52 protein-coding genes and 1 tRNA gene (2 of these 53 running past the window's edge) are annotated in these 56,092 nt (G+C 65.8%); 37 read left to right on the top strand and 16 right to left on the bottom strand.

What is annotated here, in order from left to right; genetic code table 11:
* The 3 genes in view from ACYQ4T_RS20735 to ACYQ4T_RS20745 are tightly spaced (at most 22 nt apart) and all read left to right on the top strand, a layout consistent with a single transcriptional unit that may run on beyond the window.
* Positions 1–37: the end of a cysteine hydrolase family protein gene (locus tag ACYQ4T_RS20735; RefSeq protein ID WP_459858328.1), read on the top strand. Its footprint begins 548 nt before the window's first position; only the last 37 of its 585 coding nucleotides appear in the window; its start codon lies beyond the left edge, outside the window; it ends in the stop codon at positions 35–37.
* Between the two features lie 11 nt (positions 38–48).
* Complete coding sequence (locus ACYQ4T_RS20740; protein WP_459858330.1) at positions 49–2,241, top strand: MGH1-like glycoside hydrolase domain-containing protein; 2,193 nt, start codon at positions 49–51, stop codon at positions 2,239–2,241.
* A gap of 22 nt (positions 2,242–2,263) precedes the next feature.
* Positions 2,264–3,184: a ribokinase gene (locus ACYQ4T_RS20745; RefSeq protein ID WP_459858332.1), complete on the top strand. Its 921-nt coding sequence runs from the start codon at positions 2,264–2,266 to the stop codon at positions 3,182–3,184.
* 103 nt (positions 3,185–3,287) lie between these two features.
* Here the strand turns inward: ACYQ4T_RS20745 and ACYQ4T_RS20750 are convergent, their stop codons facing one another.
* Positions 3,288–6,410, bottom strand: coding sequence for an EAL domain-containing protein (locus tag ACYQ4T_RS20750; RefSeq protein ID WP_459858334.1), 3,123 nt, complete (start codon positions 6,408–6,410; stop codon positions 3,288–3,290).
* A 333-nt stretch (positions 6,411–6,743) separates the two neighbouring features.
* On the opposite strand from ACYQ4T_RS20750, the gene ACYQ4T_RS20755 reads away from it, so the two are divergent.
* Complete coding sequence (locus tag ACYQ4T_RS20755; RefSeq protein ID WP_459858336.1) at positions 6,744–7,073, top strand: hypothetical protein; 330 nt, start codon at positions 6,744–6,746, stop codon at positions 7,071–7,073.
* A 73-nt stretch (positions 7,074–7,146) separates the two neighbouring features.
* On the opposite strand, the gene ACYQ4T_RS20760 is transcribed toward ACYQ4T_RS20755, so the two are convergent.
* Positions 7,147–7,500: a hypothetical protein gene (locus ACYQ4T_RS20760; protein ID WP_459858338.1), complete on the bottom strand. Its 354-nt coding sequence runs from the start codon at positions 7,498–7,500 to the stop codon at positions 7,147–7,149.
* Positions 7,501–7,740: 240 nt separating this feature from the next.
* On the opposite strand from ACYQ4T_RS20760, the gene ACYQ4T_RS20765 reads away from it, so the two are divergent.
* Both ACYQ4T_RS20765 and ACYQ4T_RS20770 read left to right on the top strand, forming a co-directional pair.
* A complete protein-coding gene (locus ACYQ4T_RS20765) occupies positions 7,741–8,334 on the top strand; it encodes a ribbon-helix-helix domain-containing protein (RefSeq protein WP_459858340.1) in 594 nt (197 codons plus the stop codon).
* 92 nt (positions 8,335–8,426) lie between these two features.
* Positions 8,427–9,992 carry a methyltransferase regulatory domain-containing protein gene (locus ACYQ4T_RS20770; protein ID WP_459858342.1) on the top strand — a complete coding sequence of 522 codons (1,566 nt, stop codon included), beginning with the start codon at positions 8,427–8,429 and terminating at the stop codon, positions 9,990–9,992.
* 231 nt (positions 9,993–10,223) lie between these two features.
* Here ACYQ4T_RS20770 and ACYQ4T_RS20775 read toward each other — a convergent pair whose 3' ends face one another.
* Positions 10,224–10,817: a hypothetical protein gene (locus ACYQ4T_RS20775; RefSeq protein ID WP_459858344.1), complete on the bottom strand. Its 594-nt coding sequence runs from the start codon at positions 10,815–10,817 to the stop codon at positions 10,224–10,226.
* 352 nt (positions 10,818–11,169) lie between these two features.
* On the opposite strand from ACYQ4T_RS20775, the gene ACYQ4T_RS20780 reads away from it, so the two are divergent.
* From ACYQ4T_RS20780 to ACYQ4T_RS20790, 3 genes are all read left to right on the top strand, one after another.
* Positions 11,170–13,335 carry a type I secretion system permease/ATPase gene (locus ACYQ4T_RS20780; RefSeq protein WP_459858346.1) on the top strand — a complete coding sequence of 722 codons (2,166 nt, stop codon included), beginning with the start codon at positions 11,170–11,172 and terminating at the stop codon, positions 13,333–13,335.
* Between the two features lie 10 nt (positions 13,336–13,345).
* Positions 13,346–14,674 (top strand): HlyD family type I secretion periplasmic adaptor subunit, encoded by a 1,329-nt coding sequence (locus tag ACYQ4T_RS20785; protein ID WP_459858349.1) that lies wholly within the window; start codon positions 13,346–13,348, stop codon positions 14,672–14,674.
* A 182-nt stretch (positions 14,675–14,856) separates the two neighbouring features.
* Positions 14,857–16,254 carry a TolC family outer membrane protein gene (locus tag ACYQ4T_RS20790; protein WP_459858351.1) on the top strand — a complete coding sequence of 466 codons (1,398 nt, stop codon included), beginning with the start codon at positions 14,857–14,859 and terminating at the stop codon, positions 16,252–16,254.
* Between the two features lie 251 nt (positions 16,255–16,505).
* Here ACYQ4T_RS20790 and ACYQ4T_RS20795 read toward each other — a convergent pair.
* Positions 16,506–16,579 (bottom strand) — tRNA-Cys (locus ACYQ4T_RS20795).
* Positions 16,580–16,757: 178 nt separating this feature from the next.
* On the opposite strand from ACYQ4T_RS20795, the gene ACYQ4T_RS20800 reads away from it, so the two are divergent.
* From ACYQ4T_RS20800 to ACYQ4T_RS20815, 4 genes are all read left to right on the top strand, one after another.
* On the top strand, positions 16,758–17,411 hold the full coding sequence (locus ACYQ4T_RS20800) for a protein-L-isoaspartate O-methyltransferase family protein (protein WP_459858353.1): 654 nt from the start codon (positions 16,758–16,760) through the stop codon (positions 17,409–17,411).
* A 46-nt stretch (positions 17,412–17,457) separates the two neighbouring features.
* Positions 17,458–18,837, top strand: a complete 1,380-nt coding sequence (locus ACYQ4T_RS20805; protein WP_459858355.1) for a TolC family outer membrane protein — start codon at positions 17,458–17,460, stop codon at positions 18,835–18,837.
* 186 nt (positions 18,838–19,023) lie between these two features.
* Complete coding sequence (locus tag ACYQ4T_RS20810) at positions 19,024–19,725, top strand: DUF2497 domain-containing protein (protein ID WP_459858357.1); 702 nt, start codon at positions 19,024–19,026, stop codon at positions 19,723–19,725.
* Positions 19,726–19,831: 106 nt separating this feature from the next.
* The gene (locus tag ACYQ4T_RS20815) at positions 19,832–22,489 is read left to right on the top strand and encodes a valine--tRNA ligase (protein ID WP_459858359.1); all 2,658 of its coding nucleotides are present in this window, start codon (positions 19,832–19,834) and stop codon (positions 22,487–22,489) included.
* A 9-nt stretch (positions 22,490–22,498) separates the two neighbouring features.
* On the opposite strand, the gene ACYQ4T_RS20820 is transcribed toward ACYQ4T_RS20815, so the two are convergent.
* The 7 genes from ACYQ4T_RS20820 to ACYQ4T_RS20850 all read right to left on the bottom strand — a co-directional run bounded on the left by ACYQ4T_RS20820 (position 22,499) and on the right by ACYQ4T_RS20850 (position 26,759).
* Positions 22,499–22,747: an ArsR/SmtB family transcription factor gene (locus ACYQ4T_RS20820; RefSeq protein WP_459858362.1), complete on the bottom strand. Its 249-nt coding sequence runs from the start codon at positions 22,745–22,747 to the stop codon at positions 22,499–22,501.
* A 41-nt stretch (positions 22,748–22,788) separates the two neighbouring features.
* Positions 22,789–23,130: a hypothetical protein gene (locus tag ACYQ4T_RS20825; protein ID WP_459858364.1), complete on the bottom strand. Its 342-nt coding sequence runs from the start codon at positions 23,128–23,130 to the stop codon at positions 22,789–22,791.
* A 112-nt stretch (positions 23,131–23,242) separates the two neighbouring features.
* Positions 23,243–23,923 (bottom strand): hypothetical protein, encoded by a 681-nt coding sequence (locus ACYQ4T_RS20830; RefSeq protein ID WP_459858366.1) that lies wholly within the window; start codon positions 23,921–23,923, stop codon positions 23,243–23,245.
* 27 nt (positions 23,924–23,950) lie between these two features.
* A complete protein-coding gene (locus ACYQ4T_RS20835; RefSeq protein WP_459858369.1) occupies positions 23,951–25,225 on the bottom strand; it encodes an RNA polymerase sigma factor in 1,275 nt (424 codons plus the stop codon).
* Between the two features lie 184 nt (positions 25,226–25,409).
* A complete protein-coding gene (locus ACYQ4T_RS20840; protein WP_459858371.1) occupies positions 25,410–25,862 on the bottom strand; it encodes a YciI family protein in 453 nt (150 codons plus the stop codon).
* 15 nt (positions 25,863–25,877) lie between these two features.
* Positions 25,878–26,297 carry a VOC family protein gene (locus tag ACYQ4T_RS20845; RefSeq protein ID WP_459858374.1) on the bottom strand — a complete coding sequence of 140 codons (420 nt, stop codon included), beginning with the start codon at positions 26,295–26,297 and terminating at the stop codon, positions 25,878–25,880.
* Between the two features lie 27 nt (positions 26,298–26,324).
* Entirely contained in the window at positions 26,325–26,759 is a 435-nt protein-coding gene (locus tag ACYQ4T_RS20850; RefSeq protein ID WP_459858376.1) for a YciI family protein, read from the bottom strand.
* A gap of 199 nt (positions 26,760–26,958) precedes the next feature.
* On the opposite strand from ACYQ4T_RS20850, the gene ACYQ4T_RS20855 reads away from it, so the two are divergent.
* The 7 genes from ACYQ4T_RS20855 (at position 26,959) to ACYQ4T_RS20885 (ending at position 31,695) form a co-directional block, all read left to right on the top strand.
* Positions 26,959–27,540, top strand: coding sequence for a hypothetical protein (locus tag ACYQ4T_RS20855; RefSeq protein ID WP_459858378.1), 582 nt, complete (start codon positions 26,959–26,961; stop codon positions 27,538–27,540).
* 81 nt (positions 27,541–27,621) lie between these two features.
* A complete protein-coding gene (locus tag ACYQ4T_RS20860) occupies positions 27,622–28,227 on the top strand; it encodes a LemA family protein (protein WP_459858380.1) in 606 nt (201 codons plus the stop codon).
* A 15-nt stretch (positions 28,228–28,242) separates the two neighbouring features.
* Positions 28,243–28,476: a hypothetical protein gene (locus tag ACYQ4T_RS20865; RefSeq protein ID WP_459858382.1), complete on the top strand. Its 234-nt coding sequence runs from the start codon at positions 28,243–28,245 to the stop codon at positions 28,474–28,476.
* Positions 28,445–29,602, top strand: coding sequence for a TPM domain-containing protein (locus ACYQ4T_RS20870; protein WP_459858384.1), 1,158 nt, complete (start codon positions 28,445–28,447; stop codon positions 29,600–29,602). The genes ACYQ4T_RS20865 and ACYQ4T_RS20870 overlap by 32 nt, the downstream gene beginning before the upstream one ends.
* Positions 29,596–30,333 (top strand): TPM domain-containing protein, encoded by a 738-nt coding sequence (locus ACYQ4T_RS20875; RefSeq protein WP_459858386.1) that lies wholly within the window; start codon positions 29,596–29,598, stop codon positions 30,331–30,333. Before ACYQ4T_RS20870 ends, ACYQ4T_RS20875 begins: the two co-directional genes overlap by 7 nt.
* On the top strand, positions 30,327–31,073 hold the full coding sequence (locus ACYQ4T_RS20880; protein WP_459858388.1) for a TPM domain-containing protein: 747 nt from the start codon (positions 30,327–30,329) through the stop codon (positions 31,071–31,073). Before ACYQ4T_RS20875 ends, ACYQ4T_RS20880 begins: the two co-directional genes overlap by 7 nt.
* Before the next feature lie 10 nt (positions 31,074–31,083).
* On the top strand, positions 31,084–31,695 hold the full coding sequence (locus ACYQ4T_RS20885) for a TPM domain-containing protein (RefSeq protein WP_459858390.1): 612 nt from the start codon (positions 31,084–31,086) through the stop codon (positions 31,693–31,695).
* A 125-nt stretch (positions 31,696–31,820) separates the two neighbouring features.
* Here the strand turns inward: ACYQ4T_RS20885 and ACYQ4T_RS20890 are convergent, their stop codons facing one another.
* The gene (locus ACYQ4T_RS20890) at positions 31,821–32,867 is read right to left on the bottom strand and encodes a diguanylate cyclase (protein ID WP_459858393.1); all 1,047 of its coding nucleotides are present in this window, start codon (positions 32,865–32,867) and stop codon (positions 31,821–31,823) included.
* Between the two features lie 182 nt (positions 32,868–33,049).
* Between ACYQ4T_RS20890 and ACYQ4T_RS20895 the strand changes: the two genes are divergently transcribed.
* The 4 genes from ACYQ4T_RS20895 (at position 33,050) to fbaA (ending at position 39,392) form a co-directional block, all read left to right on the top strand.
* On the top strand, positions 33,050–34,534 hold the full coding sequence (locus ACYQ4T_RS20895; protein ID WP_459858395.1) for a M81 family metallopeptidase: 1,485 nt from the start codon (positions 33,050–33,052) through the stop codon (positions 34,532–34,534).
* Between the two features lie 124 nt (positions 34,535–34,658).
* Entirely contained in the window at positions 34,659–36,146 is a 1,488-nt protein-coding gene (locus ACYQ4T_RS20900; protein WP_459858397.1) for an ATPase domain-containing protein, read from the top strand.
* The gene (locus ACYQ4T_RS20905) at positions 36,143–38,206 is read left to right on the top strand and encodes an ATP-binding protein (RefSeq protein WP_459858400.1); all 2,064 of its coding nucleotides are present in this window, start codon (positions 36,143–36,145) and stop codon (positions 38,204–38,206) included. Before ACYQ4T_RS20900 ends, ACYQ4T_RS20905 begins: the two co-directional genes overlap by 4 nt.
* A 79-nt stretch (positions 38,207–38,285) precedes the next feature.
* A complete protein-coding gene (fbaA, locus tag ACYQ4T_RS20910; protein ID WP_459858403.1) occupies positions 38,286–39,392 on the top strand; it encodes a class II fructose-bisphosphate aldolase in 1,107 nt (368 codons plus the stop codon).
* A 109-nt stretch (positions 39,393–39,501) separates the two neighbouring features.
* On the opposite strand, the gene xth is transcribed toward fbaA, so the two are convergent.
* The 3 genes from xth to ACYQ4T_RS20925 form a co-directional block, all read right to left on the bottom strand.
* Positions 39,502–40,299, bottom strand: coding sequence for an exodeoxyribonuclease III (gene xth / locus ACYQ4T_RS20915; protein WP_459859196.1), 798 nt, complete (start codon positions 40,297–40,299; stop codon positions 39,502–39,504).
* A gap of 48 nt (positions 40,300–40,347) precedes the next feature.
* Positions 40,348–40,707, bottom strand: a complete 360-nt coding sequence (gene erpA, locus ACYQ4T_RS20920) for an iron-sulfur cluster insertion protein ErpA (protein ID WP_459859198.1) — start codon at positions 40,705–40,707, stop codon at positions 40,348–40,350.
* Positions 40,708–40,825: 118 nt separating this feature from the next.
* Positions 40,826–41,236 carry a GFA family protein gene (locus tag ACYQ4T_RS20925; RefSeq protein WP_459858405.1) on the bottom strand — a complete coding sequence of 137 codons (411 nt, stop codon included), beginning with the start codon at positions 41,234–41,236 and terminating at the stop codon, positions 40,826–40,828.
* A 149-nt stretch (positions 41,237–41,385) separates the two neighbouring features.
* On the opposite strand from ACYQ4T_RS20925, the gene ACYQ4T_RS20930 reads away from it, so the two are divergent.
* The 12 genes from ACYQ4T_RS20930 (at position 41,386) to tatC (ending at position 53,785) form a co-directional block, all read left to right on the top strand.
* A complete protein-coding gene (locus ACYQ4T_RS20930) occupies positions 41,386–42,588 on the top strand; it encodes a deoxyguanosinetriphosphate triphosphohydrolase (RefSeq protein WP_459858408.1) in 1,203 nt (400 codons plus the stop codon).
* A gap of 252 nt (positions 42,589–42,840) precedes the next feature.
* Positions 42,841–44,274, top strand: coding sequence for an SPOR domain-containing protein (locus ACYQ4T_RS20935; protein WP_459858411.1), 1,434 nt, complete (start codon positions 42,841–42,843; stop codon positions 44,272–44,274).
* Between the two features lie 231 nt (positions 44,275–44,505).
* Positions 44,506–45,510, top strand: a complete 1,005-nt coding sequence (gene nagZ / locus ACYQ4T_RS20940) for a beta-N-acetylhexosaminidase (RefSeq protein ID WP_459858413.1) — start codon at positions 44,506–44,508, stop codon at positions 45,508–45,510.
* Between the two features lie 8 nt (positions 45,511–45,518).
* Positions 45,519–46,223, top strand: coding sequence for a site-2 protease family protein (locus ACYQ4T_RS20945; RefSeq protein ID WP_459858416.1), 705 nt, complete (start codon positions 45,519–45,521; stop codon positions 46,221–46,223).
* 2 nt (positions 46,224–46,225) lie between these two features.
* Positions 46,226–47,140: a segregation and condensation protein A gene (locus tag ACYQ4T_RS20950; RefSeq protein ID WP_459858418.1), complete on the top strand. Its 915-nt coding sequence runs from the start codon at positions 46,226–46,228 to the stop codon at positions 47,138–47,140.
* A gap of 3 nt (positions 47,141–47,143) precedes the next feature.
* Positions 47,144–48,136, top strand: coding sequence for an SMC-Scp complex subunit ScpB (scpB, locus tag ACYQ4T_RS20955; RefSeq protein WP_459858420.1), 993 nt, complete (start codon positions 47,144–47,146; stop codon positions 48,134–48,136).
* A gap of 114 nt (positions 48,137–48,250) precedes the next feature.
* Complete coding sequence (locus ACYQ4T_RS20960) at positions 48,251–49,129, top strand: phytanoyl-CoA dioxygenase family protein (RefSeq protein WP_459858423.1); 879 nt, start codon at positions 48,251–48,253, stop codon at positions 49,127–49,129.
* Positions 49,130–49,253: 124 nt separating this feature from the next.
* Positions 49,254–50,963: an ABC transporter permease gene (locus tag ACYQ4T_RS20965; protein WP_459858425.1), complete on the top strand. Its 1,710-nt coding sequence runs from the start codon at positions 49,254–49,256 to the stop codon at positions 50,961–50,963.
* A complete protein-coding gene (locus ACYQ4T_RS20970; RefSeq protein WP_459858428.1) occupies positions 50,960–52,048 on the top strand; it encodes an ABC transporter ATP-binding protein in 1,089 nt (362 codons plus the stop codon). The genes ACYQ4T_RS20965 and ACYQ4T_RS20970 overlap by 4 nt, the downstream gene beginning before the upstream one ends.
* A 160-nt stretch (positions 52,049–52,208) precedes the next feature.
* Positions 52,209–52,415 (top strand): twin-arginine translocase TatA/TatE family subunit, encoded by a 207-nt coding sequence (locus ACYQ4T_RS20975; protein ID WP_459858430.1) that lies wholly within the window; start codon positions 52,209–52,211, stop codon positions 52,413–52,415.
* Between the two features lie 60 nt (positions 52,416–52,475).
* Positions 52,476–52,982, top strand: coding sequence for a Sec-independent protein translocase protein TatB (tatB, locus tag ACYQ4T_RS20980; protein ID WP_459858433.1), 507 nt, complete (start codon positions 52,476–52,478; stop codon positions 52,980–52,982).
* 2 nt (positions 52,983–52,984) lie between these two features.
* Positions 52,985–53,785 carry a twin-arginine translocase subunit TatC gene (gene tatC / locus ACYQ4T_RS20985; RefSeq protein ID WP_459858435.1) on the top strand — a complete coding sequence of 267 codons (801 nt, stop codon included), beginning with the start codon at positions 52,985–52,987 and terminating at the stop codon, positions 53,783–53,785.
* 1 nt (position 53,786) lies between these two features.
* Here tatC and ACYQ4T_RS20990 read toward each other — a convergent pair whose 3' ends face one another.
* Positions 53,787–55,310 (bottom strand): pyruvate kinase, encoded by a 1,524-nt coding sequence (locus ACYQ4T_RS20990; RefSeq protein WP_459858437.1) that lies wholly within the window; start codon positions 55,308–55,310, stop codon positions 53,787–53,789.
* A gap of 159 nt (positions 55,311–55,469) precedes the next feature.
* Between ACYQ4T_RS20990 and serS the strand changes: the two genes are divergently transcribed.
* Positions 55,470–56,092, top strand: partial view of a serine--tRNA ligase gene (gene serS / locus ACYQ4T_RS20995; RefSeq protein WP_459858439.1) — the 5' portion only. It continues 652 nt past the right edge of the window; the window shows 623 of its 1,275 coding nt (coding positions 1–623); it begins with the start codon at positions 55,470–55,472; its stop codon lies off the right edge, out of view.

Genomic DNA, 56,092 nt, shown 5'->3' on the forward strand with positions numbered 1-56,092 from the left:
CATGAATTATGCGGAGTTGGAAGCGGCGTGGAAATAGCACCGGCCCCCTTGAACAACGATTGGAACACCTGGGACAGCGTCTATCCGGCGCAGATGACCTATCTGCCGCTGGGCCTCACCGTGACGCCCTGCGCCTATGCGGCCAGCACCGGCACCTTCACCACTTTCCCAGCGACGGCGAAGGGCCTCTCCCTGGGTGAGCGCGAGATCGACGGGTCGTCGGTCGACCTGCACCTGGCGCTCTCCGGTACCGAGCTCGACTGGCATTATGAGAAGCCGAGCCCGACGCAATTGCGCGGGCGCTGGCAAGCCACCCGGTTCGGCGAATGGGGCCTGCGTTTCTGGGTGATGCTGGTGCTGCGGCTCGATCCCGGCCATGACGGCAATCTCGCCGGCTGGCGCTACGATCCACTGAGCGGCAGGCTCACCGCCCATTCTGGCGGCATCGACATCACGGTCGAAGGCGACGCCGCGCCGCTGATGGTCACGTTCCACGATTCCATTGCCGCGCTGGAGCAGGAGCTCAAAGCCCACGGCTACTTCTACCTGGCCTCGCGCGGGACCGAAGGCGAGGTCGCGGTGCTGCGCTACAATCTCGAGGAGATGCCGCGCTTCGGCTTCAAGGTCGATGTCGGGCATCCGGCCGGAGCGACGGCGTCGGCGTGCAAGCCGCGGCAATCCGGCTTCGACGCGGCGCCGCTCGACGCCTTGCGCGACCTGGTCGGCTGGAACACGGTGTTTGATGCGATCAACCGGCGGCGCTACATGTCGCTGAGCCGCAACTGGGTGGCGCAGAAATTCGGCGGCTTCGGGGTCTGGCTGGACGACCTCTTCTATCATGCGCTGATGAGCGCGTTGTTCGATCCGGCCTTGGCGCGCGATTGCATCCAGGCGGTGCTGGCGACCGAGACACCCGAGGGCAACTTCGCCTGTCTCATCACCGGCAACGACCGCTGGATCGACCGCTCGCAGCCGCCGATCTGCAGCTTCATCCTGTGGAAGATCTGGCGGCATACCGGCGATGACAGTCTGGTCGACCTCGCCTATGACCGGTTGCTGGTGAACCACGACTGGTGGTTCAGCCACCGTGACGGCAACCATGACGGATTGATGGCCTGGGGCACCTCGCCGGTCGGCGACGGGCTCTATATGAGGACCAAGCTCGGCGCCAAGAACGAGTCCAGCATGGACAACTCGCCGATCCATGACGAGGCGCAGTACGATCCCAAGAGCGGCTGCCTCGACCAGGCCGATGTCGGCTTGAACAGCCTGATCGCGCTTGACGGCGAGATCCTGGCATTGTTCGCCCGGCGGCGCGGCGACGACGCCACGGCGCGGCGTTTGGAATCACGCGCCGCAGCCCTGCGCAAGCGGATCGAGGACCGGCTCTGGGACCCGGCGCGCGGAACCTTCGCCAATCGGCGCTGGAACGGCAATTTCATCCGCAGCCTTGCGCCCACCAGCTTCTATCCGATGCTCGCCGGGGCGGCGACGGAAGCGCAGCAGGGGAGCTTGCTGAAATGGCTCGATGATCCGCGCGCCTTCGGCGGCGCACATCGCCTGCCTTCGGTGACGCGGGACGACCCGGCCTATCATGACAATGTCTACTGGCGCGGCCGCGTCTGGCCGCCGCTCAACTACCTGACCTATGGCGGGCTGAAGCGTTGCGGCCATATCGCGGCGGCGACGGCGCTGGCCGCGGACAGCGTGAAGCTGTTCGCCGCCGCCTGGGCCAAGCGGCAGGTGCCGGAAAATTTCAGCGCCGAGACCGGGCAGGCCGATGACCAGGTCGATACCGACCTCTTCTACGGCTGGGGTGGGCTGATGCCGCTGATCGGGGTCAATGAAATCATCGATGTGACACCCTGGGATGGCTGGGAGATCAACCCGCGGCCCCATGGCGTAACGGGTGCCGGCGCGAAAGGGGATTGGCGGCTGGGCCCGCTGCTCGCCTTCGGTCGCAGGACTGAACTGGTGTCGCAGGGCGGCTGGCTGACGCTGATCCTGGATGCCCAACCGGTGCTGCGAACGGATATTGAGACCCGGCTGACTCAGATCGAGATCAGGCCGGATGGGATTGACCTCGACACACGGGGCGGTGGCACAATGGTGCCTTCGGCCAAGGCGACAGGCGAGCTCCGGTCGGCTAAGTTCGACGGGCGCGAGGTCGCCGTGGCCCAGGGTGCCGTCACCCTGCCGGCGACGGACCAGGCGCGGCGGCTGGAGCTGCGCTGGAAATAGAAGAAGACCCGGGGAGGGGATCATGATCGTCGTGTTCGGCTCGTTGAATGTGGATCTCTTGATCCCGGTCGACCGCCTGCCGAACCACGGCGAGACGGTGATCGGCCCCGGCTACAGCTTTGCGGCCGGCGGCAAGGGCGCCAACCAGGCGCTGGCGGCGGCCCGTGCCGGCGCCCAGGTGCGGATGGTCGGCCGCGTGGGCACCGACGATCTTTCGGCGATCGCGCTCAACGACCTCAATCTGCAGGATGTCGATCTCTCGCTGGTCGCCAAGGACGAGAAGCCAACCGGGCTGGCGGCGATCTGCGTCGAAAAGGGGGGCGAGAACATCATCGTGGTCGCTGCCGGCGCCAACAGCAATGCGCGCGCCGACCAGGTCCCGGACCACTTGCTGACGCCGGAGACGATGGTGCTCCTGCAGATGGAGGTGCCGCTCGAGGAGAATTGGACGCTGGTGCGCCGCGCCAAGGCCCGCGGCTCCCGCGTGATGCTGAACGTCGCCCCGGCCGCGCCGGTACCGACCGACATCGTGCGCATGCTGGATTGGCTGATCGTCAACGAGACCGAGGCGATGCTCGTTGCGGATTCGCTCGGCCGGCATCGCGACAATCCCCGCGCCGCCGCGGCGGCCGTTGCGGAAGCCGCGCAGACCACGGTGATCGTCACCCTGGGCGGCGAGGGTGCCAGCGGCTTCTCGGGCCATCAGATCTACGACGTGGCGGCGCTGCTGATCACGCCGGTCGATACGGTGGGCGCCGGCGATGCTTTTGTCGGCGCCTTCGCGGCGGCGATAGACAGCGGCGGCGATCTCGCGCGCGGCCTCGCTTATGGCTCGGTCGCCGGCGCGCTCGCCTGCCTGATCCCCGGCGCGCAGCCCAGCCTGCCGATGAAGGCCGCGATCGACAAGCGGCTGAAGGACCTGCCGCCGATCAAGGTGCATTGAGCGCGGGGCAGCGGGCCGAGATCGCCGGGTCAAGCCCGGCGATGACGTGCTGAAGATTTTCGTCTTGCGCGGACTTGATCCGCGCACCGGGTGCCGGTGAATCTCAGCTCGCCGCCTTGGATGTCCCCCGCGCGCGTTCTTTCTCGCGCCATTTCTCGAGGAACGCCGTCGCCTCCGCTGCCGGCAGCGGCTTGCTGTAGACATAGCCCTGCACGAACTCGACGCCCATCTCGCGCAAGGTCTCGACCGAGGCTTGGTCTTCGACGCCTTCGGCGACGACGTCGCGTTCCAGCACCTTCGCCATGCTGGCGATGACGCGGACGATCTCGTAGCCCTCGCGGCTGTCGGCCATACGCACGATGAAGGAGCGGTCGATCTTCAACGTGTTGAACGGGAAGCGGTGCAGGTGCGAGAGCGATGAATAGCCGGTGCCGAAATCGTCGATCGAGACCTTGCAGCCGATCGCCATGATCCGCTTCAGGAGTTCCACTGTGCGCTCGGGGTTGTCCATGACCAGGCTCTCGGTCACCTCGACCTTGAGGCTGCCGGGTGGGATTTCGGTGATACGGAGCGCGTTCTCGATGTCGTCGAGCAGGCCCTCGGCGGCGAACTGCCGGCCGGAGACGTTGACCGCGACCTGGGGCGGCTTGCCGCCGCCGGGCGGGGTCCAGGCCTGGATCTGGCGCGCCGCTTCCAGGATGCAGCGCCGGCCGATCTCGACGATGAGGCCGGTATCCTCGGCCAAGGGAATGAAATCGATCGGCGAGACCAGGCCGCGGGTCGGGTGGCGCCAGCGCAGCAGCGCCTCGTAGCCGTGCATGCGGTCGTTCTGGATGTCGATGATCGGCTGGTAGAACAGCTCGAGCTCGCCACCCTTGGCGATCGCGCGGCGCAGATCGGCTTCGAGATCGAAGCGCTTGACCGCGGTCGCGTGCATCGCCGCCTCGAACGGCTCGGCCTTGTTGCGCCCGGTGGTCTTGGCCTTGTAGAGCGCGAGGTTGGCGTCGCGCAGCAATTCGTCGCCGCTCTCGCCGGCGGATTGCGAGGCGAATACATAGCCGATGCTGGCGGTCATCTCGAAATCGCGGCCGTCGATCGAGATCGGCACGGCCATGACCTTATAGAGCGCCTCCAGGAGCTGCTCCAACTGTCCGCGGACATCGCCCGCCGAGAAGCGCAGGATCGCGAACTCGTCTTCGCCGAGATGCGCCAGGGTGTCGTCGGGGCGCAAGGCCGGCTCGAGGTTGCGGGCCAGCGAGATCAGCACCTGGTCGCCGATCGCCTGGCCCAGGGTCTCGTTGATGTGCCGGAAATGATCGAGATCGAGGATCAGCACGATCACGTCGCTCTCGCCGCCGGGATGCCAGAGCTGGGTCGCCTGGTTGATGCGGTCGATCAGCAGCGCGCGGTTGGGCAGGCCGGTCAGGCGACTGTGGAAGGCGTCGAACAGCAGCTGCCGTTCGGCGAGCTTGCGGTCGGTGATGTCGGTCATCGAGCCGGCGAAGCGATAGGGCTTGCCGACCTTGTCGACCACCGCGAGGCCGCGCGCATGCATCCAGCGGTCGCTCTGGTCGGCATGGCGCATGCGGAATTCCTGCTCGAAATGCGCCGACTGGCCGGCGAGATGCGCCTCGATCGCGGCCCGCAAGGTCGTCACGTCCTCGGTGTTGGTGCGGGAGAACCAGTCGTCCGGCGTGCCGCGGGCTTCCTCGGCGGCGATGCCCAGCATCTGGTGCCAGCGCGGCGACGAGTAGAAGCGGCTGGTGACCAGGTCCCAGTCCCAGAGCCCGTCGTTGGCGCCGCGTGCGGCCAGCGCGTAGCGCTCCTCGCTGATGCGCAAGTTGCGTTCGGCGGCCCGGCGCTGCTGCTCCTCGCGCACCACCCTGAGCACGGTCATCGCGATGAAATTCGCCAGGACCGCCAGCGCGGGGTAGACGAAGTTCAGCCGCACCCCGCCGGGGAACAGCGCCAACTGGCCGATGCCCCACCAGACGACGACCAGGATGACGGTGCCGGTAATTCCGCCGCTGGCGGGCATGCGGGCGGTGAATACCGCCGTCAGCAATCCGAGCGCGACGAGCGCGCTGAGATTGACCAGCACCATGTAATCCGGCTCCACCAGCACCGGTCCTTCGAGGATGCGCTGGGTGATCGTGGCGTGCCGCTCGACGCCCGGGAAATTGAGACTGAAGGCCGATTTGAAAAGATCCTGCACCGCGGTCAGCGTCACGCCGACGAAGACCACCTTGCCGGAGAAGGTGCCGGGCGCGAACTTGCCCTCGACCACATCAAGCAGCGAGTAGGTGGGAATGGTCTGGTTCGGGCCGTAGTAATTGACCAGCATCTTGGCGGCGCTGTTGATCGGCAGCCGCCGGTCGCCGACCGCAACATTGCCGAGTTCCATCGGCGAGCCCAGCGTGATCTGAAGATCCAGCGGCGATACGCCGAGATAGGCCGCGGCGGCCGCCAGCGACAGCGGCGGGTAGGTCTCGCCGTCGAACTGCCAGGCGAAATTCTCCGAGCGCGGCGCGCTGTCGCGATCCTTGTCGACGTTGACGAAGCCGCCGGCGACGGCGGACTCGCCCAGCTGCTGCACCGGCGGCAGCACCCCGATCGCCTGCTTGCCGACGTCGTTGCTGCCGTCGGGTCGCGCATCGAGCTTGCCGTAGGCCCAGTCCTCGACGAAGGGCGGCGCTTCGACCCCGCGAATCTCGGCGTCGCCCATGTCCAGCGTGAAGGGCAGCACCACGTTGCCGGCGGACCGCATCGCTTGCGCCATGGCGTCGTCCGGGCTCGGCGTATCGAGAACGGCTTGCAGCCCCTTGGCTTCGGCGGAGTCCGGCGGCATCGCCGCGGCCAGCGCCGAGAGCTTCGCCCGGACGTCGTCCGGAAAGGACAATTCCGGGTCGGGGAAGATGATGTCGAAGGCGATGACCTTGGCGCCGTCCGCCTTCAGGCGGTCGATGGCGAGAGCGAAGTAGCGATGCGAGAACGGCCAGCGCCCAAAGACGGCGGCGGTCTTCTCGTCGGCGGCGACCACGACGGTCTCCGGGCCCGGCTTCTCGACCCCGCGGATCCGGAAGCGCAGGTCGTAATTCTCCGCCTCCACGCGGTCGAGCAGGGCCGGGTCGAGCCGGGCCATCGTGAAGGCGACCAGCAGCGTGACCGCAATGGCGATGGCGACCGTCGCCGAGCGTTTCCCGATTGCACCGCCGATGCTCGCCATTCCCGCCCGGGTCCCCGGAATCTTCCCAGGAATCGCCCCGCCGATTCCCCATCTTCCCAGGAACTATAGTCGGTTAACGGCCGTTTGTCGTCCGACGGCGCGGGGTTGCAGCGGCCTTGTGCGAGTCCGACGTCTTGCGTTCGATCCCGTCCGAGGATTCGGAGCTAACGCATTGAAATTGTAAGTTCTCTGGCGAGAAATTTTCCGCAGGCCAACCGCCCGGTGCGATCTTTGGCGGAGACCCGAGCTTTCGCTTAACATTTAATTAGAGTTCTGCGGGCATTTTATGTACATGTTACATATCAAGTTGGGTGCCAAGTGAGGGATGGGTTGATGGACGGGAAACACGAGGTCCCGGCCTTGACCGGGGACACGGATCTGGAGTTCGACCATCAGGACCAGGAGTTGGACCTGACCGTCAGACTCGCGCTCTCCGATCTTCTGCCGGACGCAAACGGCGAGATTGTCGTCATGAACGAGGGCGACGACCCGCAGGTGAACATCGAGACCGACCTGAAAGTCCTGGATTCCGGTGTCTCTCCGGCGCATACGACCGCCGGTGGCATCGATGTCGGTGGCATGCAGTTCTGGGTCTTCGAGGACGGCACCCGGCTCTACTACTCGCCGGGCCTCTCGATCTCGGTGAGCCAGGACGCGGTCTAACCGTACACAACTTTCTTCTGCCCGAAGGCTTTGACCCGCGCGAGCGGTGGCCGGCGGCTGCGCCCCGACGGGTTCAGGGCAGCAGGCCGTCGTCGTCCGTGGGCACGCCCAAGGCTTCTGTGATCGGGCTCAAGGACGAACGCAAGCGCCTGCGGCGCATGAGTTTTTCCTGGGCTGCCTGGGGGAAGTCGGTGAGCGCGACGATCCGCTTGCCGATCAGGATGTCGGTCAGATCCTCATAGACTCGGATCATCTCCAGATCGGATTGCAGCAGCGCCCCGCGCCCCTGATTGCGCCGTTCCCCGATCGGCTCCAGGAACCCAACGACATCCGGATGATCCAGGGGAAGATATTGAAGATCCTGGGTTTCTTGTTCCCGGTGCAGGGAAGTGACCCGGCCTGCGGCGTCCCGTCTCACGAATGGCATTGTGTTCCCCCGGCCGCTCCAAGCGGCAAAAGTTGTGTGAGTCTGCTGGAGGGTATATTAACCACTTCCACATTGTGCTAAACAGCGTTTTCGCACACGCTTGTGCGCTGGCCGCCAGAGACGATCGGAGAGGCTGATCGGGATGCGGCCGGAATTCAAGATGGGAGCTGCTCGGCCTTGTCGGACGCGACCGCCCAACGCACGTCTTCGATAAAGCTCGCTTCGATCCCGGACCCGCGATTGATCCATCGCGTCGTCCAGTTCAAGGGGCGTCGCTATTCCCTGAAGCTCGACTACAGCTCTTGGAACGCTCTAGAGCAGGCGGCGGCGCGGCGCAACATGCGCTTGAACCAGCTGGTCGATGAGCTGGCGGTCGCCACCAACCATGAGGGCAACTTCTCGGCGACCGTGCGCGCGCAGTGCCTTGCCGAGCTGAAGACCCAGATCGAGGAGCTGGAATCCAAGGTCCGGCTGACGCAGATGTCGGGTGAGGGCATCTCGGCGGCACTGATCGCCGACGCCTCGCCGGCGCCCTGCTTCGTGGTCGATGGCCGCAACGCCGTGCAGAAGGCCAACGGGCCAGCGCAAAAGTGGCTCGGCCTCGCGGAATCCGCCCTGGTCGGCCGGCCGGTCGACCAGTATTTTCAGGTTAAGTCGACCCTGACCTTGGGCCAGATCGTCGAGCAGTTCGGGCAGGGCAAGTACCAGGTCTTTCCGGCGCGCATCGTCTGTCTTCGTCCGGGGCGGCTGATCATGGCCAAGGCGACGATTTGCCCGGTCCTGCGTCGCTCGGACACGGATCTCATTTACATCATCATGATTGACGTCGGCTGAGCAGGCTGGGCGAGCGCACAGAACCGCGACGCCCATGCCGCCGGCGAAGCTTGGCATGAACGCCGGTTAAAGGCGAAGGGGAGGGGAAGCGCATGAGCTCCGGAGCCGGCTGGTCGCAGGGCTATGTTACCGACGTCAGCTACACCAGCAGCTTCTTTCGCGAGCTGTCGCCGGCCTGGCTCAATCATGTCGCCATGGCCAACGGCGCGCATCCGCGCCTGCTCGACGAAGGCTTCAACCACATCGACCTTGGCTGCGGTCTCGGCCAGTCGGTGAACGTGCTCGCGGCCTGCTTCCCGCGCGGCAACTTCTACGGCGTCGATTTCAATCCCGCGCATATCGACACCGCGCAGCACCTCGCCAAGCAGCTCGGCATCGACAACGCCCATTTCATCGAGCGGGCCTTCGAGGAACTGCTCGAAGTCGATCTGCCGGAGTTCGATTTCGTCACCCTGCATGGGATATATTCCTGGATCGGCGACGCGACGCGGGCCGCGGTGCAGCGCTTCATCTACAAGAAGCTGAAGCCCGGCGGCATCGTCTACAACAGCTACAACTGCCTGCCCGGATGGACTAACGAAGCGCCGATCCGCCGCCTGCTGCTGGAATTCGGCCAGACCCATCACGGCGACAGCGCGGCGCGGGTCGAGAAGGCCGCCAAGGATGCCGAGGAAATGGCGGCGCTGAAGCTCGGCTATTTCCGCGCCAACCCGACAGCCGCCGACCAGGTGGGGAAGCTGACCAAGCGCGCCACCAATTACCTCGCGCACGAATATCTCAACGCCAGCTGGACCACCTTCTATTCGGCTGACGTGGCGGACGAGATGGCCGCGGCCAAGCTGACCTATCTCGGCTCGGCGACGCTGATGGAGAACCACCTCGAGCTGATGATGCCGGACCCGGCGGTGGCCTATTGCAAGAAGCAGCCGACCGACCGGCTGCGTCAGCTGGCGCAGGACTTCCTGGTGGGACAGCGGTTCCGCCGCGACGTCTATGTGCGCGGCCATCCACGCCTGCAGCGCAACGAGATGTCGCGCCATCTGCGCAATGCCTGCTTCGCCTTGCCGGGACCGGTCGAGGACTTCACCGACAAGACCAAGGTGCCGCGCGGCGAGATCAGCTTCGACCAGAAGTCGGCGCAGCTCATCCGCGAGGCGCTGGCGAAGGGGTCGCTGTCGCTGGAGCAGATCATCGAGACCACCGGCGCCAAGAAGAATATCCAGGAGCTGGAGCGAACCGTGTTGCTGATGTCAGCCGTCGGCAAGCTTATTCCCGTGGGATCGGCGTTCCAGCCGAGCGATTTGCCGGCGAAACCGGAGCGGGTCCGCATCGTGGACAACATCAACCGTCGACTGATCGAACTGGGACGGCAGTCGATCAGCCGCCAGTATCTGATCGCGCCGCAGGCCGGCAGCGGTCTCGCAATCGATTCACTCGATGCCGTCGCGCTCGCCTTGCTGGAGGAGGGCGTTCCGACGGCGAAGCTCGCCGCCGCGGTCGGCGAAGAGCTGAAGAGCCGCGGCGTCCGGGTCAACAAGGACGGCGCGCCGATTACCGATGAGAAGGAAGCGGCGGCCAAGACCGGGGAGATCGTCGGTCGCTTCCTCAGTCGCGCCGTTCCCACCTTGATGCGCTACGGCGTGGTGGAGGCGGCTTAGTCTGAATCTCATGGTCGGAATCGCCCGTTCCGCTGCCATCGCTTCGGCGCGCGTTCTGTCACGCCGGATAAACGATCCCTGGAGCAGAATGCAGTCGTCTTGATGTGCTGCCGGTCACCAACCGGCTCACATGGATGTGCGACCAACTGACGATCCTAAGGCAAATGCAGCGGTGCCACACCGAAGTGTGTCGGATGTCATTTGTTAATCATTTGCCAAGGGTTTATATGATTAATGCTTTATCCTGCTGCTAGGGATAGGCCGATCGGTTGGGTTTCGCCGGTCCGTGGGAAAAGAGACGGGGATTATGGGATTCAAATTCGGCAGCCGCCTCGATCCGAAGGCGGCTTCGGCGAAGGGATCGGGCGATCCGGTTGCGGTGGAAGACACGCCGTTGAGCCGGCTGCGTGCAGGATTGGGCTTGCAGCCGTCGGCGCCGGCGCTCTCGGCTTCGGCCGCGGTCGAGGCGAAGCGGGTTGAACCGAAGATCTCTCCTCCGAGCCAGGCGCCTGCCGCGGAGATCCAGCCGCGCAGCAGTGTTTCGAACGCGGCAAAGCCGGTCGAAGCACGGGCGCCTGAAATGAAAGCTCCCGAGCCGAAGCCCGCACCGGCTGAGGCGAAGCCGGTTGCCGCTGAAGCAACGCCGATGGCCGCCGAAGCGAAACCCGTCGCGGTGAAGCCGGCAGAGACGAACGCGCCGGAACCCACACCGGTGGCGCCGAAAGCCGCGGAGCCCAAGGTGGCGCCGAGCATCTCGACACCGCCACGCCAGCCCGCGCCGCAGCCGCCGCGTCCGGCCGCCGCCGCACCGGTCTCGAATTCCACCTATCCACCCGCCGCAGAAAAGACTATGGATGCGCCGCGCCAGATGAGCACCAACGCACCTTCGTCGGAAGCGGCCGCCTCCGGTTCGAGCCCTCGCGGCACCGGCGAAAGTGTTGCGCCCGTTTCGACCGCGGCAGCACCGCGCCCGGCTGCGACCGCATCTGCTTCCGCTCCCTCGACCTCGCCCGCCGGCGCGGCTCGGCCCACTTCCGCACCGCAAGCGGGCGTCGCGCCGCAAGCGGCTCCTGCACAGCAGGGTACAACGCCGCCGGCCGGTGTCCCGCCGCGGGCGCCCGCCGCCGCGACGCCGCCACTGCACGCGGCCGAACTGGTGCGCAGTGATGCGCCGCAGGTGCCGATCGAATATTCGGGCCCGACCACCCGCGACGATCAGTTGCTCTCCTGCCTCGTCATCATGACGCGCATTTTCGGCTCGCCGAAGTCGCCTGCCGCTCTGGCCAGCGGCCTGCCGGTCGGCGACGACGGCCTCACTCCCGATCTCTTCCTGCGCGCCGCCGATCGTTCGGGCCTTTCCGCCTCGCAGATCCGTCGCAAGCTCGACCAGGTCGACAAGATGAGCCTGCCGGCGGTTCTGCTGCTGAAGAACCGCAAGGCCTGCGTTCTGCTCTCGCCGCCGCGCGCCGGCATGGCGGAGGTCGCGACGCCGGACAATCTCGACGGCAGCCATTCGTATCCACTGGCCGAGCTGGAAGCGGTCTATACCGGCGTCCAGATCGTGGTGCGGCCGAAGATCCGGCTCGATACCCGGTCGGCCGATCTCACCGAGGCGAGGCCGCGCAACTGGTTCTGGACCAACGTCGCGAAGTTCACCCCGGTCTACGGCGAGGTGGTCGTCGCCGCGCTCCTGATCAACATCTTCACCATCGCCACCTCGATCTTCTCGATGCAGGTCTATGACCGCGTCGTGCCGAACAAGGCGGAAGGGACGATGTGGGTGCTGGCGCTGGGCGCCATCACGATCTTCGTCTTCGACTTCCTGCTTCGCACCTTGCGCGCCTACTTCCTCGACAAGGCCGGCAAGTCGCTCGACAGGAAAGTGTCCTCCTCGCTGTTCGAGCATGTCCTGTCGATCCGCATGGCCGCCGGGCCGCAATCGGCCGGCGCCTTCGCCTCCAACATCCAGTCTTACGAAACGCTGCGCGACTTCTTCACCTCGGCCACGCTCTCCGCGGTCATCGATCTGCCCTTCGTGCTGGTCTTCCTGGTGATCATCTTCATCATCGCCGGCCCGGTCGCGCTGGTTCCGGCCATCCTCGTTCCGGCGGTGATCCTGGTCAGCATCGCGGTCCAGGCGCCGATGCAGAAGGCGGTCGAGCGCTCCTACCGCGAGATGGCGCAGAAGCATGCCATGCTGGTCGAGACCATCAACGGCCTCGACACGATCAAGACCGCCTCCGCCGAAGGCCAGATGCAGCGCGACTGGGACGGCTATGTCGCCGCCTCGTCGTCCTCGGCGATGGAATCGCGCTTCTGGTCGACGATCGCCATCAACTTCGTGGTGATGAGCTCGAACCTCGCCTTCGTCGGCGTGCTGATGGTGGGCTGCTACGAGATCTTCACCCATGACCCGACCAGCCCCTATCCGGCGCTGACGACCGGCGCCATGGTGGCGGCTTCGATGCTGACCAGCCGCGCGATGGCGCCCTTGGGCCAGATCGCCGGCCTGATCGTGCGCTTCCACCAGTCCTGGACCAGCCTGAAGGGCCTCAACCGCCTGATGGATCTGCCGGTCGAGCGGCCGCAGGGCAAGGTCTTCCTGCGCCGTCCGCGCATCGACGGCGGCATCGAGTTCCGCAACGTCGTCTTCAAGTATCCCAACGCGCAGACCCCGGCCTTGGACGGCGTCTCGTTCCGCATCCAGCCTGGCGAACGGGTCGGCATCGTCGGCCGCATCGGTTCCGGCAAAACCACGATCGAGCGCCTGGTCATGGGCCTGTTTGAGCCCTCGGAAGGCGCGGTGCTGGTGGACGGCACCGACATCCGCCAGCTCGACCCGACCGATCTCCGGCAGTCGATCGGCTGCGTGCTGCAGGATCCGCATCTCTTCTTCGGTTCGGTGAAGGACAACATCACCTTGGGCGCGCCCTACGTGGACGAGGATTCCTTCCTCCGCGCGGCGACGCTCGCCGGCGTCGATCAGTTCGTGCGCCAGCACCCGCTGGGCTATGACATGCCGACCGGCGAGAACGGCCGCTATCTCTCGGGCGGCCAGCGCCAGTCGGTCGCCGTCGCGCGCGCGCTGCTCTTGAACCCGCCGATCCTGGTGCTCGACGAGCCCACCAGCTCGATGGACAACTCGACCGAGAACACTTTCAAGACCCGCCTCGGCGAGATCGTGACCGGCAAGACCTTGCTCCTGGTCACCCATCGCAACTCGATGCTCTCGCTGGTCGACCGGCTGATCGTGCTCGACCGCGGCAAGGTCGTGGCCGACGGACCGAAGGCCGGTGTGCTCGACGCGCTGATGAAGGGCCGTATCCGGGCCAACGAGGGTTAAGGACCCACTCATGTCGCTGACCAACCGTGATCTCTGGATCGATCCCGCTGAAACTGAGCGCGAAAGCATTCAGCGCTTCGGGCATATTCTGCTCGGCGCGATCCTGTTCGTCGTCTTCAGCTTCCTGGTCTGGTCCTATTTTGCCAGCCTCGACCAGATCACGCGCGGCGAGGGGAAGGTCATTCCCTCCAGCCAGACCCAGGTGATCCAGAGCTTGGACGGCGGCCAGCTGGCCGAGATGCGGGTGCGCGAAGGCGATGTCGTGGAGAAGGACCAGGTCCTGCTGGTCATCGACAACACGACCGCGACGTTCAGCCTCTCCGAGTTGAAGCAGCGCTATTACATCGCCTCGGCGGCGATCGCCCGGCTCAACGCCGAGATCGCCGGCAAGTCCGATCCCGAAGAGATCGCCTTTCCGGAAGACGTGGTGAGGGATGCGCCCGACAAGGTTGCGCAGGAGAAGAGCCAGTTCGTCATCCGGCAGGCCCAGCTCTCGGCGCAGCTGGCGACGCTGCGCGACCAGATCGAGCAGCGCAAGCAGGACATCAACGCCATCAGCACCAAGATATCCTCAGCGGGAGCCGGTCTCGACGTGGCGCAGCAGCAGCTCGATATTCTGGGGCCGGCGGTTCGCGCGGGCGCGGCCTCCAAGGTCGATCTGCTGAAGGCACAGCAGGAAGCGCAGAACTATCGCTCTGAGATGGCGAATGCGCGGGCCTCGCTGCCGGGCGCCAAGTCGGCGCTGCAGGAAGCGCAGAGCAAGCTCAGCGAGGCGGTCGCCACCTTCAAGGCGGAATCCGCCGGCGAGATCGCCAAACAGCAAAGCGACCTCGCGTCCGTCAACGAATCCATGAAGGAGGCGAGCGCCAAGGTTGGCCGGACCGAGCTGCGCTCCCCGGTCAAGGGCACGGTCAAGGAGATCAAGACCCGAACCCTCGGTGGCGTCATTCAGCCGGCCCAGGACATTATGGAAATTGTTCCTATCGAAGATTCGCTGCTGATCGAGGCGCAAATCCGGCCGCAGGACCGCGGCTTCATTGCCCCCAATCAGAAGGCGAAGGTTAAGATCACCGCCTATGACTACAGCATTTATGGCGGGCTCGATGCCACGCTGGAGCAGATCAGCGCGGACGCGATCGAAAACGAGAAGAAGGAGCTGTTCTTCCGGGTACGTCTCCGGACGGATAAGAACTTTCTGGTCGGCAAGCAGGGTGAGCAGCTGCCCATCATCCCGGGCATGACCGCCACTGTGGATATCCTGACAGGAAACAAGACCGTTCTCGAATACCTCCTGAAGCCGATCCTGAAGGCGAGGGAGACCGCGCTCACCGAACGCTAGCAACTTCTTAATAAGTGTGCGGAAGGGTTGGAAAAAGGTGGTGCGTGTCTTTTCGGAAACTGGTAAAAAGCTGTCGGGTGGAATCGATAGTCTGTTCGGTTAACCGGTTGATTTCCTAGGATTAGCGAGAGCGTTTGGATGGATGCTCGCGCTGATCTAGTCAGGTGTGGGGAGTTTTTTAGATGAAGACTGTGGTCTTGAAGCAACACTCGCGGAGTGCGTTGTTGCTTGGTGCGGCGCTCGGATTGGTTTTGAGCGCCAGCAGCGGTGCGCAAGCGATGTCGTTGAAGGACGCCATTCAGCTGGTGCTCACCACCAACCCGGAAGTGGGCGTGGTCGCCAAGGATCGGCGCGCGGTCGATCAGGAGCTGCGGCAGGCCTGGGGACTCTACTATCCGCAGATCGATGTTAAGATCGACGGCGGTCCGGAATTCACCGAGAGCGGCAGCGTGGATACCCCGCCGGCCGAACTCAACCAGGGCCCGCATGACAACGGCCGCTGGCTGGTGCGCACGGATGCGCAGATCACCCTGCAGCAGCGCTTGTTCGACGGTTTTGAAGCCGCGAGCGAAGTGCAGCGCCAGAAGGCCCGGGTCAATTCCGCAGCCGAACGCGTGCAGGATCAGTCGGAAGTCTCGGCGCTCGACGCCACCGAGCAGTACCTGAACGTGCTGCGCGACCAGATGCGCTTGAAGAACGCCGAAGAGAATATCAAGAAGCACGAAGAGACCCTCGGTCTCGTACAGAAGCGCGCCGATCTCGGCGGCGGCAACGTCGCCGATGTCAGCCAGGCCGAAGCCCGCCTGCAGACCGCGCGTTCGACCTACACCGACATCCAAGGCCAGCTGCGCGAGACCCAGACCCTTTTCCTGCAGGTCGTCGGCGTTCCGGCGACCGACCTCCAGGACATCACGGATGCCGACTGGTCCCGCCTCGCCGAGAATGTCGACCTCTCGGTGCAAAAGGGCCTGGAGAACAACCCGAAGGTCCGTCTCGCCAAGCATGACGTGGAGCGCGCGGAAGCTGAAGTTCGCCAGCAGAACTCGGCGCTCTATCCGAAGCTGAACTTCGAGGCCGTGGGCTCGGTCAACCGCTACAACAGCGGTCTCGAGGAGAAGGACCATAACGCGCAGTTCCTGCTCGTTCTGCGCTACAACATCTATCGCGGCGGCGCCGACATCGCCCGCATCAAGGAATTCAAGGAGCGCCGCTCCGAGAGCCTTGAGCAGCTCCGTGTCCGCGAGCGTGAGGTCGAGCAGGACGTCCGCAGCTCCTGGGCTGCCCGCCAGACCCAGCAGGATCGCATCGCGCTCCTGGAGAAGCAGGTTGCGGCCAACCAGCAGACCTACGACGGCTACGTGCAGCAGTTCGATATCGGCCAGCGCGGCCTGCTCGACGTGCTCGACGCCGCCAACGAGCTGTTCATCTCGAACGATCAGCTGATTTCGGCGCAGACCGAGGAGAATTTCGCGAACTACCGCATCCTCGCCTCGCAGGGCCAGCTGGTCGAATCCGTGGCGCTCACCTACCCGGTGGAAGGCACCGTCGGCGAGATCGACGACGCCAAGAAGAATCCCTGATCTCTCGGGATCGGGTTCGAGCCAAGGCCGTCGCCCGCAAGGGCGGCGGCCTTTCGTTTTTGGACCTTGCCTCCAGGCGTCGTCCCTGCGGGCCGCCCAACCCTCCCCCTAAAGGAGAGACGGCTCTTGAGCGAGCAACTGGACGACCGAACTCCTTCCCCTTCAGGGGGAAGGCAGGGATGGGGGCATGCAGCCTGAGCGCTCAAGATCCAGCGCTCGGCTTCACGTCACGGATTGTCGGAGAGAGGGTTTGGAGGCCCGGGCCGGAATCGAACCGACATCAAAGGATTTGCAGTCCTCTGCATAACCACTCTGCCACCGGGCCGGTGGGAGCGGCACCTATAAGGCCCCGAACCGCCGGAATCAAGCCAAGTTGCAGGGCGTGGCGGATCGGGCCGGGGGCCGTTGCCTGCGTGTTGTCTGGCGTCGGGGCAGCGACTATAAACACTTGAATCGACTTGGCGTCCTCGCCCTGCCGGGGACATCTACCCTGAGGATCTTCCATGGATTACGCCGCCGCCCGGCAGCACATGATCGACAGCCAGATCAAGACCAACAAGGTCACCGACCCCAGCGTGATCGAGGCCCTGGCGGCCGTGCCGCGCGAGGCCTTCGTCGCTGACGCGCAGAAGAAGCTCGCCTACATCGACCGCCCGGTCGCGATCGGCGCGGGCCGCCGCATGACCGAGCCGATGGTGCTGGCGCGCCTGCTGCAGGTGGCGCAGCTGAAGCCCAGCGACACCGCGCTGGTGGTGGGGGCGGGGTCCGGCTACAGCGCCGCCATCCTCGCACGCCTGGTGAAAAAGGTGGTGGCGCTGGAATCGGCGCCCGAACTCGCCGAACGTGCCAAGTCGATCCTCGGTGCCTTCGGCATCGGCAATTGCAGCGTCGTCACCGGCGATTTTGCCGCAGGGCGGGCGGGGGACGGTCCGTATGACTTCATCCTGGTGGATGGGGCGGCGGAAATCGTTCCGGAAGCGCTGACGGCCCAGCTCGCGGATCGCGGGCGGCTCGCGGTGGTGATCAAGGATCAAGGCGTCGTCGGGCGCGGCACGCTCTTCACCCGGGCCGATGGCGTGGTCTCGCAGCGCGCGATCTTCGATGCCGATGCCGAAGTCCTGCCCGGCTTCACGCGGCCGCAACGCTTCGTGTTCTAGCCTGCAACTGCATGACGAACGCCGTGGTCCCCGGAGGGAAGAATCGATGAGACGCGTTGCGCAACTGGCGGCGGTTTCGCTCTTCGCACTTCTCGCCGCCGGCGTTGCCGCCGAGGCCGAGGATCTGAATGGCGCCTTGGGCCAGGCCTATCTGGGCAATCCCACGCTCGACGCCGCCCGTGCCCAGCTCCGCTCCACCGATGAAGGCGTGCCGCAGGCGTTGAGCGGTTGGCGTCCGACCGTCACCGGCCAGGTGAACGCCGGCGTGGAATGGAGCCATGACGGCACCAAGCCGGGACCGAACAATCTCATCGTCGACCGCAACCGGCAATTCTATCCGCACACCTACAGCCTCACCTTGACCCAGCCGATCTTCAACGGCTTCGGCACCGTCGCCGGCACCAAGGCGGCGGAGAACCGGGTGAAGGCCGGACGCGCCCAGCTGCTCGACACCGAGCAGCAGGTGCTGTTCGCAGCGGTGCAGGCCTATATGTCGGTGGTGAGCAACCAGTCGATCCTGGAGCTCAACCAGAACAACGTGAAGGTGCTGCAGCAGCAGCTGCAGGCGACGCAGGATCGCTTCCAGGCCGGCGAGGTCACCAAGACCGACGTCAGCCAGGCGCAGGCCTCGCTGCAGGGCGCGGTCGCCGCCGCGATCGCGGCCGAAGGCGACCTCACCGCCTCGATGGCGGTCTATCGCCAGATCGTCGGCCAGGAGCCGGTGCAGCTGTCGATGCCGAATGTCCCGCCGAACCTGCCGCTGAAGCAGGATGACGTCGTCGCCATGTCGCAACAGGCGCCGATCGTCATCTCCGCGCAATTCGTCGAGGCGGCGACCAAGGACGACATCGACACCCAGTTCTCCGAGCTGCTGCCCTCGGTCAGCCTGCAAGGCTCGGTTTCGCGCGCCGACGAGCAGGCGAGTGATCGCGATTCGACCACCGAAGGCACCATCCTCGGCGTGCTGACGGTGCCGCTCTATCAGGCGGGTGCGCCGGATTCCCGCGTGCGTCAGGCCAAGCAGCTCTACCAGCAGGCGCGCCGCCAGCTCGACGAAGCGCGCCGCTCGGCCGCACAGCAGGCGGTCGCCGCCTGGCAGGCGCTCGAAACCGCGCAGGCGCAGATCACCTCTTTCGAGGAGCAGGTGCGCGCCAACACGGTGGCGCTCGAGGGTGTGCGGCAGGAGCAGACCGTCGGCGCGCGCACCGTGCTCGACGTGCTCGATGCCGAGCAGGCACTGCTGAACTCTAAGGTGAACCTGGTCACCGCGCAGACCAATCTCGTCATCGCGCGCTATCAGGTGCTGCAGGCGGTCGGCCAGCTGAACGCGAAGGCGCTGGCGCTCAACGTGCCGCTCTATGATCCCGCGCAGCACTACAACAACGTGCGCAACAAGTGGTGGGGCACCGGACCCGCGGTGCAGTAACGCCGAAACCGCGAGTCGCGCGCCGCGCGACTCGGAGTCACGACGCGCAAGATGTTGTGGAATCGCGGGTTTCGCTTCCCATTCCTTGAGTAAATTTCGAAGACTCATTAATATGACACCGCTGGAGCAATGGCTTTTGGCGCAGTGATTCCGCGCCGGTGCTATGCGACTCGGCGGGGATCCGGAATGACCGAAGGCAAGACCACACAAGAACCGACCATGGAGGAGATCCTCGCCTCCATCCGACGGATCATTTCCGAAGACGACAAAGAAGCCGCGCCGCCGCCCACCAACGGCAAGGCGAACGGCAACGGCAAGCACGTCGCGCCACCGCCCGCCGAGGAAGAAGACGAAGAGGATCTCGTCCTCACCGAGATGGTGGTCGGCGACGGCAACGTCGTCGCGCTCGACGAGGAAGCCCCGGGCGACGAACCGGAAGAGATCGTGCCCGAGCCGGAGCCCGAAGCAGAGCCGATGCCGATCGCGGAGCCGGAGCCGATCGTCGAACCGGTGCGTGCGGCACCGCCGCCACCGCCACCGCCACCGCCACCGCCACCGCCACCGCCACCGCCACCGCCGCCGCCGCCGCCACCGCCACCACCACCGGAGCCGCCGCGGAGTGAACCGGAGCCTGAGCCGATGGAAACCGAATTGGTCTCGCCCTCCGTGGCGGAAGCCGCTGCCGCCACCATGGCGCAGCTTGCCGCGCGCAAGGCCTCGCATGCCGTCGAGCAGAATGGCGGTGACGGCCTGCTGGTCGAGACCCTGGTGCGCCAGGCGGTCGAGCCGATGCTGCGCGACTGGCTGGATATCCATCTCCAGGGCATCGTCGAGCGCCTGGTCCGCCGCGAGGTCGAACGCATCGCGCGCCGGGCTGAGCTGGGGTAAACCGGCGCTCTTGCCAGCCTCTATTCAGCCGCTATAACCATCGGCAGCGCGTTTCCGGCTGGATTCGGATTCCGGCCATAATCCTCTATTTTCCGGTGGTTAGCGGATGACGTTGGAGAAGACTTTCCGGCCCGACGCGGTCGAGAAGCGGCAATACGAAGCCTGGGAGAAGTCGGGGGCCTTTGCCGGCCAGACCACCTCCAACAAGGTGCCCTACACGGTCATGATGCCGCCGCCGAACGTCACCGGCAGCCTGCATATGGGCCATGCCCTCAACATGACCCTGCAGGATGTGCTGATCCGGCACGAGCGGATGAAGGGCCGCGACGCGCTCTGGCAGCCCGGCACCGACCATGCCGGCATCGCCACCCAGATGGTGGTGGAGCGCCAGCTCGGCCAGCAGGGCATCAAGCGCACCGACCTGGGGCGCGAGAAGTTCATCGAGAAGGTCTGGGAGTGGAAGGCGGAATCCGGCGGGATGATCACCAGCCAGCTTCGCCGGCTCGGCGCCTCGCCCGACTGGGCGAAGGAACGCTTCACCATGGACGAGGGCCTGAACAAGGCCGTCCGCAAGGCTTTCGTCGATCTCTACCGCCAGGGCTTGATCTACCGCGACAAGCGCTTGGTGAACTGGGACCCGAAGCTGCACACCGCGATCTCCGACCTCGAGGTCGTGCAGAAGCAGGAGAAGGGCAAGCTCTGGCACCTCAAGTATCCGGTCGAAGGCCAGCCCGATCGCTTCCTCATCGTCGCGACCACGCGTCCCGAGACCATGCTCGGCGATACCGGCGTCGCCGTGCATCCCGATGACGAGCGCTACAAGGACCTGGTCGGCAAGAACGTGGTGCTGCCGCTGGTCGGCCGCCATATCCCGGTGGTCGCCGACGAATACGCCGATCCGGAGACCGGCTCGGGTGCGGTGAAGATGACGCCGGCCCATGACTTCAATGATTTCGAGGTCGGCAAGCGCCACGGGCTGGAGATGATCAACATCTTCGACCGCGATGCGAAGCTCAACGACAACGTGCCGGCGAAATACCGGGGCTTGAGCCGCGAGGCTTGCCGCAAGGCGGTGCTCGAGGATCTCGAAGCGCAAAACCTGATCGAGCGCATCGACGACCATCCGATGACCCGGCCCTATGGCGACCGTTCCGACGTGGTGATCGAGCCCTGGCTGACCGACCAGTGGTATTGCGACGCCGCGACCCTGGCCAAGCCCGCGATCAAGGCGGTGGAGGAGGGGCGCACCGTCTTCGTGCCGCGGAACTGGGAAAACACCTATTTCGAATGGATGCGCAACATCCAGCCCTGGTGCATCTCGCGCCAGCTCTGGTGGGGCCATCAGATTCCCGCCTGGTATGCCGAGGACGGCAAGGTCTTCGTCGCCTATACCGAGGAAGAAGCGCAGGCCGAAGCCGACAAGCATTACGGCAAGCCGACCAAGCTGGAGCGCGATCCCGACGTGCTCGACACTTGGTTCTCGTCCGGCCAGTGGCCCTATTCGACCTTGGGCTGGCCGGACAAGACGCCGGAGCTGCAGCGCTATTACCCGGGCGACGTGCTGGTCACCGGCTTCGACATCATCTTCTTCTGGGTCGCCCGCATGATGATGATGGGCCTCCATTTCATGGGCGATGTGCCGTTCAAGACGGTCTACATCCACGCCCTGGTCCGCGACGAGCACGGCCAGAAGATGTCGAAGTCCAAGGGCAACGTGATCGATCCCCTGGACCTCATCGACAAATACGGCGCCGATGCCTTGCGCTTCACCCTGGTCGCGCAGGCGGGGCAGGGCCGCGACATCAAGATGTCGGAGAACCGGGTCGAGGGCTATCGCAACTTCGCGACCAAGCTCTGGAACGCGGCGCGCTTCTGCGAGATGAACGAGTGCATCGCGGACAAGAACTTCGACCCGAAGCGGGTCGCGCAGAACCTCAACCGCTGGATCATCGGCCGCCTGGTGAAGGCGCGGCAAGCTGTCGATCTCGCGCTGGAGGGCTATCGCTTCGACACTGCTGCGGCGGCACTCTACCAGTTCGCCTGGGGCGAATTCTGCGACTGGCATCTCGAGTTCGCCAAGCCCGTGTTCATGGGCGAGGATGCGGCGGCCAAGGCCGAGACCCGCGCCGTGACCGCCTGGGTGCTGGGCCAGCTCTTGCATCTCATGCACCCGCTGATGCCCTTCATCACCGAGGAGCTCTGGGAGCAGGTGCGGCCGAAGGGTTCGTCCAGCGCCTTGATGACCGCGCATTGGCCCGACCTCGCGCCGGAGCTGATCGACGCCAAGGCCGACGCCGATCTCGACTGGGTGATCCGCCTGATCGGCGAGGTCCGCGCGCTCCGCACCGAGATGAACGTGGCGCCCGGCGCCCAGGTGAACCTGGTGATCAAGGATGCCGGCGCCGAGACCCAGGACCGCGTCGCGCAATACGGCGACCTGATCAAGCGCCTCGCCCGCGCCGAGCAGATCGACATCGTGAGCGGCGAGCCGCCCAAGGGCGCCGCGCAAATCGTCATGGACGAGGCGACGGTGTTCCTGCCGCTGGCCGGGATCATCGACATCACCAAGGAACGCGCACGCCTCACCAAGGAGCTCGACAAGGCGAAGAGCGAAGCCGAGCGGATCGAAAAGAAGCTCGCCAACCCGCAATTCGTCTCGCGTGCCGACCCGGCGGTGATCGAGGAGCAGCGCGCCAAGCTGGCCGAGTTCGACCAGGCCAAGGCGAAGTTCACCCAGGCGCTGGAGCGGCTGGCGGGGGTTTAGCGGCGGCGCCTATCGCCGATCGAACCAGCCCAGCCACTCGCTGACCAGCGCGAGCCGGGTCTTGTCGACGGTGTAGACCCGCATCCGCCCGCGGCGCTCGGTTTTCAACAGTCCGGCGTGTTCCAGGACGCGGAGGTGGCGGGTGGTGGTCGGCCAGGCATGTGCGAATCGGCCGGCGATCTCACCGGCCGTGGCCTCGCCGCGGAAGTGAATCGTCATCAGGATCTGACGCCGCGCCGGATGCGCCAGCGCGGTCACCACGGCGTCGAGTGCCGCGAGCTTCTCGGCGGAACTCTTGGTCAGACCTGTTCCACTTCGCAGATGGTCAACTCTTCCAGGACCGGTCCCATCGGCTCCCAGACCGCCATCACTTCCGGCGTCTGGTGGGCCACATCGCTGGCATTGCCATCCTTCCAGACGAAATACTCGATGAAGGATTGGCGCTTCTTGCGGATGTCATAGGCCTTCCAGACCCGGAAGGGTTCGCTGGTGACCAGGCCGACCTTTCGCAGGGCGGGCTCGTGCTTCTTCACCAAGGCCAGCAGTTCGGCCTCTTTTCCCTTCTTCGGAACGTAGGTCACGATGTTCGTCACCGGCGCCGCGGGATTGGCGCGCTTTTGATGCTGATGATCTTCGCTCATGGGCGCTCTCCTCATCGGCAAGGGGCAGGATCCATATTTAGCGAATATGCTAAATAAGAGTCCAGCGAAATTTGCTCGGTACTTGGAGAGTAACTTCGGCGATTGACCGCAACTACTTGGTAGGCTCGAGTTTAAGCTTACCGGCTTGATACTGTTCAAAGATCCAGTCGCGCAAACTGAGCGCCTGCTTCAGTCCGTAGGTCGTGTGTTTGAGGTCGAAAACAGGTGCGGAGCCCGCGAAGTAGCCTTTCATCTCGACTGATCGCCCGGCCAGTAAGGTCTTCTCCAATGCCGCGGATGCCGGTTCGTCCAGGCAGAAATTCGGATCGACCAGTCGGATGGGTTCGCCCTCATCCACGCGGATTTCCACAGAACGGATCTGGACGGCGCTGCTGACGCAAATCCTTCGATCGTGGATCTCGAAGCCGACAAAGGTCGGAGCAACAGGGGAAATGACTGCCACCCGCAGGACCAAGCAGCGACGCTTGCCGCTTGGCTGGTCGGCGTGGCAGCGCACCTGCCAGCTGCTGCTGAGGTTGAGGGCACGCCAACCGAGGTTCTTCTGGTTCGAAACGCGCAAAAACGCGCTGTCGTAACCATAACGATAGATGACACCGTCGAACGCGCCATGGACGGTCCAGCCGAAGCTGTCATGCTCCTTGATTCCACCATCGGGCACGACGTCCGCATTCAAGGCAATCGGGCGAGTGTCCGTGTCCTGTGCGATCGCAGGCATGGAACAGAGGATTGCAACGACGGCAATTTCAATCAGGCACGACAGTCTGATGATCATGTACCACTATGCTCCGTCGTCTGCAGTTCAGCACTCCGCCGCGCGCTTCAGCAGCAACGCCCGCTCGCGCTCGTTGCGCGTCAACGCTGCCGCGCGTTCGAACTCCGCCTTCGCTTCCGCCTTACGATCGAGCTTGAACAGAAGGTCGCCGCGCACACCCGGCAGCAGGTGATAGTTCTTCAAGGCCGGCTCTGCCAGCAAGGCATCGACCAGCGCCAAGCCCGCCGCCGGCCCATCGGCCATCGAGACCGCCACCGCGCGGTTCAATTCCACGACCGGTGATGGCGCCACGCGGCCGAGCGCGTCGTAGATCACCGCGATCCGCGCCCAGTCGGTCTCCGCTGCAACATGCGCGCGCGCATGGCAGGCCGCGATCTCGGCCTGCAATGCATATGGCCCGAGACCGATGCCCTGCGCCGCCGCCTCGCGCTCGGCGCGCTCCAGGGCGGCGAGGCCGCGGCGGATCAGCATATGGTCCCAGCGCGCGCGGTCCTGCTCCAGGAGCAGGATCGGGTCGCCGTTCGGCGCCACCCGCGCATGCAGCCGCGAGGCCTGGATCTCCATCAGCGCCACGAGGCCATGCACCTCCGGCTCATGCACCGCCAGCTCGGCCAGGATCCGGCCGAGCCGCAGGGCTTCGTCGCACAGACCCGGCCGCACCCAATCCTCGCCGGAGGTCGCGGTATAGCCTTCGTTGAAGATGAGATAGATGACCTCCAGTACCGAGCCCAGCCGCGCTTCCAGCTCCGGCCCGCGGGGGACCTCGAACGGCACTTTGGCCTCGGCGAGCGTGCGCTTGGCGCGGACGATGCGCTGCGCCATGGTCGGCTCCGCGACCAAGAAGGCGCGGGCGATCTCGTCGGTCTGGAGGCCACCCACCATGCGCAGGGTGAGGGCGGCGCGCGCCTCGGTCGAGAGCACGGGGTGGCAGGCGGTGAAGATCAGCCGCAGGACGTCGTCGCCGACCGGGTCGTCAAGTGCGGCGTCCCAGTCGGGCATTTCCTGCTCCTGGGATTCCAACTCGCGGCCGATCTCGATGTGCTTCTTCGCCTGCATGACGCGGCGGCGGATGCCATCGATGGCGCGGTTCTTGGCGCTTTGCATCAGCCAGGCGCCGGGCTTGTCGGGGATGCCGGATTCCGGCCATTGCCGCAGCGCCGCCTCGAGCGCGTCCTGCGCCAGTTCCTCGGCCTGGCCGACGTCGCGGGTGATGCGGGTCAGCCCGGCGATCAGCTTCGCCGCCTCGATCCGCCAAACCGCATCGATCGTGCGGTGGATGTCGGGTGTCTCGGTCGCCACCATGGCGACCGGATAGCACGGCGAGGCAGGAGAGGCGAGATGTCTCTATACTCTCCGTCGTCTTGCCCGGGCTTGGCCCGGGCACCCCTGAGTTTGATGCAATCGAGGGGAAATTCAGGGATCCCCGGGTCAAGCCCGGGGATGACGATGGAGATTTCGATGAGCGAGTTGCCCGCACGGCAGAAGCTCACTTCTTCTTCGTCTTCTTCGCCACCTTCCTGCGCCTCTTCCCCAGCGCCTTGCGGATCTTCGGTTCGTGCTTGGCCGCCTTCTGGACTTCGGGCGTGAAATCCTCCCATTCCTGGACCTGGCGGATCTCGATCGTCATGTCGTCGCCGCCGGGGCATCTCTTCGCCCATTTGATCGCCTCGGCCTTGGACTTCACGTCGATCATCCAAAAGCCGCCGACCACTTCCTTCGCCTCGGGAAACGGCCCGTCCTTCACTTGAGGCTTGCCGCCGGGGAAGGTGACGCGGACGCCGGTCGCGGGCGGGTGCAATCCCTCCATCGCCAGGACCACGCCGGCCTTCAGCAGCGCGTTGTTGTACTTGTCCATGGCACCGACGGTTTCCGCGTCGGGCATCGCGTCGGCCGGGGCGGTGTCGTATCCCTTGGGGATCACGATCATCATGAAACGCATGATTGCTCTCCGCGCCTACATCGCCTGCGGGACGATGATCATCCAGCCGAGGCCGAACTTGTCGGCCAGCATGCCGAAGGCCGGCGAGAAGAAGGTCTTGCCGAGCGGCATGCGGACCTGGCCGCCGTCGCTCAGCGCGTTGAAGACCTTCTGCGCCTCGGCCTCGTCCTTGCAGTTGTAGGTCAGCGAGAAGCCTTCGAACTTCGTCGTGCCGCCGCAGAAGCCGTCGGAGCCCATGATCGTCGAGCCGCCGACCTCGAAGTTCATATGCATGACCTTGTTCTCGCCGCCGGGCGGAATGCTGCCGGGCTGCGGGTCGGGCATGTCCTTGTACTTCATCACCAACTCGTTCTTGGCGCCGAGTGTCTTCTTGTAGAAAGCCAGGGCTTCCTCGGCGCGGCCTTCGAAGAACAGATAGGGTTGGATCGTCATCATTCTCTCCTGTCTTTCCGGTATTGGGGGTTAGTTGGTCGGCCCGTGCTTTTCCATCGTGCGAAACTTGTCGATCGAATCCTTGGCTGCTTCGAGCGTGGCAAAATCGTCGAGCTCATAGAGTTGGCGCACCTCGATCTCGCATTCATGATCGAAATGCGGCTTCGGGAAGCGGCGGGTCCATTCCAGCGCCTCCTCGCGGGTCTTGGTCTGGATCAGCGTGTAGCCGGCGATCATCTCCTTCGCCTCGGTGAAGGGACCGTCCACCACGCTCCGCTTGTCGCCGCGGTATTTGATCTTCCAGCCGGCCGACGAGGGCTGCAGGCCGGCGGCGTCGAGCAGCACGCCCGCCTTCACCAGTTCGTCGTGATAGGCGGCCATCGCCTCGAACAGCTTCTCGGCATTGTCCGGAAACTTGCCGGCTTCTGTGTCCTTGGTGGCCTTCACCATGATCATGAAACGCATCTCACTCTCCCTTTCGCGGTTCCCTTCTGGGTTCCTGTAGAGACGTCGAAGCAACGGACCTGCAATCGACAGGATCGACTGGAAATCGACGATTTTTTTGCCGACACCACCCTGTCATTTTCGGCTATTCCCTAAGTCGTTGAAAATATTGCATGGTATGGGGAAGCCGTGCGCGGACGCGGCAATTCAGGGGGCGTTCATGACGGTTCTGCGTCTCTTCCTGGGGGTGTTGCTGCTGCGGGCCGCGATCGGCGCCGCGCTTGCCGACCCGGTGACGGTCGAAGGCATCACTTTCTCCGACGAGCTGGGGAATTTCAAACTGGTCTCGGTGACCGGCACGGGCAGCATCGAGGATCCCTTCGTGGTGAAGGAGGAAGTCACCGGCCCCAGCGATCCGGTCCTGGTGATCAAGGGCTTCAGCCGCGACTTCGGCAACCGCGTCGCGACCCAGCATACGGCGGCCTTCGCCATGGTGAAGATCGTCGTCAACAAGACCGGCCGTGCCTGGCAGGGCTATCAGGTCGAGCTGCGCGAGATCGAGAACCGGCCGAGCACCTATGAGGACGGCTTGAGCTTCGGCCAGGCCTCGACCGTCGCCGATCAATACGTCAACAGCAGCCTGCCGCATTCCCAGCGCCTGGACGAGCCGGAGGACTCGCTCGGCTTCGGCGGCGACTCCATCCTGCCCGGCGCCGAGTTGACGATGCGATTCATCATCTCCGACATGTCACCGCTCTACCGCTTCTACCTGGTGCAGCGGCCCCAACAGCCGCTATCGTGAAACGGGTCTCGCGCTCGCGCGCGCTCACCTGTATGTTGAGCCTCTAGGTTTTACCCACAGATTCTTGGGAGTCTTGCGGCAATGCGCTATGTCGGTTTCGGTGTGCTGGCCCTGATCGCGCTCGTCGTGGTCTGGGCCTTGACCAGCGTGAATGCGATCCCGAAGCACGAAGAGAGTGCCCATGCCGCCTGGGCGCAGGTGCTGAACCAGTATCAGCGCCGCGCGGACCTCGTTCCGAACCTGGTCGAGACGGTGAAGGGCGCCGCCAAGTTCGAGCAGGACACGCTGACAGCGGTCACCGAGGCGCGAGCGAAGGTCGGCACGGTGCAGCTTTCGCCGGCCGATCTCAGCAATCCTGAGAAGATGAGCGAGTTCGAGTCGAGCCAGGGTGCGCTCACTTCAGCCTTGTCGCGGCTGATGGTGGTGGTCGAGAAGTATCCAGAGCTGAAGGCGACGGAGAACTTCGCCAATCTCCAGGCCCAGCTCGAGGGCACGGAGAACCGCATCGCCGTCGCGCGCATGGATTTCATCAACGCAGTCCGGGTCTACAACACCGAATTGAAGACCTTCCCGGGCGTGATCTGGCATTCGATCCTCTACGCCGACCGCGAACCGATGCAGCAGCTCCAGGTCGAGCCCGCCAAGCTTGATGTGCCGAAGGTCGATTTCGGCACCAGCGGCAACTGACCTGCGGCCATCCGCATGGCTTGGCAGCAGATCGCCGGCCTGGTCCTGCTGACGCTGATCGTGCTGGTCTGCCTCTGGCCGCGCGGGCGCCGCAGCGGGGACAATGAATCGCAAGAGCGTGACGGCCAAAGCGGCGGCGGTCCAGGCCGCGGCGGATTCCACGGCGGCGGCGGCATTGTCGGTGGCGCCGGCGTCAGCGCGCATTGGAGCGATTCGCATGGCGGCGCGGATGGGGGCGGACATGATTGAGATGCCCGCAGCGCTGCGCGCTCTGCGACAGGGGATTCTGGCCGGCCTGCTGCTCGCGGTGGCGCTCATCGGCACGGCGCAGGCGCTGTCGACTCCCGAGCGCAGCGGCTGGGTGACTGACGAGGCCGGCATCCTCGATCCGCAGCTGGAGAGTGATTTGGCGCGACGCCTGATGGAGCTGCAGCGGCGGACCGGCGTCGAGGTCATCGTGGTCACCTTGCAGAGCCTGCATGGGGCTTCGATCGAAACCTGGGGCGATATGCTCGGCGAGAGCTGGAATGTCGGCCGTGCCGAGGGCAAGGATAGCGGCGCGCTGCTGATCGTGGCGCCCAACGACCGGAAGGTGCGGATCGCCGTCGGCTACGGCCTCGGTTATCGCTTGTCGGATTCCGACGCGGTATCGATCATTCAGGATCGCATCCTGCCTTACTTCCGGCGCGGGGATTTTGCCGGCGGCGTGGACGACGGCGTGACCGCGATCTTCGAGCGGGTCGACCGCCGGGCCGCGATCGAGCCACCGGCTCTTGATAACCCGGCGGTCGAGCGCAGCACGGCGGCCGATATGCCGGCGATCGAGCGCAGCAGCGGATCGAGCGCGCCGGCCGCGCCGCCCAGCAGCCATCGCCGGAACTCGGACACGACCGTGGCGACGATCACCACGATAGCGGTCGTGGCTCTGATCGGCTGCGTCGTCATCCTGCTGATTCTCCACGGCATGAGCCACATCAACGTCGCCATCAGTTCTCCGCCACGCCAAAAGGACGAGGCCGGAAGCGCCGCCGCGCCAGACAGCGCTGTCGACAAATCGGTGGCTGCGACGCCGGTGGCGACGCCCGCAAGAGACAACGACGACGAAACCCTCGGCGACATCATCTTTCGGATTCTGACCTCGAACGCCGTGAGTAGCTCCAGTTGGGGCAACCGGAGTGGCTGGGAACCGACCAGCTGGACTTCGAGCTCGTCCTCCGGCAGCAGCGGGTCCCGTCCTTCCTCGAGCTCTTCCTCGTTCGGAGGTTTCTCGTCCTCGAGCCATTCCTCATCGAGCTCATCCAGCCGCTCTTTTGGCGGTTCCTCCTCGGGCGGCGCGCGTCGCTCCTTCGGCGGCGGGGCGAGCGGGTCATGGTGAGAATTCTCCGTTGCCTGATCCTGCTGGTCGGGTTTGTCGCGCCGGCGCTCGCCGGGCCGCCGATCCCGACCCTGACCGGCCGTGTCATGGACCTTGCGGGCATCCTCGATCGCGCCACCATCGATGCCATCACCCTGCAGAGTGCGGATTACGAGGCATCGACCGGACGCCAGCTCGTGGTGGTGACGCTGCCGAGCCTGCAAGGCTATCCGATCGAGGATTGGGGCCTGGCGCTCGGCCGCGGCTGGGGCATCGGCCAGAAGGGCAGGAATGACGGCGTGCTGCTGATCGTGGCGCCCAGGGATCATGCGCTTCGCATCGAGGTTGGCTACGGCCTGGAAGGCGACTTGCCCGATGCCACCGCCAACACCATCATCCAGTCGGAGATCATCCCGCATTTCAAACGCGACGACCTGCAGGGCGGTGTTCGCGCCGGCGTCACCGCGATCCTTCGCGCGCTGGGCGGCAGCTATCGGCCGACCCAGCTCGTCGCATCCGGCCCGTCCAGCAATTTCCTCGGCATTGCCGCGGCCGTATTCGCGCTCGTCGCCTTCGCCTTCATCGTGATCATCAGGATTTGGAACCCGCAGCCCGTCCCCTATCGCCGGCAGCGCAACGACGATGGATCCGATTGGAGTTCCTCCAGCAGTTGGTCGAGCGGCAGTTCCAGTGGTGGCTTTTCCGGCGGCGGCGGATCATTTGGCGGCGGCGGGGCGAGCGGGCGATGGTGAGACTTCTCGGCGTCCTGATCTTGCTGATCGGCTTCGTTTCGCCGGCCTTGGCCGAGCCGCCGATCCCGGCTTTGACCGGTCGCGTGGTGGATGAGGCCGGCATCCTCGATGCCTCGACCGTCGCAACCATCACCGATCGGCTCGCGGGTCTGGAATCCTCGACCGGCATCCAACTGGTCGTGGTGACGTTGCCGGATCTCAAGGGCTATGTGATCGAGGATTGGGGCCTGGCGCTGGGGCGCGGCTGGGGCATCGGCCAGGCCGGCAAGAACAACGGTGTGCTGCTGATCGTGGCGCCGAACGACCGCGAGCTCAGGATCGAGGTCGGCTACGGCCTCGAAGGCGAGATCCCCGACGCCACCGCCAACAGCATCATCCAGCGCGAGATCATTCCCTATTTCAAGCAGGGCGACATGAACGGCGGCGTGCGCGCCGGCGTGGAAGCGATCCTGGCGGCTCTGGGCGGCGGCTATGTGCCGACGCAGCCGCTGACCGCACAGGGTTCCGGGGAGTCGTCGTCATTCGAAGAAGTGCTGGAGCCGCTCGGGATCTTTGCATTCGCCTTCCTGGCGACGGTGGTGATGAGCCTGCGCCGCCGCTATGACCCGAAACGGCGCCGCAATGTCTGGTATCTGGCCCGTTCGAGCAGCGGTGGCTCTTCCGGCAGCCGGTCTTCCAGCAGCAGTTTCCGAGGCGGCGGCGGATCATTCGGCGGCGGCGGGGCGAGCGGGCGATGGTGAGGGGAAAGCCATGATCGATGACGGAATGCGGGATCGGATCGCCGCGGCGATCCAGCGCGCGGAGCAGGGGACGCGGGCGGAATTGGTGGCGGCGATCGCCCGGCGTGCCGACGGCTATCGCAGCAACGCGCTCGCGGCCGCTTTGGCCGCGGCCTTGATTGCCGGGCTTGCGATCTGGGCTTTGCTGCCCTGGCCGGGTCCGATTGAGATGCTCGCGGCCGAGCTTGCCGCTTTCCTCCTCGTCTATGTGCTGGTCGCCTTCACGCCGTTCGGGGTCCGGCTCGTTCCCGCCGCGCGCAAGCGGCGCATGGCCTCGCGGCTGGCCAGATTGGTATTCCTGGAACGCGGCCTCGCCTCGACCGAGGAGCATTGCGGCGTGCTGTTCTTCGTCTCGGCGGCCGAGCACTACGTCGAGATCATCGCCGATCGCGGCATCGACCGCGCGGTCGAGCCCGGCACCTGGGAGAAGATCGTCGCGGCTTTCACCGCATCGGTCCGGAAAGGCGATGTGGAGCAGGGCTTCATCGGCGCGATCGAAACTTTGGGCGCGTTGCTGGCCAAGCACTATCCGGCGGACGGCGCCAATCCCAACCGCATCCCCGACCGCCTGGTCGAGCTTTAAGAGCACAGACCGTCATTGCCGTCCCCGGACTTGATCCGGGGATTGACCCGGCAATCTTGCGCAGCGAGGAACCAGAAGCCTGGGGCAGGCCCGGGCATGACGGTGAAAGAGGTCCCGCTGATCGTCTAAGCCGCTTCCGCGATCACGCGGTTGCGGCCGGCGCCCTTGGCTTCGTAGAGCGCGGCATCGGCGCGGCCGACGAAGGTCTCGACATTGTCGGTCATGCGGTATTTGGCGACGCCGATCGAGACGGTGACCTGGCCGTAGAGATCGCCGGTCGCCTTGTTGCGCAGATAGTTGTTGGCCAGCGCCTCGCGCAACTGGTCGGCGCGGCGCATGGCGATGTCCATGGGTGCGCCCACCAGCAGCAGCGCAAACTCCTCGCCGCCGTAGCGCGCGGCGATGTCGGTGCCGCGCGACATCAACTTCATCTGGCCGCCGACCACTTTCAGCACCTGGTCGCCGATGCGATGGCCGTAGTTGTCGTTGAACTTCTTGAAATGGTCGATATCGATCAGCAGCAGGCAGAGTTCGAGTTCGCCGGCGGCCGCGCGCTCGCTGTGCTCGATCAACGCCAGGTCGAAGCAGCGCCGGTTGCCGATCCCCGTCAGCGCGTCGGTGAAGGCCTCGCGCCGCGCCTGCTCCAGCCGATCCTGCAGCGAGTTGATCTCGCTGGTCGATTTGCGGAGCTCGGTCTCCAGGTCGCGGTTGCGCTTGACCATGTCGTTGGTGGCGCCGGACAGGCGATGCACCACCGCCTGGACCCGCGAGCCCTCGACCACCGGCACGGCTTTCAGCGAGCCATGCACCTGGACCAGGGTCTCGCCGAAGGCGGCGGCATCCTGGCCGGCGGCGTCGAGCCGCAGCAGCACCTTGCCCACGGTCTGATTGAGCTCGCTGCCGGTCTTGCGGATCGCGGCGGTCTCGACGTCGGTGCCGAAATAGCGCTCGAACAGCTCCTGGTTCGCCTGCCAGCCGAAACCCTTCTGCAGCGCGATCCGTTCGTCGATATCGCGGGTCAGGCCGGCGATCGCCTTGGCGACGTAATTGTACCAGACGCAGTAATTCGGCGGCGTCGGCGGGACACCGTATTTGACCATCTCGGCCAGAGCCGCATCCGCCAGCGACTTGGCGGATTGCAGATCCACATTGAATGTCGACTGCGTCCCCACGCATCATCCTCAGAGAAGGCCATCCCCATGACCGGGACCGCTTATACAGGAGTCGACGATTCTCGCCTAGGTGGTTGTCGCAAATCCTTACTTAATTGTGGTTGTGTCCTCGGCTTCTTGCCCCTTTTGTTTCATCCTGCGAAATTCGCCGGCAGTTTGAATCGACCGTTCAGGAGTGAATCGTGGCGCGCATTGCAATCGGCGGCTTCCAGCACGAGACCAACACCTTCGCGCCGCTGAAGGCGACCTATCGCGACTTCGAGCAGGCCGACGGCTGGCCCGGGCTCACCGAGGGTGCTGCGATCCGCGACACTTTCGAAGGCATCAACCTGCCGATCGCGGGTTTCCTCGAAAGCACGCGGTCGAAGCATGACATCGTGCCGCTGCTCTGGTGCTCGGCATCGCCCTCGGCCCATGTCGAGCGCGAGGCCTATGAGCGGATTGCGGGCCGGCTCTTGAGCTTGATCAAGGGTGCGGGCTCTATCGATGGGATCTATCTCGATCTTCACGGCGCGATGGTGACCGAGCATCTGGAAGACGGCGAGGGCGAGCTGCTGGAGCGAATCCGCGCGGTCACCGGCCCGGATCTGCCGATCGTGGTCAGCCTCGACCTCCACGCCAATGTCACCGAGCGGATGCTGCGGCATGCCTCGGCGCTGGTGGTCTGCCGGACCTATCCGCATGTCGATCTCGCGGAATCCGGCCAGTGGTCGGCGGACGTGCTGGAGCGCCTGATCAAGCACGGTCCCTTGAAGAAGGCGATGCGCCGCGCCGAATTCCTGGTGCCCTTGACCTGGCAATGCACCCTGATCGAGCCGGCACAGGGGATCTATCGCGCGGTCGCCCAGATTCAATCGTTAGGCAGCAACACCGCCAGCGCCTCCTTTGCGTTTGGTTTCCCGCCGGCGGACATCGCCGAATGCGGACCGGTCGCGCTTGCCTATGCCGAAACCCAGGACGCCGCCGATGCCGCCGCCGACCGGTTGATCGGCATGGTCACCGATGCCGAGCGCGATTTCGCCGGCAAGGTCTGGAATCCGGACGAGGCGGTCGTCCATGCCAAACAGCGCGCGCTGGAACTCCGGCGCCCGATCATCCTCGCCGATACCCAGGATAATCCCGGCGCCGGCGGCAACTCGGATTCCGTCGGCTTGCTGGAAGCCCTGGTGCGCAACCGGGCCGAGGATGCGGTCTTCGCCAATCTCTTCGACCCGAAGACCGCGGAGATCGCGCACCGGGCCGGCCTTGGCGCCGAGATCAGCCTCGGCATCGGCGCCTGGAGCGGCATCCCCGGCCATGTTCCCTTCAAGGCGACCTTCGCCGTCGAGCGTCTCGGCGACGGCAGCTTCGAAGCCACCGGTCCCTTCTATCGCGGCAATAAGATGCAGCTGGGGCCGATGGCTTTGCTCCGGATCGGCGGCACCCGCATCGTCGTCGCCAGCCGCAAGCAGCAGGCGGCCGACCAGGCGATGCTGCGGCATCTCGGCGTCGAGCCCGCGGCGCAGAAGATTTTGGCGCTCAAGAGCTCGGTGCATTTCCGCGCCGACTTCCAGCCGATCGCCGGCGAGATCCTGATCGTGGCGGCCCCGGGCGCCAACCCGGTCGATCACCGCGCGCTGAACTACCAGCGCCTGCGTGCGGGCGTCCGGCTGATGCCGCAGGGCTGAATCGGGGCACCTGTTAAGCCGTTGTTTTCACGTGGCCATAACGAGAAAATCGGACATCTAATGGAACGCTTCGCTGTGTGAATCCTTAACCAACCGTTGAACCTCTTCGGGGGAGTGTGACGCTGTGGTTGGCGCGAAGCAGAAAGCGGGAACGGGGATCGAAGGCCTGGATGAGATCCTGGCCGGCGGGTTTTCCGCCGGCAATGTCTTCCTGGTCGAGGGCGAGCCGGGATCCGGCAAGACCACCATTGCCCTGCAATTCCTGATCGATGGCGCCGCCAAGGGCGAAAAGAGCCTCTACGTGACGTTGTCCGAGAGTGAGGCCGAGCTGCGGCTCAGCGCCCTGTCCCACGGCTGGACCCTCGATCCGCGCATCGAGATTTTCGAGCTCCTGCCACCGGAAAACCTCCTGGATGAAAACCAGCAGCAGAGCCTGCTGTATTCTTCCGACCTGGAGCTGGGCGAAACCACCAAGCAGATTTTCCAGGCGGTTGAGCGGATCCAGCCGAAACGGGTCGTGATCGACAGCCTGTCGGAGATCCGTCTGTTGGCGCAGAGCTCCCTGCGGTATCGACGGCAGATTCTCGCGCTGAAGCACTATTTCACCCGCCAGGGCGCGACCGTCCTGTTGCTGGACGACCTCACCTCCGAGGCGAGCGACAAGACCGTGCACAGCGTCGCCCATGGCGTGATCCGCCTTCAGGAGCTCGCCCCCGATTACGGCGCGGAGCGCCGGCGGCTTCGGGTCCTGAAATACCGCGGGCAGCGGTATCGCGGCGGCTATCACGACTTCACGATCGCGACCGGTGGCCTGAAGGTCTTTCCGCGGCTGGTGGCGGCCGAGCACCGCAGCGCGCTCAAGCGGACGGTGCTTTCGACCGGGCTCAAGGAGTTCGACGCCCTGCTGGGCGGTGGAGTCGATTCCGGCTCCAGCACGTTGATCCTGGGCCCGGCGGGCACCGGAAAATCGCTGATCGCCATTACCTTCGCCCTTGCTGCCATCCGGCGCGGCGAAAAGGCGGCGCTGTTCGTGTTCGACGAGGAGCTCGGGCTGCTGTTCGACCGGATGAAGGGGCTCGACATCGATCTCAATGCGTTGCAGGAGAGCGGGCAGCTCCTGGTCGCGCAGATCGACGCCGCCGAGCTTTCGCCGGGAGAGTTCGCGCACCGTGTCGGCGGCACGATCAACGCCCATGGGATCAAGACCGTGGTCATCGACAGCCTGAACGGCTACCAGGCGGCGATGCCGGAGGAAAACTCGCTGGTCCTGCACATCCATGAGCTGCTGCAATTCTTGAACCGGCACGGCGCCACCACCTTCGTGACGGTGGCGCAGCACGGCCTGGTCGGCGACATGCAGGCGCCGGTCGACGTCACCTATCTCGCGGATACCGTCATCCTGCTTCGCTACTTCGAGGCCGGCGGACGTGTGCGCCGCGCGGTGTCCGTTATCAAGAAGCGCTCGGGCCAGCACGAATCGACCATCCGGGAATATCGGATCAGTGACCGTGGTCTTTCAATGGGTGAGCCGCTGGAAGGATTCCACGGCGTGCTGCGCGGCGTTCCGACCTATGCCGGCGAGCCGGCGCCGTTGCTGGAAAAGGATAGATGAGTCGTCCCGGCCCGCATTCGGAACGCGCTCTGGTGCTGGCGCCACAGGGCCGTGACGCGCAGGTAGCGGTCATGGTGTTGCGCGATGCCGGTTTCCCGGCGGAGATCTGCACCGGTGTCCAGGCGCTCTGCGACGAGATGGAAAAAGGCGCGGGCCTGGCGGTCATCACCGACCAGGCGATCCACGATGTCGACCTGCGGCCGCTCGCAGCCTGTCTCAAGCGCCAGCCGCCGTGGTCGGACTTCCCGGTCATCCTGCTGACCGTGCGCGAGATCAGCCCCGAACGCAGCCCCGCCCTGGCGAAGCTCGGCGAATTGCTCGGCAACGTGACCTTCATCGAGCGCCCGTTCCATGCCTCCACCTTGACCAGCGCGGTGCGGACCGCGGTGCGCGGCCGGCGCCGGCAATACGAGGCTCGGGCGCGACTGGAGGAGTTGGCGGAGAGCGAGGGCAGGCTGCAAACCGCCTTGGGCGCCGGCAGCCTCGGTTCGTGGACACTGGATGCGCGGGATTTGTCGATGACCTGCTCGGGCACGTGCCGGGCCCATTTCGGCCGCAGTTCCGACGAGGCCTTCCCCTATGACGATCTTCGGCGATCGGTGCATCGCGATGACAGCGCCCGGGTCGAAGCGGCGCTTGCCCATACATTGCAGACCGGCGCGGACTATGCGGTCGAGCATCGCATTGTCTGGCCCGACGGCACCGAACATTGGGTCGATATGCGCGCGCGCGCCTTGAAAGACAACTTCGGCCGGGTGACGCAGTTGGTCGGCGTCACCTCCGACATCACCGCGCGCAAGCGCTATGACCTCGAGCGCGAGCGGCTGCTCGACGCCCTCGCGCAGGAACGCGCGGCTTTGTCGGACCTGACGGCCAACCTGGAGCAGCGGGTCAAGGAGCGCACCGCCGCGCTGACCGCCGAAGTCGCGGCCCGCGAGCGCGCGCAGGAGCAGCTGCTGCAATCGCAGAAGATGGAGACGATCGGCCAGTTGACGGGCGGCGTCGCCCACGATTTCAACAATCTGCTGATGGCGGTGATGGGGAACCTGCAGCTCTTGAAGAAGCGCTTCCGCGACGACGAGCGGGCGCAGCATCTGATCGCGGGCGCGCTCGAAGGTGCCCGGCGCGGCGCGTCGCTCACCCAGCGCATGCTGACATTCGCGCGGCAGCAGGAATTGAAGACGACCTCCGCGGATCTCGTCGCGCTGGTCGGCGGCATGCAAGACCTGCTCGACCGCACCTTGGGGCCGCAGATCGAATTACGCTTCGATCTGCCGGAGGGCTTGCCGGCCGCGCAGGTCGATGCCAACCAGATCGAGCTCGCAATCCTGAACCTGGCGATCAACGCGCGGGACGCGATGCCGTCCGGCGGCACCATCTGCATCGCCATCGACGTTCAGCCGCCACCCACAGGCAAGGGGCTGGTCGATCCGGAATATCTCCGCCTTCGTCTCTCGGACACCGGCAGCGGCATGGATGAAACGACCCTGAAGAAGGCGATTGAGCCCTTCTTCTCGACCAAACCCACCGGCAAGGGCACCGGCCTCGGCCTTTCGATGGTGCATGGGCTGGCGGTGCAGCTCGGCGGCATGCTGGAGATCGAGAGCACGGTCGGGAAGGGCACAACCGCGACGCTGTGGCTGCCGATTGCCGACGAGCCGGCGGCGGTGGCGGAGCCGAAGCCGGTTGTGCCGGAATCCACCAGCCGCGCGATCATTCTGGTGGTCGATGACGACCCGCTGATCGCCATGAGCACGGTCGAGATGCTCGAAGATCTCGGCCACCGCGCGATCGAGGCCAATTCCGCCGCCCAGGCGCTGGCGATCCTGAAAGACGGCCAGGCCATCGACCTCATGCTGACCGATCAGGCCATGCCTGGGATGACCGGTCTCGAGCTTGCCGAGATCGCCCGCAAGGAACGGCCGAAGATGCCAATCCTGCTGGCCACGGGCTATGCGGACTTGCCGGCCAGCCAGATCAAGCTGCCGCGCCTCTCGAAGCCCTACCTGCAGACCGAGCTGCAGGAGGAGATCAACCGTCTCCTCAGCGGGGCGGCCTAGCGCGGCGAATTGGGGCTAGGAAGGCCCGGTTCTCCCGATTAGATTGGCCTCCTTCGAGAGACGCCCCAGGGAGAGCGCCATGTCCGCCGCCGTTGAAGCTGCAAAAACGTCCTCCGCCGGCAGCTTGCCGGCCGGCGTCGTCACCGGCGAGGACTATCGCTCCCTGGTCGCGGCCTGCAAGGCCGGCGGCTACGCGCTCCCGGCGGTCAACGTCACCGGCACCAACTCGGTGAACGCGGTGCTGGAAGCCGCCGCGGCGGCGAAATCCGACGTCATCATCCAGCTCTCCAACGGCGGCGCCCGCTTCTTCGCCGGCGAGGGGATGAAGGACGAGGCCCAGGCGCGCGTGCTCGGCGCTATCTCCGCGGCGCGCCACGTGCACCTGCTGGCCCAGCATTACGGGGTATGCGTGGTGCTGCACACCGACCACGCCAACAAGAAGCTGGTGCCCTGGGTCGAGGCGATGCTCGGCCACAGCGAGGAAGAGTTCAAGCGCAGCGGCAAGCCGCTGTTCAGCTCGCACATGCTCGATCTCTCCGAGGAGCCGATCGACGAGAATCTCGCGATCTGCGCGAAGACGCTGAAGCGCATGGCGCCGATGGGCATGAGCCTGGAGATCGAATTGGGCGTCACCGGCGGCGAGGAGGACGGCATCGGCTCGGAGCATGAGGACGGCGCCGACAACGCGCATCTCTACACCCAGCCCGAGGACGTGGCGAAGGCCTTCAAGCTGCTCTCGATGCTCGGCCATTTCTCGGTCGCGGCCTCCTTCGGCAATGTCCACGGCGTCTACGCGCCGGGCAACGTGAAGCTCCGCCCGGAGATCCTCAAGGCCTCGCAGGAGCTGGTGCAGCAGCAGTTCAAGACACCGGTGAAGCCGCTGAACCTGGTCTTCCACGGCGGCTCCGGCTCCGAGAAGGACAAGATCGCGCAGGCCGTCGCCTACGGCGTCTTCAAGATGAACATCGACACCGACACCCAGTTCGCCTTTGCCAATGGCGTCGGCAAGTTCGTGCTGGAGAACGCCGTTGCCTTCCAGCATCAGATCGATCCCGAAAGCGGCAAGCCGCTGAAGAAGCTCTACGACCCCCGCAAATGGCTCCGCCTCGGCGAAAAGGCCATGGTCGAGCGGTTGCAGGAGGCGTTCGTGGATCTCGGCTCGAAAGGCAAGTCGCTGGCGGGGTAATCAGAGGGCGTTTTATTCTGCACGAGATGCGCGGATCAAGTCCGCGCATGACGCCGGTTTTTAGCACGTCATCGCCGGGCTTGACCCGGCGATCTCACTCCGACCTTCACTACAAATCCAGCGAGCACCAGATCGGCGTGTGGTCCGACGGCTTGTCGCCGTTCCTGGGCGTCTTGTCGATGTCGCATTCGTCGAGCGAATCCGCGGCCTGCGGCGACAAGAGCAGATGGTCGATGCGCAGGCCCTCGTCGCGCTGCCAGCGCCCGGCCTGGTAGTCCCAGAAGGTGTAGCGATGCGCCTCGGCGCCATGCAGCGCGCGGAAGGCGTCGACATAGCCGAGATTGAGTAAACGGAAATACCCCGCCCGGCTCTCCGGCCGGCAGAGCGCGTCATTGGCCCAGGCTGCCGGGTCGTAGACATCATCATCGGTCGGCGCCACGTTGTAGTCGCCGCCCAGCACCAGCGGCTCCTCCAGGTCGAGCAGCTGCTGCGCATGGTCGTTCAAGCGCTCCAGCCATTGGAGCTTGTAGGAGAACTTGTCGGTATCGACCGGATTGCCGTTCGGCAGATAGATCGAGGCGACGCGCAAGGCCTTGTGACGCTTGCCCTCCGGCACGTCGACCACCGCCTCGATGTAGCGCGCATGGTCGTCGCCGTCGCCGCCGGGCAGGCGCCGCTCTTCGACCATGAAGGGATGTTTGGAGAGGATGGCGACGCCGTTGTAGCTCTTCTGGCCGACCGCCTCGAAGTTATAGCCGAGGTCCTCGATCTCCAGCTTGGGCAGGTCGGTTTCGAGGCACTTGATCTCCTGCAGCAGCACGACATCCGGCTTGGCGCTGCGGAGCCATGTGAGGACATTCCCAATGCGGGCCCGAAGAGAATTCACGTTGAAGCTTGCGACTTTGATCACGCTGCCGGAATCCCCAACGTTCGGCATCAGAACCGGGTGAATGAACTAGGCGACTGCGAAAGAACTCCCGCAGCCGCAGGACGACGCGGCGTTCGGATTCTTCACCTGGAAGGAGGAGCCGACCAGGTCCTCCACGAAATCGACCTCGGCGCCGGCCAGGAGGTCGAGGGAGGTGTCGTCCACCACCATCTTCACGCCGTTGCGCTCGAACAGGTGGTCGTCCGGCTGGGTCGCGTTGTCGAAGGAGAAGCCGTACTGGAATCCCGAGCAGCCGCCGCCGGAAACGGTCAGGCGCAACATAAGCGAGGCATCGCCCTCCAGGGCAATCAGCTCGCCGATGCGCTTGGCAGCGCTCTCGGTCAGGCCCACTTTACGCTCATGGGTCGGGGCGGCCATCGGGGACATCTCGTTCATCGCGGAATCCGCACGGGTTAACCTTCCTTATTATCTAGGGACGCAAGCCGAAAAGTCAAACCGCCACAAGGACTAGTGGGGTTGCGCCCAGGGGATGGATGGCCGCGGATCAGGCGCCGGGTTTCGGCTTCGACCGGGGCAGGTTGGCGCCGAGATCGACCCAGGAAACCCGTTCATTATCAAAGACGTGGTATTGCGGCGTGAGATGGTCCGCCTCGGGGTGGTCGGCGCTCCCGGTCAGGAGATGGATCTCCCCCGGCAGATCCTCTGCCTCATAGGTCAAGGGCGTGCCGCAATGGCTGCAGAAGGTCCGGGTGACCCCGGGCGAGCTCCGGTAGCGGGCAGGCTCGCCCTCGAAGTGGAAACTGCCGACCGGGAAGGAGGCAAAGGCGGTCACCGGGACCCCGGTCGCCCGGCGGCAGCTTTCGCAGTGACAAAGGCAGCGCCAGTTCGGCGCCCCCGTCGCCCGATACTTCACGCGCCCGCAGAGGCAATGCCCGGTGGTTTCGAGTGTGGACATGAGCGGTAGTTTGCACCTTCCATTTTCGGTCGTCATCCCCGGGCGTGGCCCGGGGATCCCTGAGTTTCTATTCGAAGGTGTTCAACTCAGGGGTGCCCGGGCCAAGCCCGGGCATGACGAGCGGTGCGTAAGATCGCTATAACCCCTCAATGTCTTCTCGCGCCCCCTATGCCTGCGATCCGGCGAACTCGCGCGGCCGGCTCATCCCCGAGCCGCCGAGCGGAACGCGGACGCCGTTCCAGCGCGACCGCGACCGCATCATCCACGCCACCGCTTTTCGCCGGCTGAAGCACAAGACCCAGGTCTTCGTGCAGCACGAGGGCGACCACTACCGCACGCGTCTCACCCACAGCCTCGAAGTGGCGCAGATCGCGCGCTCGATCGCGCGCACGCTCGGCCTCGACGAGGATCTCGCCGAGGCGCTGTCGCTCGCGCATGATCTCGGCCATCCGCCCTTCGGCCATGCCGGCGAGGAGGCCCTCGATCACTGCATGCAGCCCTTCGGCGGCTTCGATCACAACGAGCAGACGTTCCGGGTGCTGACGCAACTCGAGCGCCGCTACCCGACCTTCGACGGCCTCAATCTCACCTGGGAAGCGCTGGAAGGCATCGTGAAGCATAACGGGCCACTCATCGGCCCGGCCGCGAGCGCGAAAGCCAAGGCCCGCGCGGTGCCGCGCAGCATCGCCGAATTCTCCGCGCGCTGGGATCTGGAGCTCGGCGAGTTCGCCAGCCTGGAAGCCCAGGTCGCCGCGGTCTCCGACGATATCGCCTATAACAACCATGACATCGACGACGGCCTGCGCGCCGGTCTCTTCAGCTTGAATGATCTCGCCGACGTGCCGCTGGCGGGGCCGATCGTCGCCGCCGTGCGCCGCGATCACCCCGGCCTCGACGAGGACCGTGCGATGCACGAGACCGTGCGCCGCATGATCGGCGAGATGGTCGAAGATGTGATCGCCGAGACCCGCCGCCGCATCGCAGCCGCGAAAGTGACATCGCCGGAGGAAGTCCGCGCTCTCGGCCATCCGCTCGCCGTCTTTTCGGAAGCGATGCACCGGAACGACATCGGCCTGAAGCGTTTTCTGTTCGCGCATATGTATCGCCATGCGCGCGTGACCAAGATGACCGAGCAGGCGAAGTTGGTGGTCGCCGATCTCTTCGACCGCCATCTCGCCGATCCCGGGTTGTTGCCGGCCGACTGGCAGTCGGAGATCGGTGCGCCCGGCGATGCCCAGACGGCGCGCGAGGGGACCGCGCGCGTGGTCGCGGACTACATCGCCGGCATGACGGACAACTTCGCCTTCGAGACCGCGGAGCGGTTGGCCAAATCCGAGTCGGCGGCAAAATAGCGGTTGTTTGATCTCGGCCCGCGCCCGCCGATCCGCCGCATTGCTGCCACATTCTTGGACTCTAAAAAGCCAAGGAGAATCCGTCGATTATTTGATTAAGTTCCGGCATCGGCTTGACCGACTCGAAGCCCAACTGATTCATTATCCACAGGCCGGGGTCCCGAGTCGCCCTGGGCATTGCCGGCAGTGGGGACCGCCAGAACGCGAGACGGCGCGCGCCGGTCCGGAGGAACAGCCCAAAAGGGGTCAGCCATGAGTGCAGCAGAAGCACCGAAGTCCGAACAGATTCAGGCCAACGTGGCCGCCGCCTTGAGCCGCCTCAGGGGCGAGCTCGGTGCCGCCTCGAGCCCGGTCGCCAGCCCGACCCCGATCCCCTTGCCAAAAGTCGGCGCCGAGCCGGCGCCGGCCGAGCCTATGCCCGATCCGATGTCTGAGCCGGTCGCCCTGGCGCCGCTCCCCGCCGGCCCGGTGCGCGCTGAGACGGGCGGCGCTGTGCGCCCCTTCGAGCCCATCCTCAACGCGATGTCGGCCGGGAACAGCAACAGCGCGCCCAGCAACGATACTGCGCCCGCGGAAGGCGCCAAGCCCGACCTCTTCGGCCGGCTGCGCGCCGACCCGAGCCTAACGACCGATCGTGCCGCCGCCGCGGCGATGCTGAACGCGAGCGAGGCGAAGCCCGACAGCCAGCCCGACCTGCTGACCGGCATGGAAGTGCCGCCGGCCCCGCCGCCGCCTCTGGGCAGCTTCGAGGCGGAGGACGAGGTCAATGGCCGCGGCCGCCGCATGCGCAACCGCCTGATGGTGCTGGCGGCGATCGTGGTGATTGCCGGTGGCGCCGCCTGGGCCTGGGTCTCCAGCCACCGGACGCCGGAAGGCCCGGTGCCGGTGATCACCGCCGACTCCTCTCCCGAGAAGGTGAAGCCGGAAGACGAAGGCGGCATGCAGGTGCCGAACCAGAATGTCGAGATCCTGAACGGCCAGGCCACCACCGACGAGCAGCCGGCCATCACGCCGCCGCCGGAGCAGCCGGTCTCGCCGCCGATGACCGAAAGCACCGACGAGGCCAACGCCGCCTCGCAGGCACCGGCCATCACCGATGCGCCGAAGCCCGCCGAGCCCTCGGCCAGCGATGCGGTGCCGAGCGTCGACGCGCCCACGATCCCGAGCGTCGCCGCGCCGGAGCCCGGCCAGACAGCTGCCGCCCCGGCCCCGGTCGTCTCCGAGGCCGAGACCCAGCAGGCGGCGCCGGCACCGGCTGAACCGACCCCGGCCCCTGCAACGACCGCCGAAAAGCCCGCCGATCCGGCGGCTTCCGCACCCGCCACCAGCACGGCCAAGGCGCCTGAACCCGCGCCCGCGCCCGCGCCCGCGCCGAAGGCCGAACCGACCCAAACTGCGGCCGCCGCCACGGCGCCGGCTGCGCCGAGCGTCGCCCCGACGGCCGGCGGCACCGCCCGCATCCAGCTCGCGGCGGTGAAGTCCGAAGCGCTCGCCAAGTCGGAATGGGCCAAGCTGCAGAAGGCGCATCCCGCGCTGCTCGGCGGCCTGACTCTCAATGTCCAGGCGGTCGATAAGAACGGCTCGAAGCTCTACCGCATCCAGGCCGGTCCGCTCACCAAGGCGCAGGCGAAGGACCTCTGCACCCAGTTGAAGGCGCAGAAGCAGGATTGCATTGTTGCGAAATGATCGCCGCGCTGGATCTCCCGGCGTGTTTGTTCTGAAGCATCACGGCTGCATCAACCCCCTTCCTGGCCTTCCCCCATCTTGGGGGAAGGGACTCTTGGAAGAGCCCGCTGCAAGTGACGACTCCAATCAACTCCCATCCCCAAGATGGGGGCGGGTTGGGGTGGGGGTTGATGCAGCAGTGGCGCTTCGTGAGTTCGCTCAAGCGGATGATCCAGCCCCCGGTGCAGCCCTATGACATCCGCCGTCATCTTCGGCTGCGCGGGAACCGAGATCACCGCCGATGAGCGCGCCTTCTATCGCGACGTCGATCCGCTCGGCTTCATCCTGTTCGCGCGCAATTGCGCCGATCCGGACCAGATGCGCCGGCTCACGCAGGATCTTCGCGAGTCCATCGGCCGCGAAGACGCGCCGATCCTGATCGACCAGGAAGGCGGTCGCGTGGCGCGGCTGAAGCCGCCGCATTGGCGCGCGATGCCGCCCGCCGCGCGCTTTGGCGAGCTCGCGCAGATCGACCGCGCCCGGGCCGCGCAGGCGGTGCGCACCAACCACGAGCTGCTCGCGGCCGAGCTCCGCGCGATCGGCATCGATGTCGATTGCACACCCTGCCTCGATCTCAAGCGCCCCGAGACCACCAACGCGATCGGCGATCGCGCCTTCGCCGCCGATCCGCACTTGGTCGCCGATCTCGGCCGCGCCGCGGCGGAAGGGTTGCTGGCGGGGGGCGTCATCCCGGTGATCAAGCACATGCCGGGACATGGCCGCGCCACGGTCGACAGCCACCTGGATCTCCCGACCATCGACGCCGATTTCGACGATCTCTGCGACAGCGACTTCGTTCCGTTCCGCAAGCTGAACGACCTGCCCTGGGGCATCACTGCCCATCTGGTCTACAAGGCGATCGACCCGGAGCGGCCGGCGACCCTGTCGCCCCGGGTGATCAACGAGGTGATCCGCGGCGAGATCGGCTTCGGCGGCCTGCTCATCTCCGATGACATGTCCATGAAGGCCCTGAAGGGCAGTTTGGACCGTTTGGCGGCCGATTTGATCGCCGCCGGCTGCGACATCGCCCTGCATTGTAACGGCAATATGGACGAGATGCGGCTGGTGGCCTCAGGCTGCGGCCCCTTGTCTTCTGCCGCGGCACTCCGATATGAACGCGGACGCCAGCGGGTCAACCGGGAACCGGATTTCGACACGGAGGAGCTGGCCGAGGAACTGGCCGGATTGATGGCCTAAGGAAGCAAATGGGCGGCGGCGATATCCAACAGACCTTGCTGGCCATTTCGATCCTGGCACTGCCGGTCTTGATCGCCATCACTTTCCATGAGGCCGCTCACGGCTTCGTCGCCAAGCAGTGCGGCGACAACACCGCCTATGCGCAGGGCCGGGTCACCTTCAACCCGCTGAAGCACATCGATCCTTTCGGCACCGTTCTGCTGCCGTTGCTGCTGTTCTACACCACCGGCTTTCTGTTCGGTTACGCCAAGCCGGTGCCGGTCAACGCCCGCTATTTCCGCAACTATCGCCGGGACATGATCCTGGTCGCCGCGGCAGGGCCGGGCAGCAATCTCATCCTCGCCGTCGTTTCCGCGCTGCTGATCCATGTCGCGACGCTGGCGCCGGACTGGTTTTCCGAATGGGCGGTCTCGGCGCTCTATTACTCGGTCGCGATCAACGTGGTGCTGGCGATCTTCAACATGCTGCCGCTCTTGCCGCTGGATGGCGGCCGAGTCCTGGCGGCGATCCTGCCCGGCCATCTCGCCATCGCCTATCAGCGGACCGAGCGATATGGCATGTTGATCTTGATCGGATTGATCTTTTTGCTGCCGTTGCTGGGCCGGCAAATAGGTGTGGATATCGACATATTCCACTGGATTTTGGGCCCGGCTACCGATTATGTGCGGTCTTTGATCGGTCATCTGACCGGCCTCGGAGACTCGCTGACCTGACCATGACCACTTGGCATCCGGACACCGACACGGAACCGACTCCGCTGCCCGAGTCGGAGCCGACCGGTGCTGCCGAGGCGCCCGCTGCCGCGGGCCAAGAGGGCGGCGACGGCTTCGACGACGCGCCGGCGAAGATCGCCAATGACGACGAGCTGCTGCTCGACCTCGACGGCTTCGAAGGCCCGATCGACGCGCTGCTGACCCTGGCGCGCGACCAGAAGGTCGATTTGCGCAAGATCTCGATCCTCGAGCTGGCGGACCAGTATCTCGCCTTCATCGCCCGGGCACGGCGTCTGCGCCTGGAGCTCGCCGCCGACTATCTCGTGATGGCGGCCTGGCTGGCCTATCTCAAGTCGCGCCTGCTGCTGCCCGAGCCGCCGAGCGACGGCGAGCCTTCCGGCGCCGAGTTGGCGGCCGCTCTCGCCTTCCAGCTGCAGCGCCTCGAGGCGATGCAGGAGGCGGGAAAGAAGCTGCTGGCGCTGCCGCAATTCGGCATCGATTTCTTCGCCCGTGGCGAGCCGGAGCCCGCGAAGATCATCGATGTGCCGGTCTGGGACGTGACGCTGTTCGACTTGCTGAAGGCGTATGGCACGCATCCAGGCCGCCGCAAGGAAGGTCTGTTGCGCATCGCGCCGCTCAACCTCTTCTCGATGGACGATGCCCTGCGCCGCATCGGTGACATGCTGGGGCAGGTGCTGGACTGGACCGTGCTCCGCAACTTCCTGCCCGAGGGCCTCGATACGCCGCTGCAGCGCCGCGCCGCGATCGCCGCGACCTTCGCGGCCTCGCTGGAGCTCGCGCGCAACGGCCGCGTGGAGCTGCGCCAGGAAGGCACCTTCGCGCCGATCTATCTCCGGCGTGCCAATCGCCAGGATGACATCGCGCCGGCACCGGCATCCGACCTGCAACAAGGCTAGAGCATGAGTGAAGAAATCGTCACGGAAGAAACCGCCAGCGAAGTCAGCGTCGGCGACGATCGATTCCAAATGCTGCGCCTGCTCGAGGCCGTGCTGTTCGCCTCGACCGAGCCCATCAACGAGAAGGTACTGAAGGCCCGCCTGCCGAAGGGCGCCGACCTGCCGGGCCTGCTGTCGGAACTCGCCGAGAGCTATGCCAACCGCGGCGTGAACCTCACCAAGATCGAGGATCGCTGGGCCTTCCGCACCGCGCCCGATCTCGCGGCCATGCTGTCCATCGAGCGCAAGGTCAACAAGAAGCTCAGCCGGGCCGGCATCGAGACCCTGGCGATCATCGCCTACCACCAGCCGGTGACCCGGGCCGAGATCGAGGAGATCCGAGGCGTCATCATCTCCAAGGGCACCCTCGACCTGCTGCTGGAGATCGGCTGGATCAAGCCGGCCGGCCGCCGCGAGACGCCGGGCCGCCCCGTGACCTGGGCGACCACCAGCGCCTTCCTCGAGCATTTCGGCCTCGAGAACACCGCGGCCCTGCCGGGCGTCGAAGAACTCCGCGCCGCCGGCCTGCTCGATGCGCGCGCCGGCATCTCGACCTTGGCGACTCAGGCCTCGGCCGACGGCCGCGGCGTGCCGCCCGACGAGGACGACGAGGACGAGCGGGCCGCCGCCGAAGAGCTGCATGGCGAGCCGGTCGCTGAAGGCGAGGGCGAGGAAGCCGCCGACGACGACTACGAGAGCGCATTGCTGGAGAAGCACGGCGAGCCGGGCGAGCAGCAACCGCGCGACGACGACGCCGAGGTCGAGCGCCAGGAGCCGGTGGATGAATCCGCCGAAACCGAGCGCGAAGAGCCTGGGGACGACGAAGACGATGACGAAGACTACGATGATGACGACGACGACGACGAGGATTCGCTAGGGGATCACGAGAGCGAAGAGCCCGAGGAGTCCGACGAGGATTCGTCGAACGACAAGAAGGTCGCCGAGCCGGGCGAGTAGGGCGCTCTTCGCCCGCGCCCTTTCCATCGAAAAGACATCAGCCCGCGCCGGTTGCTTGCGCGGTGCGAACCCGCCGGATTAGCCTTTCGAAAAGGCAGACCCGGAGGAACGCCGATGTACACCAAGCAGGCGCTGCGCGAGATCGGGCTCGACGGTTCCGAGCTCTCGGAGGAGCAGCGCCGGGCGCTCGACGAGCAGGGCTATTTCCTGGTCGAGGGCGTATTCTCCAAGGCGGAATGCCGCGAGATGGCGGAGGAATTCGACCGCCTCCACGCGATCGAACGCGACCAGGGCGGCCATGAGGTCCATGTCGAGCCGGGCGCGCCCCGGGTCTCAAACATCTTCAACAAGACCGCGGCCTATGACCGCTGCCTCGAATGCAAGCCGCTGCTCGCCGCCGCCGCGCATCTCCTGGGCGAGTTCAAGATCCACGGCGCCAACCTGCGGGATCCCTTGAAGGGGCAGGGGCACCAGGACCTGCATTGCGACGTGCCGAAGTATTTCCGGGACGACTGGTGGGTGGCGAACGGCATCCTGCTGTTCGACGACATGACCCTGGAGAACGGCCCGACCCGGCTGGTGCCGGGCTCGCATCTCCGGGCGCCGATCAACATCCCTTACGTCAACATCGGCGACTGGACCCCGACGCCGCTTTCAGCCGAAGAGCAGAAGCTGGTGCCGCAGGATTTCTCCAAGCCTTATCCCGGCGAGATCTACGTGACCGCGCCGGCGGGCTCGGTCGCGATCCTCAATTCCTCGCTCTGGCATGCCGGCACCACGAACAAGAGCGGCGCCCGCCGCCGGGTGCTGCACCTGACCTACACCCGCCGCGACCTGCCGCAGCAGCTGGTGCAACGCGACTATCTCACGAAAGAACTCTACGAACGCCTTTCGCCCGCCCACCGCTTCCTGATGGACGTCGAGCCCGATGCGGCGATGGCGACATCGCGCAGATCCGCCGGCCGCGCGGGTGCGGCAGGCTGGTGGAACTGAACCTAATTCCCTCCCCCTGAAGGGGGAAGGGGAAGATGCGGCGAAGCGGCCTGCGGCTAAGTGCCTGTTTGCAATTCAGAATGGGTCGCAATAGGCTGCCACCACGATCTGAGGGCAGACAGTCTTGGCGGACGCCGTTCCATCTCCCATGCAGGTGCCGAAGCTGCGGCGCGGGTTCGCCCGCCCGAGCGGCTGGACCATTGCTGCCTGGATCGTCGCCGCCGGCGTGGCGGCGCCGGTCGTCACCGTCTTCTCCCATGTCTTCCTGCCAAAGGGGGAGATCTGGGCGCATCTCTATGAGACAGTGCTCGGCGCCTATGTCGCCAACTCGATGCTGATGATGCTGCTGGTCGGCATCGGCGTCCTCATCGTCGGCGTGCCGGCCGCCTGGATGGTGACGCTCTGCGTCTTCCCCGGCCGCAAGTTCTTCGAATGGGCCTTGCTCCTCCCGATGGCGATGCCGGCCTATGTCGTCGCCTATACCTATGTCGGCCTGCTTGATTATGCCGGGCCGGTGCAGACCGGGTTGCGCGACCTGCTCGGCATGCCCGACGGCCTGCATTGGATTCCGGAAGTCCGCAACCTGCCCGGCGCGGCTTTGATGCTGGTGCTGGTGCTCTATCCTTATGTCTACCTTCTGGCCCGGGCGGCTTTCCTCGAGCAGTCGGCCTGCGTGCTGGAAGTCTCGCGCACCCTCGGCTGCTCGCCGACCAGCGGCTTCTTCCGCGTGGCGCTGCCGCTGGCCCGGCCCGCGCTCGCAGCGGGAGCCGCCTTGGCGGTGATGGAGAGCCTCAACGACTTCGGCACCGTCCAGTATTTCGGCGTCGATACCATGGCGACCGGCATCTATCGGGTCTGGCGCGGCATGGGCGATCCCGATGCCGCCGCGCAGCTGGCGGCCTTGCTGCTGCTCTTCGTCTTCGTCGTCTTCGGCTTCGAGCGCTGGTCGCGCGGGCGCCAGAGCTTCGCCCATACCTCGTCGCGCTACCGGCCGCTGCCGCGCTATCACTTGCGCGGCGGACTGAAGCTCGGCGCGATCGTCGGCTGCGCGCTGCCGCTGCTGCTCGGCTTCGTGGCGCCGGCCGCGGTGCTGCTGGGCTGGGCGCTGAACCATCCGGAATTCTGGTGGCGCTCGTCCTTCCTGCTGCTGATCCGCAACAGCTTCATCATGGCCGGCATCGCCGCTGTGCTCGGGGTCGCGGTGGCGGTGTTCCTCGCCTATGCGCTGCGCCTCCATGCGACGCCGGCGACCAGCCTCGCCGTGCGCATCGCCGGCATGGGCTATGCGATCCCCGGGACGGTGCTGGCGATCGGCGTGCTGCTGCCCTTCGCGGCGCTGGACCACGAGATCAACCGCTGGGCCAAGGCGACGCTCGGCGTCTCGCCGGGCCTGATCTTGAGCGGCACCCTGGTCGCGGTCACCTTCGCCTATCTGGTGCGCTTCCTGACCGGCAGCCTGAACGCGGTCGAGGCCAGCCTCGGCAAGATCACCCGCAGCATGGACCACGCGGCGCGCAGCTTGGGCCGCGGCCCGGGCAGCACGCTCTGGAACGTGCATCTGCCGATCATGCGCGGCAGCCTCCTGACCGCCGGCATCCTGGTTTTCGTCGATGTGCTGAAGGAGCTGCCGGCGACTCTCGTGCTGCGCCCGTTCAACTTCGACACGCTCGCGGTCGTGACCTACAACCTTGCCTCCGACGAGCGGCTGGCGGAGGCGGCGGGGCCGGCCCTGGCGATCGTGATGGTCGGCGTGCTGCCGGTGATCCTGCTCTCGCGTGCGATCGGCCGCTCCAGGCCGGGGACCGGCGGCGCAGTCGAAGGCGCCGTGCCATGAGTGAAGCGCTGAGTGAAATCATCCTCGGCCTGGAAGGCGTCGGCCATTCCTACGACGGCATGACCGAAGTCGTCTCCAGCTTCAGCCTCGGCGTCGGCGCGGGCGAGATCGTCTGCCTGCTGGGGCCGTCGGGCTGCGGCAAGTCGACCGTGCTGCGCCTCGCGGCCGGGCTCGAGCCTTTGCAGAAGGGCCGCATCAAGCTGCGCGGCGAGATGATTGCCGAGGGCGAGAGCCGGATCAGCGAGCCGCCGGAGCGGCGCAATGTCGGCCTGGTGTTCCAGGATTTCGCGCTGTTCCCGCACCTGACCGTCGCCCGCAATGTCGCCTTCGGTCTCTCGGGGTTGGCCGACGATGCGCGCAGCCAACGGGTCCAGGAAGCGCTGAACCAGGTCGGCATGGGCGCTTATCTCGGCGCCTATCCGCATGCGCTCTCCGGCGGGCAGCAGCAGCGCGTGGCCTTGGCCCGGGCGCTGGCGCCGCGGCCCTCGGTCATGCTGCTGGACGAGCCCTTCTCCGGCCTCGATGCCAGGCTTCGAGAACAGATCCGCGACGACACCCTGCGGGTGCTGAAGCGGAGCGGGGCGGCGACGCTCCTGGTCACGCATGATCCCGAGGAGGCCATGTTCATGGCCGACCGGATCTACCTGATGCAGGCCGGTCGGCTCATCCAGTCCGGCCCGCCGGCCGAGGTCTATGCCCGGCCGAACAGCGAGTTCGCGGCCAAGTTTTTTTCCAATATCAACGAATTGGGAGGCGTCGTTGAAGCGGGGGTGGTGGCGACCCCACTGGGCCCGATCCCGGCCTCGGGCTGGGTCGCGGGCAGCCCGGTGAAGGTGCTGTTCCGCCCGGAAAGCCTCGCTTGCGCGCCGGTCAACGGGGCCGCCGGGCCGGCGGTCCTGCCGGCCACGGTGACGGAGGTGCGTTTCATCGGCGTGGCGCGGCTGCTGCGGGTGCTGGCCAGCCCTGAGGGCGGCCCGGCGCTGGATCTCCAGGTGCGGACCACCGGCGCTTTCGCCCCGGAGGTTGGGGCCAGAATCGGGCTTTCGCTCGACCCGGCCCAGGCCTTTGTCTTCGGGCCCGGTTAAAAGCTGACCGCGAGAGACTGGCGGAACCGCGTCCGAACGCCTAAGTATGGCGTAACATAAGAAAATCCCGCGGTCTTTCGGCCAGAGGGATTCGTTGCAGGGCGGGGGCGATTTTGCCATAGTCCGCCCCGAGTTTTTGGGTTCGAGGAGAGGCGCCGTTATGGGCAGCTTTAGTATCTGGCATCTTCTGATCGTGCTGGCCGTCGTGCTGGTGCTGTTCGGCGGGCGCGGCAAGATTTCCAACATCATGGGCGACTTCGCGCAGGGCATTAACGCCTTCAAGAAGGGCCTGAAGAACGACAAGGACGACGTGCCTCCGACGGCTTCCAGCGACCGGAAGCCGACCGAGACGATCGAACGGGGCTGACCCTGATCCTTGCTCCGGGGGCAACCGCCGGAGCCGTCTGATTAGGGGACGTGAGCGCGTATGTTCGACCTCAGCTGGGGCGAAATGGGGATCATCGCCGTCGTGGCGCTGGTCGTGCTTGGGCCGAAGGAATTGCCCAATGCACTCCGGACCATGAGCATGCTGATGAAGAACGCCCGCAAGCTCGCGGGCGAGTTCCAGAGCGGCGTCAACGAGATCATCCGCGAGGCGGATCTTGAGGAGGCGCGCAAGAAGCTCCAGGAAGTCCAATCGCTCAACAAGAACCAGATCAAGAACGCGATCGAGAAGGCGGTCGACCCGACCGGCGAGGTGAAGACCGCGCTCAGCGAGGTCGATCCGACCGGTCCGGCCCGTACCGAGATCACCCCGGCGGCGACGCCGGCGATCGAGTCCGGCGAGGATGACGCGGTGGAGATCGCCGCGGCGCAGCCGGTGACACCGCCGGCCGCCGATCCGAAGCCGTCCGAACCCGCGAGCTCCGATCCCGATGTGACGCCGGCGCCCGAAGCCCAGGTCCCCAATACGTTGAGCAAAGAGAAGGCCTGAAGGTGTCCGGCGCCGAAGACGATGTGAAGATGCCGTTGATGGAGCACCTGACGGAGCTCCGCACCCGGCTGCTCTATTCCGTGGTCGGCTTCGTGATCGCCTTCGTGGTCTGCTTCTATTTCTGGAAGCCGGTGCTCGACATCATCACCGCGCCGCTCGAGCGCGCCTGCCTCGCCCAGGGCAAGCCTTGTCCGGTCATCTACACCAGCCTGATCGAGCCCTTCTTCACCCAGGTGAAGATCGGCGCCTTTGCCGCGCTCTGCATCACCTTCCCGTTGATCGCGGCGCAGATCTACAAGTTCCTGGCGCCCGGGCTCTACAAGAACGAGCGTATGGCGCTGGTGCCGTTCCTGGTCGCGACCCCGATCATGTTCGCGGTCGGCGCCACCTTTCTCTATTTCATCCTGTTGCCGATGGCGCTGCACTTCTTCGTCGGCTACCAGCAATACGCCAACATCGAGCTGATGCCGAAGATCGGCGAGTACATCGATCTCGTCATGAAGCTGGTCTTCGCCTTCGGCCTCTGCTTCGAGCTGCCGGTGATCCTCACCCTGCTGGCCAAGGTCGGCATCGTCTCGTCGCAGGGCCTGCGCGACAAGCGGCGCTACGCGATCATCATCGTGACGGTGGTGGCGGCGATCTTCACCCCGCCCGACGCGATCAGCATGATCTCGCTCGCGGTGCCGATGATCGGCCTCTACGAGATCTCGATCTGGCTGGCCAAGGGCGTCGAAAAGAAACGCGCCGAGGAGGAGGCCGCCGCCGCGGCCGAGGGCGGCACCGAGGTCACGCCGGCGTCGTAAGCTACCAGCTCTTCAGCGCCCTGAGAGTCGGCGTCTTCTTGAAGACATGGCTGTCCATGCGCTGCAGCAGGCCGTCGAGCAGTTCGACGGCGGTGCCGATGGCCGCACCCTTGTTCAGCATCACGCATTCGGCGCGGGATGCCATGGCGGCATCGGTCATCTCGCCGCGCGACGGGATGCCGGTCTTCACCAGGTCTTCCAGCACCTGGGTGGCCCAGATCGCAGGCACGGCGGCAGCTTCGCAGATCCAGAGAATCTCTTCCTGCATCTCCGCCAGGCGCTCGAAGCCAATCTCGGCGGCGAGGTCGCCGCGCGCGATCATCACGCCGAAGGGCCGATGCGAACCCTCTTGGATTCCATGGGCGCGGGCGATCAGGTCGGGCAGGTTCTTCACCGCTTCCGGGCGCTCGATCTTCGCCACCAGGCCCAACGGAAAATCGGCCGGGCGATCGGCGCAATGCTCGACCAGGAAGCCTTCGAGCAGGTCGATATCCTCCGGCTGGCTGACGAAGGAATAGCCGATCATGTCGGCGCATTCCGCCACGGTGGCGAGATCGGTGTGGTCCTTGGCGGTCAGCGGCGAGAGCCCCAGCGCGGTGTCCGGCAGGTTGATTCCCTTCTCGGGCTTCAGCTTGACCCCGCTCGCCTTGGCGCGGGTGATGCGGATCACCGCCTCGCCGGCGCCGACGCTCTCGACCACGCCTTCGAGCTTGCCGTCGTCGTAGCGGAAGCGGTCGCCGGCCGAGAGCCGCGTCACCAATTCGGGCAGCGAGACGGCGGCCGCGAAGGGCACCTCCGCGGTGACGCGCGGCGCCCCGCTGGCCACCAGCCGGAGCGCATCCCCGGCGGCGAGTTTCGCCTTCTTGTCCAGCGAAAGCACGGCTTCGGTCCGGATCTTCGGGCCGGCGATGTCCATCAGGATCGCGATCCGCCGGCCGATGGTCTCGCCGGCCTTGCGGATATGCGCCGTCATGGCGCGCCAGGCTTCCGGATCGTCATGGGCGCAGTTGATGCGCGCCACATCCATGCCGCGCTTGGCCAAATCCAGGATGAAGTCGGGATCGCCCGCGGCGGTCGAGGGCAGGGTGACCATGATCCGCTCGCGACGCCCGGCGGGCGGCGAGCCGAACAGCGCATCGGTCGCATCGCGCAATCGGGTCTCGCCGTCGAAGAAGTCCTGTTCTCGCGGCGGGATGATCGGGCAGGGACGCCCGGCCATGGCGGCCAGCGCCACGATCACGGCGTCCAGGGTCGGCAGCACCCGGCTCTCCAGACGGCCCAGCGACGAAATTCCACGCCACATCAACTGCCGCTGCAGGCCGCGGCGGTCATGTCGCCGGAAGGCGAGGTAATGCGCAAGATTGGCCAGCGACGGCTGCGGCGCACCGGCGTCCCGACCGAAGCGCTGCATCCAGGGCTGGGCGCCGGCGATGACTTCGGCCCTGAGCGCCAGGACCTCGTCCAGCAGGGCTGCAGTCGGTTCGGATTTATGGGCGCGGGGCGCGGCTTTTACCGGTGAGTTCATCAGTGAAGCTTAGGCCCGCGGCGGTGACGCGAGGATGACATCGGTCAATCCAAAGCCATGACGGCGTGCGGCCGGGTGCCGCGGGGTCGTTGCTGCATGAGCCGCCCGGCCCTGCTAGACTCGGCGGCCGATTCGGGACGCAGGGAATGCCAGGGCTAAATGTTTGATCTGAAGTGGATTAGGGACAATCCGGCCGCCTTCGACCAGGGCCGCGCGCGGCGCGGCCTGGCGCCGCTTTCGGCACAGGTGCTGGAACTCGACCAGAAGCGCCGGGCGGCGCAGACCCGGTTCCAGGAAGCCCAGGCCAAGCGCAACGACCTATCGCGCCAGATCGGCCAGGTGAAAGCCAAGGGTGGCGATGCCTCCGCCGTGATGGCCGAGGTGGCGGCGCTGAAGGACGGGATCGCGGCCGCCGAGGCCGAGGACCAGGCGCTGGGCGCCGAACTCGATGCGCTGCTGGCGGCGCAGCCCAACCTGCCGGCCGAAGACGTGCCGGACGGCGCGGACGAGAGCTTCAACCGGGTCGAACGCACCGTCGGCCATGTGAAGAACTTCGCCTTCAAGCCGAAGCAGCATTTCGAGCTGGGCGAAGCATTGAGCCTGATGGATTTCGAGGGCGCCGCCAAGCTCTCCGGCGCGCGTTTCGTCGTGCTCAAGGGCGCCCTGGCGCGGCTCGAGCGCGCGCTGGCACTGTTCATGCTCGACACCCATACCGAAGAGTCCGGCTACACCGAGGTAGCGCCGCCCTTCCTGGTGCGCGACGCCGCGCTCTACGGCACCGG

The organism is Dongia sp. agr-C8 (assembly GCF_054658695.1).

What these genes read in the sequence shown, in the direction of transcription:
- ACYQ4T_RS20830 (WP_459858366.1), bottom strand. Translation starts at nt 23,923, where the DNA reads ATGATCATCAGACTGTCGTGCCTGATTGAAATTGCCGTCGTTGCAATC.
- ACYQ4T_RS20885 (WP_459858390.1), top strand. Translation starts at nt 31,084, where the DNA reads ATGATCGATGACGGAATGCGGGATCGGATCGCCGCGGCGATCCAGCGC.
- ACYQ4T_RS20745 (WP_459858332.1), top strand. Translation starts at nt 2,264, where the DNA reads ATGATCGTCGTGTTCGGCTCGTTGAATGTGGATCTCTTGATCCCGGTC.
- ACYQ4T_RS20845 (WP_459858374.1), bottom strand. Translation starts at nt 26,297, where the DNA reads ATGATGACGATCCAACCCTATCTGTTCTTCGAAGGCCGCGCCGAGGAA.
- ACYQ4T_RS20925 (WP_459858405.1), bottom strand. Translation starts at nt 41,236, where the DNA reads ATGTCCACACTCGAAACCACCGGGCATTGCCTCTGCGGGCGCGTGAAG.
- ACYQ4T_RS20810 (WP_459858357.1), top strand. Translation starts at nt 19,024, where the DNA reads ATGACCGAAGGCAAGACCACACAAGAACCGACCATGGAGGAGATCCTC.
- ACYQ4T_RS20815 (WP_459858359.1), top strand. Translation starts at nt 19,832, where the DNA reads ATGACGTTGGAGAAGACTTTCCGGCCCGACGCGGTCGAGAAGCGGCAA.
- ACYQ4T_RS20760 (WP_459858338.1), bottom strand. Translation starts at nt 7,500, where the DNA reads ATGCCATTCGTGAGACGGGACGCCGCAGGCCGGGTCACTTCCCTGCAC.
- ACYQ4T_RS20790 (WP_459858351.1), top strand. Translation starts at nt 14,857, where the DNA reads ATGAAGACTGTGGTCTTGAAGCAACACTCGCGGAGTGCGTTGTTGCTT.
- ACYQ4T_RS20930 (WP_459858408.1), top strand. Translation starts at nt 41,386, where the DNA reads ATGTCTTCTCGCGCCCCCTATGCCTGCGATCCGGCGAACTCGCGCGGC.
- erpA (WP_459859198.1), bottom strand. Translation starts at nt 40,707, where the DNA reads ATGTCCCCGATGGCCGCCCCGACCCATGAGCGTAAAGTGGGCCTGACC.
- ACYQ4T_RS20970 (WP_459858428.1), top strand. Translation starts at nt 50,960, where the DNA reads ATGAGTGAAGCGCTGAGTGAAATCATCCTCGGCCTGGAAGGCGTCGGC.
- ACYQ4T_RS20755 (WP_459858336.1), top strand. Translation starts at nt 6,744, where the DNA reads ATGGACGGGAAACACGAGGTCCCGGCCTTGACCGGGGACACGGATCTG.
- ACYQ4T_RS20990 (WP_459858437.1), bottom strand. Translation starts at nt 55,310, where the DNA reads ATGAACTCACCGGTAAAAGCCGCGCCCCGCGCCCATAAATCCGAACCG.
- ACYQ4T_RS20825 (WP_459858364.1), bottom strand. Translation starts at nt 23,130, where the DNA reads ATGAGCGAAGATCATCAGCATCAAAAGCGCGCCAATCCCGCGGCGCCG.
- ACYQ4T_RS20800 (WP_459858353.1), top strand. Translation starts at nt 16,758, where the DNA reads ATGGATTACGCCGCCGCCCGGCAGCACATGATCGACAGCCAGATCAAG.
- ACYQ4T_RS20860 (WP_459858380.1), top strand. Translation starts at nt 27,622, where the DNA reads ATGCGCTATGTCGGTTTCGGTGTGCTGGCCCTGATCGCGCTCGTCGTG.
- ACYQ4T_RS20960 (WP_459858423.1), top strand. Translation starts at nt 48,251, where the DNA reads ATGTACACCAAGCAGGCGCTGCGCGAGATCGGGCTCGACGGTTCCGAG.
- ACYQ4T_RS20785 (WP_459858349.1), top strand. Translation starts at nt 13,346, where the DNA reads ATGTCGCTGACCAACCGTGATCTCTGGATCGATCCCGCTGAAACTGAG.
- tatB (WP_459858433.1), top strand. Translation starts at nt 52,476, where the DNA reads ATGTTCGACCTCAGCTGGGGCGAAATGGGGATCATCGCCGTCGTGGCG.
- ACYQ4T_RS20880 (WP_459858388.1), top strand. Translation starts at nt 30,327, where the DNA reads ATGGTGAGACTTCTCGGCGTCCTGATCTTGCTGATCGGCTTCGTTTCG.
- ACYQ4T_RS20805 (WP_459858355.1), top strand. Translation starts at nt 17,458, where the DNA reads ATGAGACGCGTTGCGCAACTGGCGGCGGTTTCGCTCTTCGCACTTCTC.
- nagZ (WP_459858413.1), top strand. Translation starts at nt 44,506, where the DNA reads ATGACATCCGCCGTCATCTTCGGCTGCGCGGGAACCGAGATCACCGCC.
- fbaA (WP_459858403.1), top strand. Translation starts at nt 38,286, where the DNA reads ATGTCCGCCGCCGTTGAAGCTGCAAAAACGTCCTCCGCCGGCAGCTTG.
- ACYQ4T_RS20835 (WP_459858369.1), bottom strand. Translation starts at nt 25,225, where the DNA reads ATGGTGGCGACCGAGACACCCGACATCCACCGCACGATCGATGCGGTT.
- ACYQ4T_RS20770 (WP_459858342.1), top strand. Translation starts at nt 8,427, where the DNA reads ATGAGCTCCGGAGCCGGCTGGTCGCAGGGCTATGTTACCGACGTCAGC.
- ACYQ4T_RS20945 (WP_459858416.1), top strand. Translation starts at nt 45,519, where the DNA reads ATGGGCGGCGGCGATATCCAACAGACCTTGCTGGCCATTTCGATCCTG.
- ACYQ4T_RS20905 (WP_459858400.1), top strand. Translation starts at nt 36,143, where the DNA reads ATGAGTCGTCCCGGCCCGCATTCGGAACGCGCTCTGGTGCTGGCGCCA.
- ACYQ4T_RS20935 (WP_459858411.1), top strand. Translation starts at nt 42,841, where the DNA reads ATGAGTGCAGCAGAAGCACCGAAGTCCGAACAGATTCAGGCCAACGTG.
- ACYQ4T_RS20850 (WP_459858376.1), bottom strand. Translation starts at nt 26,759, where the DNA reads ATGCGTTTCATGATCATGGTGAAGGCCACCAAGGACACAGAAGCCGGC.
- ACYQ4T_RS20875 (WP_459858386.1), top strand. Translation starts at nt 29,596, where the DNA reads ATGGTGAGAATTCTCCGTTGCCTGATCCTGCTGGTCGGGTTTGTCGCG.
- ACYQ4T_RS20855 (WP_459858378.1), top strand. Translation starts at nt 26,959, where the DNA reads ATGACGGTTCTGCGTCTCTTCCTGGGGGTGTTGCTGCTGCGGGCCGCG.
- ACYQ4T_RS20840 (WP_459858371.1), bottom strand. Translation starts at nt 25,862, where the DNA reads ATGCGTTTCATGATGATCGTGATCCCCAAGGGATACGACACCGCCCCG.
- ACYQ4T_RS20750 (WP_459858334.1), bottom strand. Translation starts at nt 6,410, where the DNA reads ATGGCGAGCATCGGCGGTGCAATCGGGAAACGCTCGGCGACGGTCGCC.
- ACYQ4T_RS20870 (WP_459858384.1), top strand. Translation starts at nt 28,445, where the DNA reads ATGGCGGCGCGGATGGGGGCGGACATGATTGAGATGCCCGCAGCGCTG.
- ACYQ4T_RS20950 (WP_459858418.1), top strand. Translation starts at nt 46,226, where the DNA reads ATGACCACTTGGCATCCGGACACCGACACGGAACCGACTCCGCTGCCC.
- ACYQ4T_RS20975 (WP_459858430.1), top strand. Translation starts at nt 52,209, where the DNA reads ATGGGCAGCTTTAGTATCTGGCATCTTCTGATCGTGCTGGCCGTCGTG.
- ACYQ4T_RS20865 (WP_459858382.1), top strand. Translation starts at nt 28,243, where the DNA reads ATGGCTTGGCAGCAGATCGCCGGCCTGGTCCTGCTGACGCTGATCGTG.
- scpB (WP_459858420.1), top strand. Translation starts at nt 47,144, where the DNA reads ATGAGTGAAGAAATCGTCACGGAAGAAACCGCCAGCGAAGTCAGCGTC.